Consider the following 55,603-nt stretch of genomic DNA (forward strand, 5'->3'; position numbering starts at 1 on the left):
ACCAAGCATTTGCACGATCGCTTGAGCATCGCCGATGGGCACTTGTTCGCCAAACTCTAAAACCATATGCAAGCGAATCTGGTCTAGATCTAGTGGTTGCCCCGCTAGTTCAATTCGATTTTTCATTTGATTGAGCCGCAGCCCTTCGCCCCAGCCATCGCGGATTATTTCAAATTGCCGCTTGAGCTTGCATTTTTCTTCTTCACCTTCTTCGAGTTGCTGTTTAATCCATAACTCTTCTAGGCTTTTGCGCCACTCTTCAACAGTTTTGGCACTGTGAAATAATTTGTCAAACTCATCTTTACCGTTCTGGTTAATAAAATCATCCATGCCTTTTAATTCACCTGGTGGTAACTCGATAACCATGACTTTAGAACCAGTAGCGCTTAAGTCTTTAGCTAGTCCCAACATGGCGTTCTGTACTGGTTTTTTGACAACGATATCATTGTCAAAACATAAGTAAAAGGTTCTGCCAAACCCTGTAAATAGCTTGAGTAATTCGTGCAATCTACCATTCTTTTTACACGTAGAAACACCTGGGATTGAAATTGTTGTGTAGTTAATTGACAGCCCTGCTGCTGCTTTCTTCGCACCCTCAGTAATAATAATTGGCTTGGATAAGTCAGTAATGACTTGTTGCCAGAATCCTTCTATATCAATATCTAAAAATAGAGGTGCAGCTTGATATGCAGATGCTCCAATATATTTTTGTAGCTTTCCTTGTTTGTTCAGTATTGATGTATCTGGTTTTACCTGGACGCCAAGCAATGTCGGTTCTCCAGTCTGCGGATCTACACCGCTAACTGCCCAGCAAGGTATCAGGCTGTTAGAGTGTTTCCATCTTGATTTATTGTTTCTGTTGAGGAGTTTGTCTACTTCTAAGGAGTCTTTAATTGAGCGAACATTTTTTGCTATTATCTTTTCACTAACACCACTAAGTAACCACTCTTCCCAGTGTTTTTTATCTATATGTTCTGGGGATTTTGTGTTATAATTGTTAGTGGTATTGTTGTTATTTAATGTTATTAATTCAGTATTTTGGGTGGTTGCAGCCGCCCTTTTTTGTTTTGTGGATGTCATGATTTTTACCTCAAGTGATAGTGTTGTGGATTAATGAAGGGACGATGATTTCGCTTTTGGTTAAACGTGATTTAAATTACCTTAAATATAAAGGCTGCATTTGAACATGAAAAAAAATCTGAATTTTTTTAGCTATCTGGATCAGGCTAGGATAAATGTGCAGCAGAAGGTGTAGCGCTGCTGATCCAGATGATCCACTTAATTTTCCAAACTTTTTATTTTTTTGCATGTCAGGATTATTCCTTAGCTATATTTTTAACATGTTGCATTAAATACATTTTTTTTTAGACTTAGTGTTAGGTGTTCACTGCTCGATGTCGGTGAGTTGTAAGTACAACAGAAAGTTATCCAGTTCATCTTCAGTCAGTTGCAAGCGCGATCGCTAAATTTTTTAATAGATAGGCTGCTACCGTTTAATCGTTTGACATTGTGTTTTGAGTTGGGCGAGCATTTGCGGGTTAGTTTGAAAAGCAGATGGTAATTGGTTGATAATTATTGCGGCTACCATAGTTCTTTGAGAAAAGTCGAGTCCTGGGTCAACGGTTCCTATGTACTCAACAAAGTTTGCTAACTCCTTGCCGCAAATATCACTAGCAGCCTGTACCCGCTCAATGAAGTTATTTGTATTTTCTATATTCATTGGTCATTAGTTATTGGTTGTTGGGTTTTGACTGTTGAGTGTTGACTCTGGGGTGTCGGTCAGTTGCAAGAAAAGCAGAAAGTTATCTAATTCCTCTTCGGTCAACTGCAAGCGCGATCGCTTCCCGTAAAATTTCTGCAAATGCTCTCGTCCGTCGGCTTCTGTCCAGCCCAAGCGCTGCATTTGGGCGTTTGTCTGGTTTATCAGGTTATGAAAGTTTGGGTAGGTTGGCTCTTTGGTCATTGATGAGTCTGGGTTGAGATTGTCCAGCTGCCGATAGGGCGTAGGGAAAAATCTCCGGTCTGATTGCAAATAAGTGAGGCAGTCCGGCGACTAACTGATTAGCCACGAGTTCGGCGTGCTGGTCGCAAATGCTGGGAATTTCGATTTTTATAAACTCCACCAAGGGGCGGATTGATTGGGCTGGGTCTGTATTAGTCATTGGGTATTGGATGTTGGGGAAAACTTAGGAAAGGCGGATCAAGTTGACGCTTGAGCCGCCATGTTGTCTACGAAAGAGAAAATCAAAATGAGTAATAAATATCAGCTTGGCTACCCTGAAGACAGGGGTGGCTTGAGTGATGAAGATGTTGTGTCAAATTCTGGTGGACTTTGTTTTGGAACCCCCGACATGGCTAAATTAAAAGGATTAATAGAACGTATTCGTTCTTGGGCATGTGGCACGGGTAGATATCCTAGCGCCGAATACAAATGGTTTACAGAAGAAGGGTTTAAATGCGAGGTTTTGCGAGTCAATGGCGGAGGCTGGATAAAAGGAAGATTCCGGTTTCGACTTGAGTTTGTTCCTGATGAACCAGAAGCGATACAACCAAAAGATCCAAGCTCACCGCTCGCTGATCTGCGATCGCAATTAGATACCCAATAGTCAATCATTCATAGGCTTTGACTCTTCGAGCGTTGGAAAAACTTAGGAAAAGCGGATCAAGTTGGCGCTTGAGCCGCCATGTTGTCTACAAAAGAGAAAAGTAAATGAGTGACGAGATTGTTTTAGACAATGATGATGTTGTCTGTTTTGGCGCGGAAGATTACAGCTTTTCAAAAGCTCCGACAGCAACAGTCAATGAAATAAAAAGTTCATTGCTGAAAACTTGGTTGGCAGGGCATCTGTCCGGCTGGATCGGTAATGGAATAGCCTGTAAAGTTTTGTTGGTGCGCGGTGGGGGATGGCAAGCCGGGAGAGTCCGATTTCGCCTAGAGTTTATGCCTAACGAACCAAAAGTCTCTCGAAAAGAACCTTCCAGTACCAGTGAGTCAAAATCACCGTTAGATGACCTGCGTTCTGACTTGAAAGTATAGTCACAGATGCGTCGCCTGCTGATGGTAGTAGGCGACATATCCATGAATAAAGCCGTCCTGCCAACAATGGTTAGGACGGCTTTATTCAGTCTTGTGTCCGTTTAAATCTGTAAGGCTGACAGGGATCTGTCTTAGCTCTTTGAGTCTGTTTCTTAATAAATCAGCCTGCTGTTCGTGGTAGGACAGTTGTTTCTCTGTCTCCTCAATTAGCTGGCCGACAACTTCCCCAGTGATTCCGCTACTTGAGCGTTGTCTTGAGATATCGATATCTGATTTGTCGCTATTTTCTCTAAAAGTTGCGATCTTGTAAGTCCCAGAGTCTGTGCTAGTTCCTGAAATAGCTCCCACGCTTCCGGATGCACTTTTAAGCTCACTCCTATAACTTCTCTGCCCGATTTTGGGCGACCGGTTCTTGCCATTTTTCCTTTCCATGCTCGACACCCCAATTATTGCATATCCAGAAATCCATTATTGCTTATAGGTATCCAGATATGCAATACTGCTAATATTGGATTTTTAGAAATCCATAAAATCTACTCATACAAACCAAGCAGAGATGGTAGCCTGCCAGCATTGAGCAAAAGAAAGACCTGCCAGCGTGAGTAGCCTTGTGTACCTGATGCCCAATACCTAACACCCAATCCCCAAACCAGGCAGAGATAGCAGCCTGCCAGCACTGAGCGAACGCCAAAGACCTGCTAGGGGAAACGCCAACCGACAACCAACCAAGATGAGTTACGTCTACCTACTACATTTTTCTAAACCAATAGGAACACAAGGGAGGGGACAAGCACAGCACTACCTGGGATACACCGGGTTAAGCCTAAAGAAAAGACTGTCCATGCACAAAGCTGGAACTGGAGCCAAAATATGCCGAGCCGCCATAGCTAGTGGCATCGAATTAAATCTCGTTCGTCACTGGAGCAACGGAACCCGAAGCCTAGAGCGACAACTCAAACGCCAGCACAACAGCCCAAGGCTGTGCCCAGTCTGCAACAACCGACAACCAACACAGAGTAAATGACAAACATAAAACCAAATGAGACAGACATCGAAGACTGGAACGAGTGGTGGGTAAACCCAGTAGCAAACGGCAGCACCGAACCTGACCCCGCCGACCTGGCAGGAACCAAAGCCTACATTGAGCAGAATTACTCCCCTGAAATTCAAGCCCAAATCCAAATCAAAGTTAGGAGCGAAATAGAGGAATAAATGGTTAACAAACCTTACTTAGTCCGCGTAGATGACGAGATAATCATCAACCTTGAAAACGTAACCACCATTGCACATAGTGAAGGGAGGCTGTTGATTTGTTTTGTTGGTGATTTAGATAACCCACTCATTTTGGTTGGAGATGACGCCCAAGCGATGTGGATTTACTTCTCCTCTCAGATGATGAGCTTCCAGCCTTTGAAAATTACAAATCCAGGGCGAGAAACCCTGGATATCCCAAACTCAACCGATGAACAACATTAAAAGTGAACAAACATGAATCTAACAGACGCTATTCGACGAGAAATGTCCATTTTCACCCTTTCGCAGACAACAGGGTTGGCTTCTTTAATCTTCCTCGCTTGGCGGGAAAAAACCTCTGTTTGGGATCAATGGAGCGAATGGGATTTTGCCGACATTCCCGAAAACACAGTTAGCTTGTGCGATTTGCTCGGCGACCAAGAGCAGCTAAAGCTAGCAGCCGATATCGCTCTTGGCTTATTAAAGGAAATTGTTGCGGCAGCCGTAGAGCAAGAAAACGCTGAACCAACTACTGTGCAAGCAATTGAGCCAAAACCTTATACCCCACTATTGAGCGACTATTCACGCACTATCGACTAACTCGTGAACCACTAGTGAACCACTAATGAACGACTATCGACTAACTCGTGAACCACTAATGAAGCGCTATGACTGACCAACAGATTACAGATCGAGCCACTACAAACGGCAAAACGACTACTAGTAGGGCTGAACGCAAGGGCAAACCGAGAGAGTGGAAGGAGATGGCTGACGATCCGCTCTCCGAGGGGTTCGATTCCCACCAAGCTGAGTACGTAGTAGGTAGAACTCAGGTAGGGTTTGGCACTTTAGAACCCGGTCAACTGTTTTCTCGGTCAAAAACGGGGAAAAGCCTTTATGTCAAACTCAACGACGGTCGGGCAATTTGTCTCGACACCCGTCAGCCGATTGAAGTTAGCCCAACAAGACGAAAGACTTGGCAGATATGGCTTGTAACTCTTTTCAACAGCACCACTGCCAGCAAAGCCGATTTTTAAAGGGCGATCCACCTCTGCCAAGAACGCGCGATCGCCCCCAGTAGGTTGGCTAACTTTCCGAGAAAAATTACCCACTTGAATTATGACCGATCGACAATACCCAAGCAATCAAATTCACCGTGTAGGCTTAACAGAGGGGCAATACAGCGATTGGAGACAAAGCGATGTTTAACGAAAACCTTTATCGAGCATCGCTTAGGGCCCTAGTCAACGAGGGAGTTCCAGTAAATGTAGCTGTAAAAGCCTCTGAAGTGGTAGCCAAAGACGAAGCTGGAAAACCTGAATTAGGGAGAACTTCTTCAGACCAACAAGCGGTACAAGAAGCGATGAAACACTACTGGGCAGGGCGAATAAATGCAGACTAGCAGTTTTCCCTCTGACTGGTATCAATCCCAAGCAGAGATTGCAGCCCATGAACTGGACTGTGACTTACATCTAGCCGCTTGCGAAGCTCAAATCAAGGAAGGTATCGCCGCCAGCCTAGAGCCGATGCCCGAACCGGACTCGAAGCCAGACAACTCCGTTTACAACTTCAACGCCATACTTGATGGCTTACTCGATTAACCAACAAGCCCCTTCGTGGGGCTTTCATCCATGAAAGAACCATCACGCATTACATCTGCCCTGGGGGAAGCAATGGGAGCGTTAATTATTTTGCTATTGCTCATGCCAATAGCGGCCTTGTGTTTGAGAGCCACTGTAGACATTGTTCGGGTCAACTGTGAGGTGAATCGTGCCAGATGAACAGCCAAAAATTGTAGTTGAAGTGCCGAGCAGCTCTGATTATTCTCCAGTCCCCAGTCCCCAAACCAGCAAACTAGAGAAATTTAAAAAGGGGTGGATTGAAGCGATAGCCTTCCCAGACACTCTGGCAGACATGGCCTATGCTGTCGCCGCATCCGTGGCAATTCCCGCACTTTTAACCAGCTGTTGGGTATCGCTTCCGTTACCCAGTTTTATACGCTTGGGGGTGTTAGGAGTTTTAGCAATAACTGGCGCCCTCATGTGTTATTTACGACAAGCAGTGCCAGACGTGGACGAAGAATTGACATTTCGCGCCTTTCTAGTGGCGTTGGGGGTAATTTTGGGGCTATGACCGCAATACACCCATCACAGCTACACCAGCAATTGCAGATGTACACTCGTGCGAACTGGTCGTCCTGGGGAGCTTTGATTGTCAGCTGCGGCTTACTGTCTCTGGGGGTATCGCTCCAGGGGAAAGAAAGACAATACAAACCCTGGATACTAGGTGCAGCAGTCATTTCACTAGAGACAGGACGACGGCAAAGACATACTGTTAAGCAACTGTCTCAAAGTTTGGGCGACATCGAGTCGGCATCGCGGGCGAACTTCCAGTTATGGGCCAAAGCCCAAACTCAACCCACAGCACAGTTAGCGCTCACTGTTGGCATTGATGCGAACTGGCAACCAGAGAATTTGATCGCTGACCCGATTGAATACATCCAGAAGAAGCAGAAGCACGTCGCTCTCGTTGGTGGCACGGGCGACGGGAAGTCAACTTTTACTCAGTTTCTCTCTTCTAAAATCGGTGGTCGAGTCATCGTCTACGACAGTGACGCTAAGCCAGATGACTGGTCATGGCTCGAACAGAGCGACGTGATTGGGCGAAAAGGCAACTTCAACGCCATCGATGCCGCAATGGGCAAAGATTTAGAAAGCCTGCAAGACCTAGTTCAGCTTAGGGGGGAAGGGGGAGATAACGCGATCGCCGGACGCGAACGTTTTTTAATTGCCGAAGAATTCCCCATTTTGGTGGAGGAATGTGATAATGCCGCCCCCTGGCTGAAAAAACACGCCAAGCGGGGACGGCGGTACAAACAGTTTATTTTGGCGATCGCCCAAAATGAYACTGCTGAGAACTTTGGGCTACAAGGYGATAAAGACACGCTCTACAGCTGYTTTGTGCTGGTGAGATTGGGTCAATTCGCCCGCGACCACGCCAGGACTAAGCTCAAAGATCCTCAACTAGAGCAGTGGTTAAAAGCTGGTGGCAAAAAGCGGTTCTTGGTCGATGATTGCCCGTGTGAGCTTGACTTGAGCAACTGGGGAACCGGAACGATCAAGGACAAAATCACCGACAGCCACCGAGATGATGAAGCGCGATCGCTCTCGAAAGACCTCAACGAATACGAGCAATTTATCCTTAACTGGGGACAACAGCACCCAGGTGAGGTTTTGAAAGCTCGAATACTTCTGCAATCCAGCCGACTGTTTGACGGGATGCAGCCAGATGAAGTACGGATCATCTTTGCAGCAATGGCTGACAGGGGCTTGGGAGAAGTGGAAGGCAGTGGCGATCGACTCGGCTGGAAGTGGTCGTAGTATTGTCTACAGGTTGTCTACAGTTCGCCTACACTTTGCCAACACTGCTTTCGGGGCGAATTCGTTGGCAAGTCTCCATTACTAGGAGTTTTGGTTGAGGCTATCGACACCCCATCACCATCCCATTAATAGACCGTCTACAGCGTCTACAATTTTTCGAGCCAAAATTTTGGGCTGTAGACGGCTGAAATCGTTATAACATAGGCATTCTGACAACTGTAGACAAAATTTTTAAAGCCCAAAAAATTGGATTTTTTAGAAGAATGAGCGATGAACTAGTCGAATTGGATTTTTGCTGCCCTGAGTGCAACTGTAGCCAGTGGCAGCATGTAGGAGACGGGGTTTATGCCTGTGGGCGTTGCGATTACCTTATAGGGTTCGGTGAAGATGACCCAGGTTATGACAAGGAATTGCTAGATCTGGGGACGTGCTGTGGCTGCGGCTGCACTGGGGAAACGGTAAGAAATCTTATCATGCTGCCAAAGAAAGCTCCTGTACTTGGTACGGGCTGGGGTTGCTTAGTCTGTGGCTTGCCGAGTGATGGGGCGGTTGCTGTCGCCTGCGATGATTGTTTGGCGCTGATGGACACCCAACCCGATGTCATCAAAGAAGTTATTTACGGCTATGCAAGCGATAAAAAGCGATACAGCATAGCCGGACTAGCCGAAGATTTTAACCATAAAAATATACCGCATGACTAATGGATGACGTACTTGCCAAGATTAACGAGCGGCTGAGGATTGCTCAAATTGGCGTCAGCGTCGAGCAAATTCATAATCGCCTTTATCTGCGGGCAACCTTGCCACCAAAGCCAAACTCCACCAAAAATAAACCGTACCAGCAACGAATCGCCCTGGGGATATATGCAAGTAAGGAAGGTTTCAAACGAGCCGAGGCTGAAGCAAGGCTTTTGGGCGGGTTAATCGCTTGTAAAAATTTTCAGTGGGAATCTTATTTAAAAATACCCGCCGGAGAATCGCTGGAGTCCCAAACCATCGAAGACCTGATTCAACGATTCGAGAAGTATTATTTTCAAACTCGCGAGCGGAATCACCAAAGCCAAACAACCTGGGTAGTAGACTACTGGCGAATATTTCAAAAACTGCCTCAAAAAGAAATTCTCAGTGCTGAGAATATTTTAAAAACGGTAGTGGCGACAGCACCGGATACCAAAACCCGTAAGCGCACTTGTATGGCACTTTCAGCCCTAGCGAGATTTGCCCAGGTAGAAATTAATCTCAAACCTTACAAAGGAAAATATAGCCCCAAACTGGTGACGCCGCGAGATTTACCAACGGATGCAACCATCGCCAAGCATTTCTATGAGATTGAATCAGATTCCTGGCGCTGGGTATATGGAATGCTCGCTACTTACGGCTTACGCAACCATGAAGTGTTTCGCCTCGATTTTCGAGCGATCGCCCAAGGGGATTACATCATTAATGTCAGCGAAAATTCTAAAACTGGATCGCGCTCTGTGTGGCCTTGCTTTCCAGAATGGTTTGAGGAATTCGAGTTGCAAAACGTGGTTTTACCAGAAGTTGACTTAAACCAGTCCAACGCCGCCATCGGTCACGTGGTTACAACTTGGTTTCATCGCCATGCCATTGGCTTTGCCCCCTACAACTTGCGCCACTGTTGGGCGATACGTACTTTAGAATTTGGCTTAGACATTTCCCTGGCAGCCCAGCAAATGGGGCATTCCGCCAAGGTGCATAGCGAACTTTATCATCACTGGATTAGCCACCAGCACCACCAAAGAGCTTTTGAATTGATGGTAAATAAAAGCAACCGCCCCCAGGTTCCGCGAATTTTGGGTCATCAAAAAATTGTAAAATCTTCTGACTAAAGTTTGACTACGAGGAAATTATGACTTTGGGACAAAAATCCTTAGTTTATTGCTGTAAAGTATGCCAGGAACCAGACTTGAACTGGTGACACGAGGATTTTCAGTCCTGCCTCAATAATGCTTGTAAAGCTTTTACTGTATAGATTTTAGTAATAGTGTGTAATTAATCTACTCTTTTTGTGTCAGTTGTGTGTCAGAATAGCTGAAAATTAGAGGAAAAGTGAGTGAGAGAAATTACACCACTAAATAGAGGCGGGTATATTATTTTACGGTTTACCTATAACGGTGAACGATACAGTTTTAATCCTGTGCCTGGTAGTCGCTATGAAGACAAAACAGCGCTTGCCACAGCAGAAAAAATAGCTTATCGAGTACGTCAAGATTGCATCAATGGCTATTTTGACCCAACCTTGACAAAGTACAAACCCAATGCATTACAAGGCAGATCCAAGGAAGATGCGTTACGTGATGCCAAGGAAGCAAAGGAGATTGACTCCGCAAGGTTGTCAGTAAATGCTGTCAACTTACTGCAACTGTTTGAGGATTACACGTTATTCAAGTCCAAGACACTTAAGTCCAATAGCATGATTGATTACGACCGCATCAAAAACAAGCTTAGGAAATGTCCTCACAAGCTGGTGAGAGACGCTGTTGATGTGATGCATTGGTTAGTTAACGATCACAAGGGTGAGTCTACTAGTAGTATTGAAAAACAGTGGAAACTGATTAATGCTTGCTGTAAATGGGGTGTAGCTAGTGGAAAGCTGCAATCGAACACTTTTGACGGACTTCGTAACTTGATACCATCAACAAAAAAATCAAGTACTCAGGATGACATCAACCCATTTAGTGATGATGAGCGTAGGCAGATTATTGAGGCTTTCTATTCAAGCGTAAATTATAGCTACTACGCTCCTTTGATAGAATTCCTATTTACTACTGGCTGTAGACCTGAGGAAGCGCTAGCACTGCAATGGAAACATGTCAAAGGAAACAAGATAACGTTTTGTCAGAAGCTTACAGCCAACGGTGAAATAGAGTTAGGTACTAAGACACAATCAAAGCGATCTATCACGGTAAATGAGCAGCTAAAGTCTGTCATTGTTGGCGTTAAGCCTGAAAAATGTTCTCTTGATAACTTTGTGTTTCCTGCTAAAAAAGGTGGTCTTATTGACTGGCATAATTTTGCTAATAGAGCATGGAAGTCAGTACTTCAAACCTTGCCAGATATTGAATACAGGAACCCTTACCAAATGAGGCATACCGCTATAACAATGATGGTTAGAAGTGGTATTGATAGCGTAATGGTAGCTAAGTGGGTAGGTAATTCACCAAACATGATCAGCAAAAGATATTTGGGTGATGTCAGCGATATTACAATGCCAAATATCTAAGGTAACCTACATCCCCTTGCAAAGTAGCATTAAAAGTAACACTTAAAGTAACACTCAAAGTAGCACTAAATATGTTACTACTCAAAATATGTTTACTAACATCAAAAGTGTTACTCAAACTAACACTAAACATGCTACTTTAGACTAACACTTTCCAGCAGGGTATATTTACCAAGATAAAAATAATAGTAATAAAGCAATACAAGAATACTTAATAAAATACCCCAAAGCAGTAGTAATACTATCTTGGGGTATTGTTGTAAAGTGACACCTTAAGTCACTGGTAACGCATTAGTAGGTGGTGAGAACGACGACGATATTCCCGTTAGTGAGGATCTAAATTCACTCATGTATCCTGTAGCATTACGACCCGGTACAACGGTTCCTATTAAAATATTTTCAGTAAAACTAGATACTGCAATAGCACTACTAGCGACTACCACGCCGTCAATAAACATGTAAACAGAACCGATTAGGCGCGAAAATTTCAAGTGATGCCAATTATTAATAACAAGTGTATTGCTATTGGGATAAAGATTTACTGAACCACACTTAAACCTTAGCTTGCTCTCGCTACCATCCCATTCCACAAGTAGACTAAAGTCATTAGTGCCGAATAAATCTTGATCGACGTTTCCTAAGGCTGTAAAAAAGTACCAAAATTCAACAGAAAAATCGCCGTTAAAACTTCCATGCGGCAATGTCATTACAAGTTGTGAATTATTACCACTAAACCTCAAGCTTGTATCATAGTATTTGCTTTGTTCGTTGCTTATTTGTGCATTTCCATTGATGACAATATTCCCGCCCTTGATATCAGCAATAGAATTGTTAAAAGGCAATAGTGCGGATACTCCAGCAATGTATCCACTACCGTTACCATTATCGATAGAACCATTAGACAAACCTGCTAATAAGTCAGCTTTAGATATCTTATAAAACTGTCCATTGTTGTCGATACCGATAAAATAATCGGTATTTGCTGCAATGTTTTTTGTTATTGTTGGCAAAGATATCTTATCTGCAATATTCGATTCAACGGCTATCAACCTTGTGTCTAAAGATTCTACCGTTGTCTCTATTTCTGTCAAATCTACACTCAATTCGATCGGTTGCTTCCAAAGTGGCATTGTTTTATTTCCTATTCGTCAATAAGTTGATCAGCGTGTATCCAAGAGACTTGAGAGATGATGTGTCCAGACACTACACAAAGCATATTTAAGTCAGTATCAACTTGCAATATTTCACCCTCAGACTGCATTCCGTAGTCATCAATATAGTTCACCACTTGACCTATAGAGACTGTCACATCTTCGTACTCGTTAGCTTCAACTTGGTTTATATACAACATCTTTTTTCTTTCCTGTTAGGTCTATAAGGTTTATTGGTGGAACATTGACGCCCACATTAAGATATGCATATTGAAATGTCACTATCCCTGATTTGCCTGATATTGGAATTTCTTCTATTTTTCCTCTGATAGTTACTTTGTCGGGTATGGTCTGAATTACTCCATTAGCTTTCTTACTTCCTACTCTGAATTTGTCATCATCAAACTTATGTTGTTGAATATCTAGCACTTTTTTGATAATGCGCTTAGCCTCGGTTTCATTCTTTACGTCAAGCTTAAATTGATACCCTTTTTCAAAGTCTGAATAAGTATAAGTTTGCCTTCCTTTTTCAATTTTGAGTGGTGGTGTAGCAAACTCTCTGTGAATAGCGTTAGCAAGCTTTTTAAGGTATTCATCAGTGGCGAAATCTTCCTTACCCTTATTCATTAATCTGAATGCAATTTGCATTGATAATGCATCTGTAATCGCGCCCTTGCTAGGGTTCTTATTTTGCTTGCAATAAAACTTCAGTACTACTTCGGGTCTATGCCTACGCTCTGGCATATCAGCAGGGATAGAGCCATAAATAATCCCCATGTCACGACCGTTAAACTGTTCGTGTGTTGCCAATGTTTGAATTATTACGGGCTTTAAAAGTTCTTCCCTTCCACCAAGCACAATACGCTCGTCAGGTACTTCTCTGTTTGGAACAATTTCTACATATTTGTTTTCACCCATTGGCGGCGTATGACGTTGCGTTAGCATGTCTTGGGATAACCAAGTATCAACAGAATTAGCTACTACATACCCGGCTTCTACACAAGCCTCGTCAGCCTCCTCCTGAAGTTCTTCAGCGAATTCTCTACCCGCGCCTTCCTCACCGAAAGTTTTATCGAGATACTCTTCATTGGCGTTAGCAAAACTCCAGGGTTTACTATTTTTTTCACCCCAAGCTTGTACAGCTTTTTCGGCTTTGCTGCCAAAGTATTTTTTAACAAGCTTGCTGTTACTTTTTATAAGCTTCCTAACACTCTTGAATGTTTCAGTAATAAAGATTTGAGTGCCAAGTAGTAGCGTACTTTTGAGCAATGCACCAAAATTTTCTAGAAATTCTTCTAACGCTTCCTCAGTTACCCTTGCAAGCGTGTAGGCTCCCAACGGTTCATTAAAAACCATTATTGCGGCGGCTGGAACAATGCCACATGCTATGTAACCCAATGCATTACCAATGGTTCCGCCCAATTGCCCTGCTAACGCCGTCCATCGACTTTTGATAGATGCATCAAGCTGTTCATCTGTGGCATTCCAGTTGAAATTCCAGAGGAATTGTTTTGTAGCTACAAACCATGACCAAAATGTAGTCCAACTAAACTTAAAATACCCTCCGATGTTTCCTAGTAAAAAACCAGTTAAAGACCATGATGCATTAAATACAAAACCTACAAAATCTAGTGCCCCATTGCCAGTTGAGCCATTACTCGTTTTATATTCCTCCATCCCTCTAATTATTCGCGTTCCAACCTTACTGCGTACTACTCTGCTGGTAAGTTTTTCAAGATTAAATGTTATAGCCATATACCCTCATCATTGAATGACATCTGGAGATGACATCTGTATATGTCATTCTTTCTTCTCACTACCATCACTCTTGTAACGCCCTTGATCTGTACCAATTTCGCGTATTTTAGGACGTTCTTTATAAGGTCTACTCCAGGGATGTTCTGTATCAGTTATCCCTGAAATATCGATGAAGCCGCGTTCACAGCGCTCTGTAAAATCATTAAAGTCATCTTGTTTACCACCTTTGGCGGCGTCCGTGATGTCTTTCACGTTATCAGCTAAAATTCCCTTCAAGCTTTTGACAGTGTTATTGGTATCTACCCGTCTCCAGTTTTGAGCGTTCCACCTAGCAGCCATTGTTAGTAACTTTTTCAAGTCATCCTGTAGATCGGTTTTATCCTTGTTTTCGTAAGATATTATCTCTACTTCTTTTTCTTTTAGGGTTTCCTCTAGGTTTTTACCGCCCGGTGTAAACAATGATGGTATCTTGCGCTTAACTTGGTCTAGTTTGTATCCAAGGTACTCTGCATTGGCGAGTGAAACATCGAGTGTTTTTATTCCCAATTGCTTAGACATTCCAGCCTCAGCCATTGCTTTTACGGCTGTAATTAGAATTGCGTGAGTATCGCGTTTTACTGTAATTAAAGTTCCCACAAGTTCTGCCAAGGTTTCTGCCATATTGGGCAATACTATCTCTTGCTCTTGATTGCCTTCCTTTGTTAAGTCAGTGTCCTCAACCTTTATCTTTATTGGATAAGCACCCATCAAGGCATCTAATTGTTGCATCTGCCACAGCATTAATTCTGCCAGTGACTCAACGTTTATCATTGTTGGCTCTTGCTTTGTGAAATTGTCGGGAACCGATGCGGGTAAATTGCCGATACGTTTTAGTACAAGTCTCAAAAGGCTATCGTCACAGCACATACATTTACATTCCTTTGGTTTGATTAGTGGTGGTTCAAATGGTGGTAGACATGGTGGTGCTTGAAATCTGGTATTGAGCCAGGTATACGAGCCACCTTTTACGTACTGCCAATTATCCGAGCCGACATACTTTGCTTCACCTTCTAGCGTGATAGTAGTCAGTCTTTGCAGTAACGTTATTCCTTGTCCATTGGTGATATAGCTGATAGTTCCTGATGGTGTTTTTGTTGCAATTGCTAATGATATAGACGTGACATTAGTAGTCTTCCAGTCGGTATAACTATAAGTAAATCTGGCTTTTCTATATCTATTGGCATTGGGGACGCCGTTACTTTCATCCCATCCACGACGAACAAGGTCTAGGATATTCATAGCGTTTTGTTTTTCGGCGATCGCCCAAACACTAACAGGTGTTCCCGACGGAAGTGAGAACGGTACTAGATTGCCATTCTTGTCTGGAACGACTTCGTTGATGCTGTCAGCGATCGCTGAGTACATTTGATTGCCATTAGCGCAATAAGATATAGCTTGCTCCTCATCTTCTAGGAATGAAATGTCTGGTACTACCCCCTTTTGCGCTTTGGGATTGCAATATTTATTGCGGTAAAAGTTAACCTCTCTACTGTCGCCTACTCTCACACCAGCGTTACATCCGTCATAGACAAGTTGAGTGTTTCTTAAGTTTTTTACAACATCAACTAAACCTGAACTGTAATCACCCAATTTTTTAGGGACTCTACCACCAAAATCTTTCAAATTTTCTACTAATTGGGATGCTGTTTTTTTAACAACACTAGGGGAATTAGCAAACATCAGACAAACTCCCTGAGGTCTATTGCGGTACTACCTGTTGCTACTACGGCGTAATAATTACCTGTGTAAATTGGTGATGGTGACTCATAATAATCACCGGGTTCAAGTTCCATCATATAACTGCTAGTGCTAACACTTTGATTGGTATCGATGTAGATATTTTGATTACTGCTATTAAAAAATGTCAGCCCTTTTCTATTGGTATTGGCGTTGACTATTGTTGCAGCGATTGTGGTGATATTATTGGCAATTTTGACGCTAGTATCAACAATTTTCTCAAGTGTTATAACTCGTTTCAAATCAGCAAAAGCTGTTACTCTATCGCTTCCTAAGTTGCCATTTTGCAATAGACCAAAGGTAACATTTTTTTGCTGCAATCCTATCATTGCGTTTTCGCCTAGATTGTGGTCACCGAGGCTATATTCACGGTAAGGGTAGGGTGAACTGTTGAGCAATGAATAAGCCGCTATTCGTTCCCAGGTATTATTGCCGTCAACGCTCATCATTAGATTTAGTTGAATACGCTCTGACTTCCATTCAAGATTGATAGCGGTCAACAATTGCTTGCTCTCGGTATCCTCTAACTCAAACACTGGAAACTCAACCTCAGGTAAAGAGTATATCCATGAGATTGCTTTGAGATTGGATATCTCGAAGTATTCATTGATGACTCGGTAGCCTGCTTTAGTGTATGGGGTATGGACGAATAAGGGCTTAACGGATGTGCCTGTATTGGCGTCCAACGTTATCATCACCTTGGTTTTTATCTCGAAAGTATCCAGTGACATACAAGCCTCCAGAAGAGAAAAATATTCCTATTGGTTAACCTATCAGAAAAATATTATTTAGTCATTACCTCAAAAACATCAAAAAATATCTTTCAGAGGCATTGACAGTCCTTATAGACAGCGCTAACGTGATTTTACACATAGCCTATAAAGGGAATGAAATATGGCTGCTACTGTTGATTTAACATTGGCTGAAATTGCTGCGAAAATTGTAGATTCTGATGTGGCTGATTACGTATCCGGTATGGATGCACTGCCTAATACCGCTACCATGAGCGAATTTTTGGCTAAGTTTTTGCAAGGTGCTGCACTTGCTCAGATTGCTAAAAACGCTGCAAATAACACCGCTGCTAATGGTGAACTATTGAATGCTTACCCATTGCCTACTACCGGAACTGTACAGACTAATACCACCTCTGGGTTACAAAGCTTTGCTAGTACTTACCAATTGAACGTTGTATCTGCCGCAGGATTGGGCACTTCTGTTGCAGCTTATGCATAATCGTTAGTTTTCAAAAACTTGGTAGGGTGAAATTCCCTACTATTGCACACTTTAAAATGGGGGACACATGGCAGATAAGCCATTGCAACACGTATTTTTTCCACTGTACATGGACAAACCCGGCACTGGAACGGGTGAAGTCAAGAATAAAGCGTATGGTGTGTTTGCTACTAGGCTGAGTACTGTACGCTTTTTAGATATTCCTGATAGTGCTATTTTCACTGGCAATATCGAGCGCACAGCCAAGGGTGGTACGAGAGTATTCACGCTTGCCGATGGCACAGTGTTGAGTCAAAGTAAGGCGAACAGTGACGGTAAAAATGCTGACTACACATTCACTATCAGAAAGAGTGTAGGACAAAAACGGGTAGTCATCAGGACTGGTAAGCGTATTTATCCAAGCGATCCTAAGAAGACTCAAACGCATACAATAAGCTTTGCGTTCCCCAAGTGGGCAACAATTCCAGTAATCTCCGATGCTTTGGGTGAATTAATTCCATCTGGTAAAATTTCTGCCGATGGTACGCCAAGCGCAAGCGAAATCTTTCCCTACTTCACTCTACCCGGCGGCGGCACATATGGAATTGTTAAGAAAGCAACAGCTGATGCCGATAATATCGCATCAGTGAGTCAGTCAGTGCTAGAGCAAAAAATTCAAGCCGATGGTGGGAAAGTTAAAAAGTAGGTGAGATATGTACGATATCGCTAGTGAGTGGAAGCAAATTATTAATGTTAGTCGCAAAGCAATACTGGACAATAATGGCAAAGCACTCCCAATGCAGCCTATTGAACCCGATGTAGTGCTAACACATAATACAATTGCTTTCATACTCACCAGCGAATCTGCTAATCCTAATTGGTATAAAGCAGGGTACTTATATCAAGCGTTTTTTGTTCCGTTTGGCACTGCGGGGGCGGCTCAAGGTGAACAGATAAAAGTAGTGTTGAATCGATACACGATTCATAGGTTTACCACTTTCCCATCTGTTAACGAAAACAAGTATTTACTCTCTTACTCACCAGAGCGTTACTACAAAGACGTAAGACTGCAAGTGTGGGAATATATTGGCACTAACCAAGGTGCAACACTCGATAGCCTTGAAACCCTTGTAAAGACGGATTTACAGCGTTCAGCAAGTATTCAAGCTTTACTTAATAAATTATCCAAAAAAAGGTAGGTGTATACCCTTCCTAGAAAGTAGCACTCAAAGTAGCACTTAAAATAGCACTCAAACTAACACTTAAAGTGTTACTCAATAAAATATATCTATTAACATTAAAAGTGTTACTCTAGGTAGCATTCAAGATGTTACTACAGAGTAACACTTTCCAACACCCCCTACAGATAACGTAAAAAGTTGTTTGTGGGGGGAACTTTTTCCAAGGGCTTAACCAAGCATAGGAACAACTTTTGTATGGATAAAATGACTGAAATGGCTTTATCACTAGGAATCCCAGCCTTTATATCGTTGCTCGTGCTTTACCTGCAAGAGCGATCGAGTATGGCAAGGTTGAGAGAAGAATCAAAATCTCAACGCAATCGTGCTTTTATCCTGATCGAAAAGGATATGGATACACTAAAAAGCACCACAGAAAAAATGTCTGTAGTGCTTGATAGAATTGACAATCGTATAGATGAGTTCGGGGAAAGAATATCAAGGCTAGAAGCAAAGTCTAGTTAGTCTTTTTTCGCCCTGACGTTCTTTCTGTTTTCGTTTCAGCTATTTCTGAGGATACATCACTTGGTTGTGGTGTGTCCTCTTCCTTTTTGGGGATTACTGCCTGTTGAATTAATATTGCTTTCCATTGCTCAGCCGTTTGACCTGGGAACTCGATTGCTAGCTGTTGCGCTCGTTGCTCAATTTTTATCAAATATTCGCGTTGACCGACATTTTGACAGTACTCAAAAAATGCCTTAAAAAACAACTGCAACACGTCCTCATCAAGTGTGCCACTGTCCATCCAGCCCATTGATACAACAAGTTTTTGATAGTAGTGTTCGTACACGTACTCTTGATCGTAAATAACGGTAATTACTGTTTGTTTGTCATGATCGTAAAAGTTCCGTTCCCATCCATTAGGTGACAGCATTTCAATGCGTGGCTTAAAGTTTGCTTTACCTGGATCGTACTTGCCAGTGCTACTTGTAAAAGCTTTCCAATGATGTTTGCCAAGGTTAGCGTAGTTAGAAGTGTGGATGATTTCAGGTTTTTTGGGTGACATAGTTGTTGTCATATATGTGCTAAAGAATTGATTCAAGAATACTTTTAAATAGTGGCATAGATAAAATAGGATGACAATAGAATCTCTTCCTATTTTTGTCATAACATCCAAATGCACTGTCATAATCACTTACCAGTATTATGCTTTTACTGAAATTTGGCGCTGAAATGACTACATTCGACATTTTTTTGACAAAATTTTTATCTTGAAATCCTTTGTACTCCACAAATATTTTGTTGATTGAATTGTGTGAAGTGCCATTAATACTATTCACTATTTCTGCAAGCAATACACACGCACTCGTGTTACCTTGACGCGCTGTGATCGAGAAGTCGATCTCCCACTCTGATTTACCAATAGCAAGCGTTGGATGAATCTCAATTTGAAAGTGACTAGCACTAAAATGCTCCTCCATGAGGATATAAGCTTTAAATTCTGACGTGCTATCAAAACATATTTGGTGTTTGTCGATGCGTTCATAAGTAGTAAGCCCTGTTTGTCTGTCATGATATACGCGCTTAATATTTGAGTATTTTTGTTGGTAGTTCATACCTTTACCGTTCTAATATCCTGAATGCGATTAAGTCGAGTAGCGCCACAATATATTTCTTTATTAAAAAGCGTATAAAGTTTTGATACCTTACTCAACCTAACTTTGTACCAATTGCCATAAACTTTTACTTCAACTCTGTACATACATCCCTACTAAAGTGTTACCTGTACATAGCATTTTTAGTGTTACTCTAGATAGCACTAAAAGTGTTACCTAGAGATAGCATTTTTTAAGCAGATAGGGTATTATCCCTAACAAAACCCATTCCTGTTCCTACGCGAGCATAGACATACCCCAAGTTATTCATCAGCATGATCACCTCATCAAATTGCTGTTTGGACACCTGAAAACCTGTTTTGTCAGTCACGTGATCTATCAAGTCTTTTTGGGCAATGACGTTACCAACAATGCCACCTTTTTTACTTGCAAAAGGATTGCTTATTTGCTCTTGTGCGAGCCGTGGCAAATCTTCCTTGACGTACTTGGATAAAACTATCGACAAGGCGCTACCGACAGCGCTACTACCACCTTTTTTGAGATACTCAAAGTGTCTTGCAAAGTGCGCTATACCCTCATTGATATTTGCAAATACGCCGCAATATACGCCTACTGCTATAGGTACTTGGCAAATTATCCAGACCTTACCATCAATGGGTACTTCGTTAGGCTTCAATCGCGCCAACTGTCCCAACAACTTACCATAGTCTTTTCTGTGGTGTGCAACAAACTCTTCACCCCATATACGCTGGAATATGCGTTGTTGTCCTTCCCAATCATATATAGTACGTGTGTCAAATGGTTTAGACTGCTGAAAGCGTAGCACTATGCAACGGCGTGCTATTTCACCAAACTCACCAGCGCTCTGATCCTCCAGTCCCCATACGCTAGTAAAAGCTTTGTAGCAATAAGTTTTAAACAAGCTTTTTGCGCTACCACTGTCATTCCCGTTGGTAGATATTCTGCTATAAGCGCTCTCTTCACAGTTAGCAAGAAAGCTATCGTAGTGGCTTCCCCATCTATCCAACGCAGTGCGAGGGTTAAGATTATCAAACAGAGCAAAACCCGGCTCGCCGTTGCCAAAATAGTTATCAAGCGTATCACGTATAGCAGCACCAGTATTGTTGGGACGAAATTCTATGTACAGTGTTTTTGGATAGTGTTGTCCGATCGCCTTGGCAAGTTCAGTTTTGCCGCTACCGTTCATACCCAAAAAATAGGGAATTGGTATGCATTGTTTTTGAGATAACACAGCCTTGCAGTTGAGTAGCATAAGACACACTGCAATAGGATGTTGATGCTCTTGATTGGGCATTGGATGAAAAGTAGGTAAGTACTTCTCTAACAGCCAAGTGCCATATTTCTTTGCTACATCGTTGCAATTTTCATCAAAACTATATTCTTTGAGTCCATCGGGGAATTCTAGCGCATCATCAAATTCATATCTAGGGAAAAGCTTCCGGCGTTCATCTGGTACATGCACTCCCTTATCGTGTGGCAGTTCTTTGCTTGCAGGAACTACGTTAATGCTACGTGCGTAAGTTTCAATCTCAAGCTTATCATCATCACTCAGCTTGGTATTAGTTTCCACTTGTGCCAATAATTCTGCTATTTTTTGTTGCTGTCCACTGCCAAGGAAAATGCTTTTATCCAGTTCGGATTTATACTGTTTGGTGTTCATGCAAGAAATATGTGTGAACGATTTTGGTTACGGAGGGATGCTATTCCCTCCTTTTCTACTGATTCAATTACTGATATCCGGTTGTGTAATTACTGAAATTCAGCAATGATATCTTTCGTAATTTCGGTAGCATCATCGATGTCATTATTCTCTATCCGAATAAAATAATTTTTGCACTCACACTCAGTGCTATCTTGGTGACAATTATTTGCATAAGAACACCACAAGCGATTCTCATTCACTAAATAATTAGTGAAGTGTACAAGTGCAAGAAAAGCAGTTTTGAAGCCGTCCTCACCATGCTCTACATACGAACTCTCAAGGTTATCCCACTGCCAGTGGTATTTTAAGGTTTGAGGACTTTGTAGTATCTCAAAACCCGGTATCATTTCTGCGGTAAGTTTGACAATTGGACGATTTAACATACTTATCTCCTTATTCGTACTCTCTGTTAATGTCGCCGGGTTTTGCGTCAATTGCTTTGCGTATGGATTGTCGGGCTTGCCAGACATGATGTAATGCCTGTTGTATTTCGACTGCCTTTACGCTTGGTATATCGTCACGTAACGCAAGCAACAAGCTGTTATAGGTAGAAAGATTAAGGTCTGATGCTTGGGATAGTCTTTCTGACGGCGAATGTTGCATATGCTTCCTAGATTTTGACGTAACCTAGTTGACTGAATACACGCTTGAAACCAGATGTGTTGTCGATTATGCCAGGTACATACACAATGACATTGCCATGTGTTGGCGATCGCTGTGGATTACCATCCATATTGATGAACGCTATACGCTTATGTGGTATGCATAGCGGGAATTGTGCCATTGGCGGGTATCCTGCTTTCTGTGCTTGTTGCAATTGCTCTAATGAGTATGCGAGATATAGCGCGTGCGTTACATTGCCCTCATCAATTTCCTTTGTAAGGCGTTCCCAAAATTGCATGGGTAATGATGGTTTAATGTGACGACTACCGGGCGGATTACACCATACACTTATTGGAGTACCCCAAAAGTCAGTCCACTCTCTCACCAGTCCAGACGTATGTACTGTTAAATATCGTTTTGCTTTGATCGTTTCATTCGCTAGATCACTACTGCAAGGGTCAAGGTCTATTTCATGCAATACCTCGCGTACCATTTCTATGATGTGCAATGGTGTGTAGTGTTCTTGTGAGTTCATTGAATGTTGTACATTGTTCATTAATGTAAAGCCTCGTGATCATAATGGTATTCAACGCGACAATCAATAGATTTTGCGTACTCAAGTGTTACCAATTTTCTACAAACACATTTTCAATGTCTTCAATGTTCACTTGATAAGTCGTGGGATATAAACCACCTAATATCGTTACTTTGCCGAATTCTGAAATATCGCAAAGTCTAAATCTTGACTTGTTAATTACTACAATTGTTTTGTATTTTTTATTGCTCATGCATCCCTTTTGTGAAAGTGTTACTCTGAACTAACATAAAAAGTGTTACTTTGAGTGCTATCTAGAGTGTTAGTCTGAGATAGCACTTTGGCAACAGGGGTACTATTGACCCATCACTTTGAGCAATAACTCAGCTTTTGCAGCAAGTGGAGACTTGGGAGTTGTCACAACATTGATTGCATCAGCAAGGGTTTTGACCTCTGGATCGTGCAATGCAAGCTGAGTAATAAAATACTTCTCACGCGCCTCTAGCACAGCCTTGGGGTCAACAGTAACCGCCCCGTACCCGCCGCCGGATCGAGATTTCTTTTCTTCCTTTTTAGGCAGTGTCACTGTCACGGCATCGTAAGAAGGTAATTCGCCGGAAAACGGGAAACACTCTACTTTGACACCGTTCTTTTTGCCAAATAAGTCGTACAAAGGCACAGACGGTAAGTCTTCACTAGACAAACAGGGCATACTCATCAAGCCCGCCGCCGCGATAACTCCCGCCGCCGCGTAAGCAGGATCGTCAGTATCGGGTGTATTGCCCTCGTGAGCAAGTAAATAAAACCAGAATTCACTCAAGGCAGTTTCTAGCTGAGGACACATGTCGGTAGCCTCAGAATTAAGCCTTACTGTTATTTCACCACTGCCAGGTTTTGCGATAATTTTCGCCTCGTGCAAAACTTTGACCATTGTCTTAAGCACTGGTATATCGTTGCAGTGGATAGCTGCAAAACATCCGTCTTTCTGCCATTGAATAGCGATCGCTTCAGCCGCAGTTTTATCAAAACTACCTTTTGCCCCGTCTGTACCAGCTTTCCAAGCCTTAAACTCAAATGTTCCACCTTTGGGATTGCAACTACCAGCGCCAAGTACTGCCATTAACCAATAGTCATCACCATCAATTAATCCAGTAAATACGCTTGTCTGTAGGACAAAACTATCTCCGGTAAAATCATACTTACCATCACTGCCACCGCCCTTATTGAGTTTTAAACCCGCCCACACTTTCTCGTCAGATACAAATGAGTGTTGAGCGAAACCCGCATATGCTTCTAGTGCTACGTTAGCCATACTATTGATGTCCTTTTATGAGTAGTTGTTTCATTTGACAAGATGTCATACCATCACGGTTGTCATCAATTTGTTGTTTACCAAAGCCTAATGTGAATAGGTAAACAAGGAATTATGCATATCCAAACATGCATTATGTATGTCGTTCGAGTGTGATATACACCTATCCACATATCAGCAAGTTTGAATTCCAGTGATATAGAAAAGCCATTAAAATCAAAAGAAAAAAGAGTGTGCGTCATACTCATTGTTGTTTGTAGATTTAATACAGTTATCTATCCGTCCACTGCCACGATGACAGCACTTTTCACCCGTTGATACCATTGCAGTGAGTAGCATTAAGATTGCAATACCAACTCTCATTTATGCACTTTCCTTGTGTCTACAAGTTGCACATATGGCACTACAGTAGTGGTTTCTCTATGCCATTGAGGACTAGGCACAATACACTTCACTGATGCCATGAGGCAAAGATGCGAGTAATGTAAGTCAACAATTTGAAACGCTGCTACTTTTGCACTACCATACTCGCCTTGCAAGTAGACCATATCCCCTATTTTCATCTTGGGATAAATTGATTCTTGTGCTATCGAGATCCACGTAATTTCTGCTGATGCATTACCATTAAGCACCCATTTATTGGCAAGTTTTGTAAATGACGCGGCAATAGGATATCGCTTAGTGATGCCAAGGCTATTATCATCTACTTCTCTACATGCAGTAATACTTGCTGAAACAAGAATATCAGTTTGTTGATTGTTTGGGCGCACTTCTACCCACTTCCAGGTATCATTTATCCAAGCTTGAATACGAGTTACCTTGGTTTTTGCGTCAGGATACAGCCACTCTGTGCTACCTGACATTTTTGTTAGTGGATAGCACTCATCAGCCCCATTATTGTCAAAAATCTCTAGCTTGCATGTTTCCACTTTACGAGTAGCACCATCAACACTGACAACTGCTACTTCCTGATTTAAGCTAGTGGCAGTGTTTGTGTCGTTATCCCAGTACACTTTAATTGCTCGACATTCATCACCTATTTGAATTTCTATTTCGTCATCAGTTAATCTTTCAAGTACTTTTATTTCAGTAAATAACGCTACTTCACCTGTGACCTCGATCTCTAGCTCTTCACTTTCCTCAATTGAAATAGCACTCGTCAAGCGCTCGTATTCTGCTTTGATCTGATCGTATGTACCAGAAAGTTTACAGTTCAACTGTACACCTGCTAAGCGTTGACCTTTTAGGAAACCTACCATTTCAGCGTATTGTAGTACTGCCATATGTGTGAACGATTTTGGTATGGATGCAATGTAACCACTTACCCATCAGAATGCATCGTCATCTCTACACGTTGGTAGCAGTTGCGTGTATCTGGTTGGTTGGGTATTGTGTTCCAAAACTATCCCACTACTATCCCATTCGTCAAGATCTCTATAAAAGATTTTTTTTGCAAAATAGGGAAAACTAATCTAGTCAAAGAATTAAGCTATTTTACAGACAAGCATGACTATTACTCCTGATCTGACATTTCAACAAATTCACGCTAAGTGTTCAAATGCTGAAATTGCTGAATATATTGCCTGTATGAAAGTATTGCCAATTAACGTTAGTATGTGCCAATTTTTAGCCACTTTCTTGCAAGCTTGTGCCATTGCACAAATAGCTGCTAACGCCGAGAGCAATGCTGCAAATGGGGAAAGACTGAATACTTATCCACTACCTACAATGGATACCGTGAAAATTAACACAGAAGCTAATTTTCAATTTTTTGCATCTACCTACAAGTTAAATGTCATCACGGAAGTAGGAAAAGGCTACATAGTGCCAGTTTATGTTTGATATGTAAAAAACCCACCATTCTATTGGCGGGTTTCATTTGAGCATATTTTTGGTGTTTTCGATTACCTGCCTGAGAGACTGATTTTCTGTTCTCAGGCTAGCAATTCCCCCATCAGGCTTCTCTCTACAGCTTCAAGCCGTTGTTTTATATCTGCTAACTCATTGGTTTGTGCATCTCTACCTAAGTATTGATTTACAAGCTCTAAGATGACGTTTGTTACAGTTTTGCCCTCAGATTCCGCTTTTCGCAAGAAAGCTTCTTTTATCTCGGCATCGACTCTTACATTAATACGATGTTCTATCGTTTCTTTTTTCATGTGTCCCTCATTAAGGTGTCCCACAATTATATTCTATTATCCCAAACAGTTGTCAACTGGGATATTTATGTGTTAGCAATGGGATAATAAAAGAAATTTGGGATAACCCAAAGTAAAAAGCATGACAAATCTATCCGTTTTCAACTTTGAGTCACACGACATCCGCTTTGTAGGCACTGCTGATAATCCTTGGTGGGTAGCATCTGATATCTGCAAAGTATTAGCGATCGCTAACGTGAGTGACGCAGTAGCCAAGTTAGACAACGATGAAAAGCTGGTATCGTTAATACCGACATCAGGTCAAAACAGAGAAGTACTTTGTATTAATGAGTCTGGCTTGTATTCACTCGTTCTCACCAGTCGCAAACCGCAAGCTAAGCGCTTTAAGAAATGGCTTACATCCGAGGTCATTCCAGCTATCCGCAAAACTGGTAGTTATTCGTCGATCGCCGAGTCACAACAATCCCAACTTCCAGCCGTCACACAATCTCGACTTAATGAACTGTTCGCTACAGAAGCCTCCATCAGGCAACAAATAAAGGACATAGAAAACACCCTGAGAGCCAAGCAATCAGAGTTGCAGGAAGTCTCCACAGCACTAGTGAACGAGGCTAAGGCTTTTTATAGCGCTAACCCTGAAGTATTCAAGCAAGCTATCCTTGCCAAGGAAATATTAGAGAAGGCAAAACAGGATAACCCCTTTCTCTCTGTAAGTGCTATTCGTAAGTAGCACTTTTAGTAACACTCAAAGTAGCACTCAGAGTGTTAGTTTGAAGTAGCATTTTCCAGCAGGGTATACCTTTCCCCGCAAAAACAGCAAGATTTTTTACCACAGCAAATATACTCACAAACTCTGAAACCCTTGCTCAGAGCGTATTTTACTGTAAGTAAATATTGACATATAGCACTAGGATATTTTTTTTGTGCTACCAGATGACAAAGTAGATAGCATAAGCTAGTGTTAGTACATCAAATAAAAAATAGCACTGTAAAAGCAGAAAGGATACAAAACTATGACATACAACAAGGGAAGACTGATGTTTGTTTTAGATAGATGCAAGTATGGTAATGACATGTCATCGTACAAGGAATGGGCAACAGAATTTGATATCAAGCCTAAGATTATTCGCCAATATGGCAAATTAACACAAAAAGAAACATATCGATTAGCACTAAAAGAACAGTTACAGCTATTACTTGAACAGATAGATGATAGCAGTGTTAACAATGAGCATCCAATCAATCAGCATAAAACAGAATTTCAACCTACGACAATACAGTGTGTATCCATATATGGTGGTGACTTTTATCGTATTGATGGGAATGATGCCTTGCTAGTAAGTAAAGTGTTACAGCAAGATTTAAGAGATGGATACGCCCTTGTAGCACCACATTCATCCATCCAGATGAATTCTCTTGCTAACGCTGGAATAAAACTAGTGGTAGTACATGAGTTCGAGCGTGATGGACATATAGGAAACATACCAGCAGTCGATATTTCCAATGGTCAATTTGAAAACGATTGTTTCCCTAATGAAGACATACCCGCTTATGGGTGGTCTACAGTTGAGCCAACACCAAAGCTTAAGTTAGTGCAATGCGATAGCAGTCTTATGGATGCCTGGGAAGCTGAACAATACGAAGTAAGCGAACAGCCTTGCATTCAGAATAAACATCAACTGACAACGGATACCAATGCAATGGATTGGTACATGCCAGAGTGTGAATTTAGTCAATCTTCATTGGTAGACACTAGCGCTCAAGACGCTATCGATTATCACCGTGATAGGAAGCAATTCTCATCTGATGAAGAATTCTGGACTTGGTTTAAAAATTCGCTAGCAAACAAAATAAAACCTAATTACATCATTAGTAACTTTTGTCTTGCGCTACAACTGCGAGTAGTGTTTGAAGTGGTCAAATCTGCAAGCCTGAAGATAGCCATATTCAGAACTGAAGATTTAAGCCAGAAACGGATATTCGACTTGCATCAACAATATAGACTTGCTCAGGACTGCGTTTGTGACAACATCCTATTGATTCCTGATATATGGCTTGACTACACAATCAGTGAATACGATAGCGATGTTGATGAGTTTATGGACTTTTATCTTTGCTTGACTAGCTCTATTTTGCAGCTTATTCAGTTTGACCCTATCTATATATTGTGTGACGAGCAAGTGGAATATTCTCGAATGATGGATGGTCTGTATGCTGAACAGTTTGTATCGATAGCACTCAGCAAGCTTGAGCCGCAAGAGTTTTACTGGGATAGCGACAAATGCACTCTGGTGTCGGATGAAGTCTTTGAAGACTACTCAGATATCACTTTTCCAGATGACGACGAAATTGAAAGACATGAGTTATTGGCAGATTTTCTAAGGGGATGACCATCTTTGCAGAGTGTTACCTATAGATAGCACTTTTAATGCTACTTCAGGTAACACTAAAAATGTTACTAAAATATAGCACTTTGACAGAGGGTATACATCTACTATGAAAAACGAAATAATTAACTTACTTGTCAGTTCTCTTAAGAAACGAAAAACATTATTCTTAGAGGCTGAGATACTCCAACATACGGAACACTACGAACTACCTAATTATATAGTCAAATTCTGGGATGACGTAGATCCTCAAACAGCGTCAAACGAACAGCTTTTGAGGCTTGAAGTTTATTTGCGTCAAGTACATCAGATGGATATTCAAGGTGCTTATAAACTCATTCACACCACACGAAGGATTGCTAATGAATACAACTTACGCATAGATGAGGTTTACCGTAATGGCAAATGATAAACAGTGTCCCAAGTGTAATCAGTTCAACGCTTATCGCAATGGATACAACACACTGAAGTCAGGGAAGAAAGTTGATAAATGGTATTGCAAGGACTGTTAAAAAAGTTTTCAAGCCATTAGTAGAACAAACTTGTACACGTTGAAACTTAGTAGCATGACTTTCAAAGAAATAAAATGAGTAAAACAAGAGTTAACAACGATGGTAGTTTTACGACCGATGACGGTGGACGCGATCGCCAAGCTACACCTGAAGAAATAGATAAAATGTTACAACAATGGGAAGAACAGCAAGGTGGCAAGAAAAGCAAGAAAAGATGATTTACAACCTGGTAAATTTGTTCATTATTGGGGAAGAAATTGGCAAGTACACAGCATTGACGATCACGAAGTTACTTTAGTTACTTACGGACATTTGCCAAATACTTTGTATCAACCTTTTCACACTGGAATGCTACAAAGCACTTCAACAAAAGTAAATATTGATAGTCCTTTTTTACTGATATTTGGTGAAGATGATAAAAAACATCCTTGGGAAAAATGACAATATCATTACGTTGTTATAATTAATACAAGTCTCATCACCTTATACGTACCTACTACTATTTATGTGGTAGGTATTTTCATGTGTGAAGTATATAAGTTTTACAAATGTATTCTATATGTAATTCTTATATCCTTTTTCACATGAATATATATATCTATATAAATATAGTAAGTAAGTATTATTGCTCATAATAAATGAAGCTTGTGATGTTACCTGCGATCGCTAAAACTTTGCTCATTACTATTTCAATTGACACACTGACACAAAAATCTCATCACCATTATCAGAATTTAAGGATAAAACTCTACAAGTATACTTATACCGTTGACTGAATACTTTGTGTGTCAGTTTTTGTGTCAATTGAGTCACTGTGTCAGTTGTGTTTATTGCTGTAAAGTATGCCAGGAACCAGACTTGAACTGGTGACACGAGGATTTTCAGTCCTCTGCTCTACCGACTGAGCTATCCCGGCGCAGGCTTTTTGAGCCACGATTACTTAAGATAGCAAAGGTAAAAGGATTTTGCAAGAGCCTACACAAATATTGTTTATGCAACTTTCAAGGCAAACTTTAACCAGATGAAAACAGCTAGAAAGAGTAGAAACTGGACAAGCACAATACTCGGGCCAGAAGCAAGGTTGAAAAGACCTGACACAACGATACCAATAATGCTGCTAATGGAACCGACTATTACTGAAATAATTAGAAAGCGGCTAAAGTGGTGACTCATTAGTTTGGCGGTAGAGGCGGGAATGACCAAAAAAGCATTTACCAGTAAAACGCCAACCGCTTTAATTGCTACAGCAACGGCGAGTGAAAGCAAGACTACAAAACAGTAGCGGTATAATTGGACGGGAACACCTTGAACCTGCGCTACATCTGGGTTAAGTGTCAATAAAATTTGCTGTTGCAGAGTTGATAGCAAAAATATGCAGGCTGCTAAAAGTACCAGTAGCGTCAAAATCAAATCTGTGGCATCAATAGCCAGAATATCCCCGAATAGCACTGCCATTAAGTTGCCACGATATCCTTTAATTAAGCTAGTGAGAATTACCCCGATCGCTAATGCCCCAGATAGCACTATGCTAAGTACGCTATCGCTAGCTAAGTCGGTTTTGTCGATGAAGTAAAGGACTATAACACCAAAAACTAAGGTAAAAGGTAGCAGCATCCAAGTAGGATTTATCTGTAACAGCACACCCAACGCCACACCTACCAATGCTGCATGACCAACCGCGTGGCTGAAAAAAGACAACTGGCGCAAAGTGACAAAACTACCCAGCATCCCACCAAGTATTCCCATCAACAAAGCACCTGCGATCGCCCGCTGCATAAACGGGTATTGTAATAAGCTTACTAAGTTATTACTATTGGCGATCGCTAGCCAATCTATGTGGCAATCATTGAACAAATCCATACTTATGGGCAATGTCTTTAATAAGTTCTTACAAGCAAGGTCGTAATGTATTTTATATTATKTTTGAAATTTTAAACTCCTAACTTTTGGGACTGATAAATAAAAAATACTCCACTGTTCAAAGWCAAGGGTCATTACTCAACAGTCAGCAACTTTCAACTGAATAATTTATTTTTTCAACTTCCCTTTAACTTGTAACTCCAAAATTAATTATGATCGTGCTGGTAACGACTGAACCCCGGGCCATAGGTTGCTAACAAGTTTTGCGGAGAAAGGGCAATTTCCGGCTTTCCAGTACAAACAATGGTTTGATTTAAGCAAAGCACGCGATCGCAATGACGACTCACCATATCAATATCATGGGAAACTTGCAATACTGTCCAACCCTCTTCCCGCTTTAATTCATTTAGCAAAGCATAAAAATCTGCGGCACCTTGTACATCAACCCCAGCAAAAGCTTCATCTAGTACTAACAGTTTGCGTTGCCTCACCAAACAATAAGCCAACAACACACGTTTAAGCTGACCACCGCTAAGAGTACCAATAGCTTGATGCTGTAAATGATAAGCATCGGTTCGCCGTAAAGCTTCTGTTATTGCTGTCGATTTTTCTTGTTCTTGTGTTCGCAATCTCAAAAAAAATGAATCTCCCCTTTTGCCTTTTGCCTTTTGCCTTTTGCCTTCACTTGTCCATCCTAGTCCCACTAATTCTCTAACAGAAATTGGAAAGCTGCGGTCAAAGAAGAAGTTTTGTGGCATATAGCCCAACAACTGACGTAGATGCCCTAGCTTTGCAATTGGACGATCCAATATTTCAATCGTACCAGCACTTCGAGGTATCAAATCTAAGACTGCTTTGATCAGAGTACTTTTACCCGCGCCATTGGGGCCAACTATAGCTGTATCTGTTCCTGGCGACAATTCAAAGGAAACATTTTTTACAGCTAGATAACCGCCTTGATGAACAGTTAATCCTTCTACTTTCAAAATAGGAATATTATTAGTCATTGGTCATTGGTCATTGGTTATTTGACATTGGTCATTAGTCATTCATAAAGGACAAATGACAACTGACAACAGACAAACTTATTTACATGCCGTTTCTAGAGTTTGTAAGTTAGTTTTCATTGCTTGAAAATAATGCTGTGGATCTGTTTGACCTGTTTCTAGAGAATCTAAAGTACGCAAACTTAACTTCAAGTCTTTTGAAAGACTTGTGAGTAATTTATTATCTACTCCTGGTTCACTAAATAAGGCTTTAACTTTATACTTTTTCACAGCGTTGACGGCATTTTGTACGTCAGTTGGTGAAAGTTGGTCTTCGGGAATTTCTACTACAGCAACTTGTTTGAGGTTATAGCGTTTGGCTAAGTATGGAAATGCATCATGAAAGGTCACAAAGGTACAACTCGGAGTTTTTTGTAATGTTTGCTGAAATTCACTGTTTAAATTTTCTAATTCTTTTATATAAGCCGCAGCATTAGTCTGATAAGTAGCTTTATTTGCAGGGTCAGCAGCAATTAATCCATCCCGAATATTAGTTACTTGCTGTTTTGCCAAAACTGGATCTAACCAAACGTGAGGATTACCTTGGGCGTGTTCGTGGTCGTTATCTTCCTCGTTTTTCCCAGTTTTCTCAACAGGTGAAATTTGATTTAAGGGTTTAATACCTTTACTGGCGTCAATTTCTACTAATTTAGAATTTTGGGCATTCTTGACAGTATCTTCTAAAAATTCCTCCAACCCTAAACCATTTTTTACTAATACATTGGCAGTGGCGATCGCTTTGACATTTTCTGGTGTCGCTTGATATTCATGTACCTCCGTACCAGGTGGCACTAAAATTTCTACGTCTGCAACGTTTCCAGCTACTGCCTTAGTAAACAAATATATCGGCAAAAATGTCGTCACTACTTTAGTTTTTCCTTGCTGCACTGTTGGTGTAGATGCAGCCTCCTGTGCTTGGGGCGACTGTTGAGCAGCTGTTCCTTGATTTTGATTTGATTGGCTACAACCGCCAGCCATTGACAACATTAACACAGCAACTAATGACACAATGCCGCTTTGCTGTCTGCGGATTCTAGATATTCTGCGATTCCCCATCACGGTGTTTTCTCCTCAAAATCTATACATACTGTGCCTTCGCACAATTTTTGTTGACAATGATACTTATTCTACTATAATAATTCTCATTCTCAATCAAACTACACATATTATTTAAGTATTTACTGTGTAAATAATCACGATATAAGTTATTCAGTAGGACTGCCTCTAGGAATGAGGTTTTGCCAAAATAATTAAAATTTATTGACATAATTTGTTAACAAGAGATTTCCAAAAAATAAAATGCCCAATCTTGCGTACTTCTGATAAGATTACTGACGAGTTTTTAATAATAATGTGCTTGAAAAAATGCGGTGTGAGTGCGAACTATAAAAAAGTGTGAGGAGAAAAATGCAAAAATTTTGTCAATATCTGCTAACTAGTCCAGTATTATGCAGTGTAATGTTATTTATGAATACTGCTGCATTTGCAGGTGAAACATCGAACACTTCCCAAATCAATCAACCGCAAATTATAACTAGTCCAAACACAAAAGTTCAGAATATAGCTGAAGATAAGACAACCGCGCAAGTTACCTCAGTGTCTCAGTTGTCAGATGTACAAACTACAGACTGGGCATTCCAAGCGTTGCAATCATTAGTAGAACGCTATGGCTGTATTGCAGGATACCCAAATAGCACTTATCGTGGTAATCGGGCACTGACGCGGTATGAGTTTGCTGCTGGTTTGAATGCTTGTCTTGATCGCGTTAACGAATTAATTGCGACAGCCACGGGCGATTTAGTTAACAAACAAGATTTAGCTACATTACAAAAGCTACAACAAGATTTTTCAGCCGAACTGGCGACACTACGGGGTCGTGTCGATGCAGTAGAAGCACGCACTGCTGAGGTGGAAGCAAATCGGTTTTCCACCACAACCAAACTGCAAGGGGAAGTTGTTACAGTCGTCAGCGATGTTTTGTCAGGAAATACAGTTAACGGTGCAGAAATTACAGAAAAGAATACAACTTTGGGGCTAAGGGCGCGGATAGAATTAGTTACCAGCTTTACAGGGCAAGATACGCTGTTCACTAGAATTCAGGCTGATAATATTTTCAGCCCTAATATTGGTACACCAGAGGGCAATTTATTTTTTGCTGGCGAGGATGGTACTACTAATACCAGCATCGATGCACTGTATTACAAATTTCCCTTGGGCAAAAACACAGAGGTAATTGCTCTTGCTAATGCAGGTGCAGCAGATGACCTGACCAATACGATTAATCTGTTTGATGGTGATGGTTCTTTAGGGGCTTTATCCACCTTTGGTACACGCAACCCAATTTATAATCAGATAAATGGTGCAGGGTTGGGAATAACATATAACTTCAGCCAACAATTAGGGCTAAGTCTAGGGTATTTGAGTGGTACAGCCAATAACCCTACATTTAATAATGGTTTGTTCAATGGTTCTTACGGTGCGTTGGCACAGTTGACGGTTCAACCAAGCGATCGCATTTCTATTGGTTTAACTTACATCAATTCTTATAACCAACCACTACTCACAGGTAGCAATGCAGCTACCTTCCAAGATATAGCAGCTATCCAGGGTTTACCGGAAGAAGAAGTCGGATTTTCTAGTAATTCTTACGGTGTCCAAGCATCCATTGGCATTACTAACAAGATAGTTTTAGGTGGTTGGGCTGGATACACAAATAGCCGAAGCTTGAGAGGAAACCGCGGAGATGTAGACATTTGGAACTATGCTGTTACCCTTGGCTTTCCTGACCTGGGTACAAAAGGCAGCTTAGCAGGTATTATTGCAGGTATGGAGCCTAAAGTAACAAATTCTACCCTGGCAGGACTAGCTGAAGATGCCGATACATCTTATCATCTGGAAGCATTCTACCAATATAAGCTCAGTGACAATATCACCATTACTCCAGGAGTCATTTGGCTAACAGCCCCAGATCACAACAATGACAATGATGATGTTGTTATTGGTGCCCTGAGAACTACGTTCAGTTTCTAATTTTCAAAATCCCAAAACCAAGACGCAAAATATTCTTTTGCGTCTTTTGTTTTATATTATGATATTAAAATAAGCACAGAACATTCAGGTTAATCTGTTTAAGATTACTGAGTAAACTGTGCCCAACAGGCGAGTAATTAAAAAATACTGCACAAACTTTGAATAATCACCTTCCTGCAAGAAAGGGGAGAGTCAAAGCCCTAATTGTAAATGTTCTTCAGGACTGATAAACAAAAAATATCCCACTGTTCACAGTCATCAGTCAACAACTTAAAATTGGACAATTTATATCATGTTCGGGTGAATACTTATCATTGCTAATTAAGTCAAGGGGTCGCACAGACCAAGTGATTGCTTAGTTCCACTTCGTTACACTCACTTCAAAGATATCACAAGTGATTAGCCGAACATGATATTATTTTTTGGAGTTCCCTTACACGCTTGATATTATCGCTGTATCACCATCTACCAAATATCAGCTGTACCTTTCTTATAAGGCTCACCAGTAAAAGGTTGTACGCCAATAATAGGATAGGCATCATCAGTAGGGCCAAAAATCCGCATTGCCGCTTCTGAAATATACTGGGTCACATTAGCAAGCATTTGGGAAATATTGAAAATAGTCATATTATTTGACTCCTAATTTTCGAGCCGCTTTAATCGTGATACCTCTACTCTAATTCTGATTTTCTTAGCTAGCTGCAACTCTCAATATATTGAAAATATATGCAATATTTATTCAGATAAGTTTGCAATACTTTAGTTTTTCAAAAAGTCAAAAATTTTTCTTAATTCTAATTGTAACACAACTATTTCCTAAAAACTTAGCACTCAGGAGGAGGCAGTGCGCTGGAGGGGTTTGCTGACTTGTTCGCTCTTGGCTTCCTGCTATCAAAGCAACTACCATTCAGAAGCCAGAATTTATCAAAACGTAATATTGGCATCAAGCCAGAGATGCTGCACTTTTACTATTAAAAAATATTAAATAATTAATGAAGTTAATATAAATCTGCCTGTAGATTCATACTTGTACACTAATCTCAGAAATACATTCACTGGGAGTTGACATTATTTATGGTGAATATTACCATAAATAAAAGAAGCGTTCTTATAAGGAAGCTCTAGTATGACAACTTTCTCAGATTTAGATTATGTAAATAAGCAGCAAACCCAGCAGAATCAAGAACTAAACCTATGTGCAGATGACTACAGTTTGCTAACTGACCTTTACCAATTGACGATGGCGGCTTGTTACATAGGTGAAGGTATAGAACAACGACAGGCAAGCTTTGAGTTGTCTGTTAGACGCTTGCCTCCTAATTTTGGTTATTTAATTGCAATGGGTTTGGCGCAGGCGTTAGCATATTTAGAAAAATTTCGCTTTAATTCATCGCAAATTGCGGCGTTACAAGCGACAGGAATTTTTGCTGGGGCAAGCGATCGCTTTTGGTCGTTGTTAGCCGAAGGCAAGTTTACAGGGGATGTTTGGGCAGTCCCAGAAGGAACGGCTGTGTTTGCCAATCAACCACTGTTACGCGTTGAAGCACCGCTTTGGCAAGCACAACTAGTGGAAACTTATCTTTTAAATACTATTAATTACCAAACCTTGATTGCTACAAAAGCAGCACGCTTGCGGGATGTAGCTGGAGAGTCAGCAACACTTTTAGAATTTGGTACAAGACGGGCATTTAGTCCTCAAGCATCTTTATGGGCGGCGCGGGCGGCGTTGGCTGGGGGATTGGATTCCACTTCCAATGTGTTAGCAGCGCTACAACTGGGACAAAAGCCAAGTGGTACGATGGCACACGCCTTAGTGATGGCGCTGTCAGCAGTAGAAGGTACTGAAGAACAAGCCTTTAGTGCATTTCATCGATATTTTCCGGGTGCGCCATTGTTGATTGATACCTACGATACCATTGCTGCTGCTCAACGCTTAGCTGCAAAAGTAAATTCCGGGGAAATGCAATTAACAGGAGTGAGATTGGACTCAGGAGACTTAATTACCTTATCAAAACAGGTGCGATCGCTACTTCCTGGTGTGCCAATTTTTGCTAGTGGCGACTTGGATGAGTGGGAAATTGCCAAACTCAAAGCTGCTGGGGCTGAAATTGATGGTTACGGACTGGGGACGCGATTAGTTACAGGTTCTCCCGTAAATGGAGTTTACAAACTTGTAGACATTGACGGCATCCCAGTAATGAAGCAGTCAAGTGGCAAGATAACTTATCCAGGACGCAAGCAGATTTTTCGCTCGTTGACAGGAGGTAAGGTAAAAGCAGACAAATTGGGACTTTTAGAAGAAAGTTCCTTGGAAGAACAAGCATTGTTACAGTTAGTAGTCCAGCAGGGTAAACGGTTGCAACCGCCGGAGACTGTAGAAACAATTCGTCAGCGTACTGCTGCCTCAATTGCCAGTTTGCCACAACAGACACGGCGCTTAGATCGTCCTATAGCTGTAGAAGTGCAAATTTCGTCAGCGCTACAACAGTTAATTGACAAAACAAGAAAACGAACCGCACAGGCGCACCAAACACATACATAAAAGTCTTAATTACGAATTACGTTAGCGCAGCGATAGCGAAGCGTTAGCGAGGAACGAGCGTCATTACGAATTACGAATTACTATGAGAATTGCTTTATTTGGAACTAGTGCCGATCCGCCAACTACTGGACATCAGGAAATTCTGGGTTGGTTGTCTGAACGTTACGACCGAGTAGCTGTTTGGGCAGCTGATAATCCATTTAAGTCCCATCAAACACTTTTAGAGCATCGGGCGGCAATGCTGCAATTATTGATTGCGGATATAGACACACCACGGCACAATATTGCTTTGGAGCAAGAATTGAGTAGCTTGAGAACGCTGGAAACAGTGGAGAAAGCCAAATTACATTGGGGTGAGAACGTTGAATTAACTTTAGTAATTGGTTCAGATTTAGTTACTCAGCTACCAAATTGGTATCGCATTGAAGATTTGTTACAGGAAGTGCAACTATTGATTGTACCGCGACCCGGATATGCAATAGATGAGTCTAGTTTAGAGGTAGTGCAAAAGTTAGGAGGCAAGATGGCGATCGCTAGTCTAACTGGTCTAGATATTTCCTCAACAGCCTACCGCGAACATGGAGATTCCCAAGCCCTGACTCCCCCTGTAGTTGCTTATATTAATCGAGAGCATTTATACAAATGCCAGGACGCCAGCAAAAAAAGATTTCAACTCCGCTAAACCAACAACCTTTGGCCGATTTCAAGGTTGGTGTTGATAATGTAATTTTTTCTGTAGATACTGCACAAAATCGGCTGTTAGTTCTGTTAGTAATGCGACAGCAAGAACCATTTTTAAATCATTGGAGTCTTCCCGGTACTTTGGTGCGTCGAGGAGAGTCTTTGGAAGATGCCGCATATCGCATTATGGCAGAGAAAATTAAGGTCAACAACCTCTATTTGGAACAACTTTATACCTTTGGAGGGCCGAATCGCGACCCCCGGGAAGCAACCGATAGCTATGGTGTACGTTATCTATCAGTTAGTTATTTTGCCCTTGTGCGATTTGAAGAAGCCGAATTGATTGCCGATCGCGTTACAGGTATAGCCTGGTATCCAGTTAAACAAGTTCCACAATTAGCTTTCGATCATAATGAAATTTTGACCTATGGACATAGGCGTTTGCGAAATAAATTGGAGTATAGTCCGGTGGCTTTTGAAGTGTTGCCAGAAATGTTCACTTTAAATGATTTATATCAGTTATATGCCACAGTTTTAGGTGACAATTTTTCTGACTATTCTAATTTTCGGGCGCGTTTACTCAAGTTAGGTTTTTTATCTGATACCGGAATTAAAGTCTCGCGGGGTGCTGGTCGTCCGGCTAGTTTATATAAGTTTGATGCCGAAGCTTTTGCCCCCTTAAAAGATAAACCTTTGGTGTTTATTTAATCAGGGAGATGAGGGGGATGGGGAGACAATGACCAATGACCAATGACTAATGACTAATAACTAATATGAAAATTGCGATCGCTCAAATTAATCCGACAATTGGTGATTTAGTAGGAAATGCCCAAAAAATCCTAGAAGCGGCACAACGCGCTGCATCTGGCGGTGCGCGTTTGTTGCTCACACCAGAACTTTCTTTGTGTGGTTATCCACCACGAGATTTATTACTAAATCCTAGTTTTGTGGAAGCTATGAATATAACTTTACAAAACTTAGCTCAGGATTTACCAGCAAATTTAGCGGTGTTGGTAGGAACTGTTGAACAAAATATTAATGCACATACTAATGGTGGTAAAAGTTTATTTAACAGCATTGCTTTGCTAGAAAATAGCGAAGTCAAACAAGTTTTTCACAAGCGACTTTTACCTACTTACGATGTATTTGATGAACGTCGTTATTTCGATCCAGGCTTGCAAGCGAATTATTTTACCTTAGATAATATCAATATTGGCGTCACTATTTGTGAAGATTTATGGAATGATGAGGAATTTTGGGGCAAACGTACTTATGCAGTAAATCCCATTGCTGATTTAGCAATTCTGGGTGTAGATTTAATTGTGAATTTGTCTGCTTCTCCTTATACTGCGGGCAAGCAACAGTTTCGTGAAACAATGCTCAAGTATAGCGCAGTGCGTTTCCAACAACCGATTATTTATGCTAACCAGGTTGGGGGAAATGATGATTTAATTTTTGATGGTCGTAGTTTTGCCTTAAATCGTCAAGGTGAAATTATCTGTCGCGCCCGTGGTTTTGAAGCTGATTTGTTAGCAATTGAATTTGACGAAGCGGTGCGAGATTTGCAACTGAGTTCTCTAGCACCTGTATATGAGTCAGAAGATGAAGAAATCTGGCAAGCTTTGGTTTTGGGAGTACGAGATTATGCCCGCAAGTGTCGCTTTTCTAAAGTAGTTTTGGGTCTGAGTGGCGGGATTGATTCGGCGCTAGTAGCAGCGATCGCCACTGCTGCACTCGGTCAAGAAAATGTGCTAGGTGTTCTCATGCCTTCGCCTTATAGTTCCGAACATTCTATTAGCGATGCTTTAGCATTAGCCGAAAATTTGGGAATCAAAACTGATACTTTACCAATTGGCGAATTAATGCAAGGCTTTGATCGCACTTTAGCCAATTTATTTGCAGATACAGAATTTGGATTGGCAGAAGAGAATATTCAATCCCGGATTCGGGGTAATTTATTAATGGCGATCGCTAATAAATTTGGCTATCTTCTCTTATCTACTGGTAACAAGTCAGAAATGGCGGTCGGTTACTGTACCCTCTACGGCGATATGAATGGCGGCTTAGCAGTAATTGCAGATGTTCCTAAAACCCGCGTTTATTCACTTTGCCACTGGTTAAATCAAAATAAGGAAATCATCCCCAACAACGTCTTGACTAAAGCACCCAGCGCCGAACTCAAACCAGGTCAACTAGATCAAGACTCTCTACCGCCCTACGAAATTTTAGACGATATCTTACAACGCCTGATTCATAATTACCAATCAGCAGCCCAAATTGTTGCAGCCGGTCACGACTCCGTAATTGTCAATCGAGTAATTCAAATGGTAGCGCGTGCTGAATTTAAACGCCGACAAGCACCCCCCGGCTTAAAAATTACCGACCGCGCCTTTGGAACTGGTTGGCGAATGCCAATTGCCAGTAATTGGGTTGGTATCAAAAACGCTTACCAAACTCAAACCACGCCTACGCCTACCTTAGTGTGTTGGGATGGACAAAATGCTCATCCGCAAATTAAGTAAATGAGGACACAAGGACACGGGGATACTTCCCTTTTCACGTCCCCGCGTCTTTTCTCCCTCACGCAGTCACCACGTCTTGTTGAATGTTAAGATTTGCTTCTTTTATCAAAACTTTTAGTAAAGCTGCTATGCCTATTTGGTCAGAAATTGCATTAGCATCCCATTTGGCATCAGCTACATACTTGCCTTTGTTGTAGTGGTTAGTCCCTGACCACAAGTAAGGTGTAAGAACTTCTGGATGATATTTTCTATAACCAACACCGTTGTATCTCTCTAACTGCCAAAGCTGTGCTGGCAAACTCCAATCTTTGACTTGATTAAATTCTTTGATTGTCAAAGCATCAATCGCGCTTTCTTCCCAGGTATATCCCACCTGCCAGCCGTTGCTCGGGGCGGCTAGTGGTCTGCCAGTTGGTTCATGGACAGTACGTTTTTTTAACGAGTCGCCGTTGTGCAGATGTGTGCCAAAGTTCAGGGAAGATTCCATATTATGGATGACTGCAACAAAGTACCAAGGCACATTAATTTTTTGCTCTAATACTTCGTAACGAGGGCGATTTGCACTGATTTTCGCAACTATGTTCTGAGCATTTTTAAGTTTATCTGGCTTAATTTCGCAGCTATCCCAAAGCCTCTGATATTCTGGTTTTAAATCTTGCAGGCTAAGTAGTATTTTATTTGCCATTTTTGTTAAAGACCCAAGAATAACTTTGATTTTCTAGTTATGACAAAACTACTTTAGTTTTACAAGATTTTAAACTTTTTATACAAAAAAATTATTTATTCATACAAAACTTTTTAATATTTTATGCATTACAGACTACTTGGAAGCTGATTTCTGCGTTTTTGTAAACCTAAAATTAGTTACGTATAAATACTGGCTTGATAAATAATATAGACCACAGTATAGGGGCACAGCATTAGCGTGCCCATACAAGATATGTGGTTCAAATAAATGAACAATGTTTTGCCCGGACTTTATCTGAAATATCCTAGGCAATGTTATCTAACTTTGCTCTTGGGGAATTTGCCCTATCTGCGCCATCAACTTCTCTTTATCTTGCCTACGTTTTTTGGCGTAAAGTTGAATAGTAACTGCCATTAAAATAATCATTCCAAAAATGCCCCAAGCAGTGATATCTGTTGGCAGATTATTTTTAAATACAGCCAGTAAGACAATCGCTACCAACATCACTGTCGGTGCTTCATTTAAAGCACGTAATTGCTGACTATTCCAGGAACATTCATCTACTGCTAACTTCTTCATCAAACGAGCGCAGTAATGATGATAGCCAATTAAAATGGCCACAAACAGCAGTTTGATATGCAACCAACCCTCTTTTAACACTTCTGGTTCAGTGCTGACTAAGCCGATGGCCATAGCGATGGTCACAAACATTCCTGGGTTAGTGATGATATGATAGAGGCGCTTTTCCATAATTTGATACTGATTTTTTAGTATCGTTCGCGCTGGTTCAGGTTCTTCGTTAGCTTCAACATGATAAATAAAAAGACGTACCAGGTAGAACAGACCGGCAAACCAAACTACAAATCCGACAATATGAAATACTTTAAACCATGAATAAGCCATGAATTCTAATCTCCATCAGTGTGGTTTTGATGCATTTTTAATGGCAATAAAAATGAGTCAGAATTCTAACTTATGACTTCTAAATTCTGACATTCATTTTTATAATATCGATTTTTGCCAGAGGTATATTATCAATGAGTATCTTTGCGACGTACAAAGGGTAAAAGGTCTTCTAAAATAGTCTCATGGTAGTGTTCTTGAGGATAATGTCCGACGTTATTAAGTTTTATTAATTCAGCATTGGATACCGAATTTGTAAATTTTTCTGCAACATCTACGGGTAACCAAGGGTCAATCATACCCCATTGAATCAGAATTGGCTGTTGCCATTGTTGAAAGCCAGATTCAATTTCTGTCATTGCTGAATCAAGTTGCAAATTGCGAATACTTGCTAACAGACTTCGACCAGATGCAGAAGCGGTCAAAAACGGTTTTCGATAAATATCTAAATCCTTATCTTCTATGCGATAACGGCTACCACCTTCTAGTGTTCGGTCAACTAAGAGCGGGTCTTGGGTCATGACTTCACCAGCCAAAGGTAAACCCATTTGTTTAATTTTCCAAGGTAATTTAGCAGTAGTTGAAATAGGTGTATTTAAGATAGCTATATTGGCAATTTGTTCTGGATGGCGCAAAGCATATTGTAGTCCGACAGAACCTAAAAAGCCTTCTACAACTAAGGAAAAATATTCGAGTTCTAACGCTTTGATAAATCCTGATAAAGCTGTGACAAAAGCATCAGGAGTGTAAGCAAAATCTCGTTTTTCTGGTTTTGCAGAAAAGCCGTGACCAATCCAATCTGGGGCGATCGCTCTTGTACCTTGATTCGCTAAAGCAGGTATAATATTACGCCAGCTATAACTTTGTGAAACTAAGCCGTGTAGCAATAATACTGGCGTTAAGTCAGTTCTGCCAATTGGTGAAGATTCCCGATAAAACCATTCTAGTGAATCTACGTTTATTTTATGTTCTGTTATTGACACGCTATTTTCCTATAGATTTGGAATTTAAAAGCCTCACGCATAGACACGAAGTGGCTTCGCAAAGGGTAGGCGCAGAGGCGCAAAGATGAAAAGGTTTTTTATAAAAGGGATTGGGATTGGGAATTAGGGATTGGGATAGAAAAACTTTTTTCTAGTCCCCAGTCCCCACTCCCTGAGGAATAATCATCTCACGAATTGCATATGCTGTGGCGGGTGCTAGTAAAACGCCGTTGCGATAGTGTCCGGTAGCCAAAAGAACGTTACTAAATCCTGGCAACTTATCAATGATTGGGGCTGGGCGTCCTTCAGGACGAGGGCGTAACCCCGACCAAGTGCGGAGAATAGTTGCTGTGGCTAATTCTGGACAAAATGCGATCGCTTGTTCTCTAACAGATTCCAACAGTTGTTGATTTGGCGGTATTTCATCGCCGTTGGTGGGAAATTCCACTGTTGCACCTAACCAATAATCTCCACTACCTACAGGAACAATATGGACATCATTACCAGTGATTATCGGTTGGAAGTCCCGATTGCCTAATGGACGCCCTACACGTACTTGTAAAGCTTGCCCTAACACAGGGCGGATATCAATCGCCTGATTTAATTTTGCCGTCAGTGGCGTTGAACCTAACCCGGCGGCGACTACAAACCAATCAGCAGCTATTTTTCCTTCTGTAGTCTCAAGACGATGGCAAAATTTAGGCGAAGATTCAGGCGTTGAAGTTTGGCTATCTAAAGCAGCTACACCAAATTTGAAAGTTACACCATTCTGCTGGGCAGCTTTAACTAAAGCTAATGTCAGGGCAGTTGGATCGAGTTGACGGTCTTGAGGAGAATAAACAGCGCCAATAACTTTTTGGTAATCGACCTGAGGACAGATATTCTGAAGTTGAGCAGTATTCCAAATTTCTAACTGCCATCCTTGAGACTGGCGAGTTTCTACTAACCTTTCCCATGCTGAGATTTCCTTGGCGGCATCACAGAGCAGCATCAGAATTCCTTGGCGGTTAAAAGGAATTTTGCTACCTGTTATAGCTTCTAATTCTGGAATCAAGGTTTCATAGCGTTGGATGCTAGTTTGCCGCATTAGCCAAGCCTTGCCCTTGATTTTTTGGCTGATTACGCCCATCAAAACACCAAGTGCAGCACCCGTGGAAGCTTGTGCTGGTGGTTGCCGATCAAAAACTGTGATTTTCAGCCCTTTTACTTGACTGAGTTCATAAGCGATCGCAGCTCCAACCACACCACAACCGATAATAACTACATGACTCATTGCTTGTTTGAGATGGAATCGGGGAGTGGGAAGTGGAGTGATGGGGTGGTGAGCGTAGTTTCGCCCATCTCCTCATCTCCCTCATCCCTCTGTGCCCCTTTGCTCATCTTAACTTGCTTCTATTGAGTGGTTGTCTCAGGAAGCAACTCGAGGAATTTGTCAATGTCTTTGAAAGCAGCCTGTGAGTTACTCGAAGCAAGTTCACCGTTGCCAGAGGAAGCGCCTTGATTAACTTTAACCAGGTGGTTAAATAAATCTCGCGTTATTTGACGTGCTGCGGTTTGGTCTTTGGGTAGAAGGTGGGGAGTGACATAAGTCAGGTTTAACCTTGCTTCTGTTATCGGACCATGTATAAAGTTACTCACGTTAATCCAATCTTTTCTTTGGATAAAGGTCTGCAACTCTTGTGAGCGCTCGCGCACAGCTTGAATTTCCGGAACGTATTCCTGAATTTTCGCAATTTGCGTTTCTGTGTACGTTGGAGGTGCCACTGCGACACCAGGCCTGCCACAACTAATGAGAAATGTGGCCAATAATACCAAAACAAATGAGAAAATTGAGCGTTGACGCACCATACGCTGAACTTATTGACTTTTTATTTACCGATTAACAGTGTCATTTTAGATCGCTGGTGGACATTATCATTTGACTCTCAGATTTTTTTTTGAGGATGGGGAATGGAGAATGGTCAACAACAAGGGTGTAGGTCAGCAACTTCAAACAGGATAATTTATTTATTGGAGTTCCTTTAAATATTATCAAACATCTCAACAATAATACTTAACTTGAGTAGTAGTTTAGTAGCAGTATGAGTACACAAGCTGGAAAATACCAGATAAATTAACCGCTCCTACCTCAAATTTATTGTTATATTAAATACACGCAGTTGTCGGAATGCAGTTAACAGTGTCATAAAGAAAAGGTGAAGAGTTAACCTTTAAGGTATAACTTACCCAAGAGTTGCTCGCACCCGTAGCTTCAATGGATCTATCACACTCATGACTGAACTCACCCTACGCCTACAAGAGGGAGATACCGAGACAGCGATCGCAGTTGACCAAGATGTATTTACGATTGGTCGTTTGCCGGAATGTAATTTGTACTTACCTTTTGCTGGAGTATCCCGCAACCATGCCCGGATTTTAAAAACGACTGAGGGGATGTGGACTATTGAAGATTTGGGCAGCAAAAACGGCACGCAAGTCAATAAATATCTGGTAAACTCTCCCCAAGAGTTACATCACGGCGATGTCGTTTGGTTGGGTAATGTTAACCTAGTAGTGCTGCTGACAAATCCTGCTTCACAATCAACATCGACACCAGAGTATGCATCAACTTCGGATACTAATGAGCAAAGAACAATCCTTCACAATGTTGAACAATTACAACAGCAATGGATTGCAGCTGATAGTAAAGATGGCAACATCACCAATAAAGATAAAACTATTGCCCGTCTCAAAGACTTAGTTGATATAGCGAAAAATCTCTGTGCGGCAGCGTCTATAGAAGAGATTTTTTCCCAGGTGCAACAAGTTGTATTTCGTTATCTTGATAGTATTGATCGCTTGGCATTATTAATTGATGTCAATGGTCGTGGGCACTTAGAGTTAGTGAATGCTGCTACTAGAAATGTTACCCAACAGCAACATCTTTCTGCTGATGGTAGTTGGATTAGTCGTAGTATCTGTCAAAAAGTATTTGCAGAAAAAGTCGTTATTCAAACTGGTGATACTCATCAGGATGAACGGTTTGCTAGCGAACAGAGTATTTTAGTCAAAGGCATTCGCAGTGCAATGGCAGTGCCTTTATGGGATGAAAATAAAGTTGTTGGCGTTCTTTATGCCGATGCCAATCTTTCTTCTTACCATTGGGCAAATGAAGGCGAGGAAGAACTGAGCTTTTTTTCAGCTTTAGCAAACCTTGTGGCTTCTAGCGTCCAGCGTTGGCTACTAGCAGAGAAACTTAAAACTGAAGAAATGATTCGTCACCGACTAGAACGCTATCATTCCCCAGCAGTTGTACAGCAGTTGATATCTGTAGGCGCATTACCAGATGGTCGTTTAGCACCAGCAGAAAGTGAAATCAGTATTTTGTTTGCGGATTTAGTCGGGTTTACAGCAATTTCTGAACGATTAACACCAACTGCGATCGCTCAACTATTAAATAATTTATTTGAAGAAATGCTCAAAGAAGTGTTTACTTGCGGCGGCACTTTAGATAAATATATTGGCGATTGTATCATGACATTTTTTGGCGCTCCAGAACCGCAAATAGATCACGCCGATCGCGCTGTAACTGCTGCTAAGGGAATGCTCGCTCGTCTGAAACATCTCAATGCCAATAATTTTTGGCAAGAACCGCTGCAATTACGCATTGCAATTAATAGTGGTAAAGCGGTTGTTGGAGATGTTGGTAGTTCGCAAAGGGTAGATTATACAGCATTAGGCGCAACAATTAATCTGGCAGCTCGCATGGAAGGAGTTTGTCCTCCGAGTGAATGCGTGATTAGTGAAGCCACTTATAGAATGCTTTCACAACCATCGGACTTCCAAGAAATGGGAGATTATCGGTTTAAAGGTATTGATAGATTAGTCAAAGTTTATCAAACAAAATTGCAACCAGTATCAACAATTATTAGTCATTAAGCATTAAGTATAGTTCAAAACTCTTCGTGTCCCCAAACATCATTGAGTATTATTCGCTTATACATTAACTATATTTGCAAAAATCTGGAAGAGCGTTCATATGGGTTCCTATCAATGATAATTTTAAGCATTGGGAACCCCTAAAAATCAAAGTTTATGAACGCAGCCGACGATAAAACGATTGTTCGCGAGTATTTCAATTCCACAGGGTTTGACCGTTGGAGGCGGATTTACGGCGATGGTGAAGTCAACAAAGTTCAGCTGGACATCCGCAATGGACACCAGCAAACGGTGGATACAGTTCTCGACTGGCTAAAAGCTGATAACAATTTATCAGAACTATCAATCTGCGATGCTGGCTGCGGTGTGGGTAGTCTCAGCATCCCGCTAGCAGTCGATGGTGCCAAAGTCTATGCAAGCGATATTTCTGAAAAAATGGTGGAAGAAGGCAAAGATAGAGCCAAGCAAACCTTGGGAAATGCCGGAAATCCTACCTTTGCTGTCCAGGATTTGGAATCATTGAGTGGTAGTTACCATACTGTTATTTGCTTGGATGTTCTCATCCACTACCCCCAAGAAAAAGCCGATGAAATGATTTCTCACCTCTGTTCTCTAGCACAGTCACGGATAATTCTTAGTTTTGCGCCAAAGACCTGCGCTTTGACTATACTCAAGAAAATTGGCAGTTTCTTTCCCGGCCCGAGTAAAGCTACTCGTGCATATCTGCATCGTGAGGCTGATGTAGTGAGAATCTTGGAGAATAACGGCTTTTGTGTGCAACGTCAAGCGATGACTAAAACTCGCTTTTATTTTTCCCGCTTACTGGAAGCTACGCGTAAGTGATACCGAGTTGCATTCAGTAAGTAGGGTGCGTTACGGCTTGTGTCTAACGCACCGCTAATACTAACTATTGGCTGGGAGATGTCGCATTTGGTGCTGAGTTTTGTTTTTGATTATTGCTGTGATTGGGAGTATAAATAAATATGATGAAGGAAGCGATCGCAGCTGCTCCTAAAAGAAGAATTCCGGAAACTAACCAGATTTCCTCTCTATTCAGATTAATTTTAGTTTTAGAAGGTTTAACGGAAGATACATCTTTTTCAGACTTCTGGAAATCTTCACTCAAAACACTGCTTTGAATAATAGTATTTTGCTTTTGATTCTGGCTGATTAAAGGTATTTGATTAAAGGTTTCGGGAGTAGAACTAACTTCTTGTTTATCTAATTTTTCTAATTCTCTAATTTCCTGCCATAAGGGGTGACGTTGTATTAACCAACGCTGGATTAATTCTATTTTTACTTTATTGCCTTGCTCATTTAAGAAACCCTTTAATGCTAATTCTTTGGTTAATTTTTCTAGCAAATCTCTTGACAATACATCATGATGACTTTTAAGTAGCATCAATGGGTCTTTTTCTAGCACTTGGTCATTTTTTTCACTAGCTACTTTTTGCGCCTCAGCCACCGCAGAAAAAACTACCTTCTCAGGTATAGATAAAGCCTCCCAGTACCATGCAAAACCCGCTTCTGCCAACTCAACTGCCTTATCAATAATATTTTTTACATCTTCTTCGACAACTTCCCATTTTTGCAGTTCCCTAGCTCTACTGAAAACCGCAAAACACAAGATTTGAATGAAGTAAGGATGTCCTGCTGATAAATCTGCAATTGCTTGTATCGCATTTGGTTCGTAACTCAAAGAACCCCCAACCGGTTCGATAATCAGCTGCTTAATACTTTCATCATTTAGTAATCCAACTTCGGCGATCGGTACTTTGGGAAATATTTCGAGCAAATTTGGGATATCTGCTGGTTTCCTCCCAGCAAATATTATCACAAATAATCTCGGATTTTTATAGACAATGCTTTTTAATTGCTTAAATAATGATTCAAGTTCTACACCGATATGTTTATTATCTATAGCGTCAAATTCGTCTAAAAGTAATACTAAATTATTCTGGTGAAGATGTTCGTGAATTTGAGGTAGAAAAGTATTACAAAAAATTTCTTTTTCTTCCTGTATTTGTTGAGCTTTTGGTATTGCTATTTTCTCAGGAGGTATTTCTAATTGTTCGACAATAGTTTCTGCTAAATTTTCTAAGAGGTTTTCTAATTTCTCTTGGCTATGATATTCTAAATCAAAGCTGACAAAAGCAGAGTTATCTACTTTAACAAGTTTAGGGACATTTTGAAGTAGAGATGACTTGCCTATTCGTCGTTGACCATGCAGTAATATAACTTTCTCACCTTGTCTCAGATTTTCTTCAATAAATGCTAGTTGCTTCTGTCGTCCAAAAAATATTTCTGGTTCGCTAATCGGACGACCGATAACATAAGGGTTTCTCTGAGATTTTAGTTGTATCATAATAATATCTGCGATTGGTCAACTAAGCAGTCTGTGATTTGTTAGCCATATTCCTATAAGTTATTGCAGCACAAAGCATAATTAGAAATCAGGAAAACTTTTACTTATTGTTCTTTGTAGTTGTTAGGCATAATTTCTATTATACTCATATTGATTGACTAGTTCACATTGCTATTGTTAAGTTTTTCAAAACTCTATTTTGGTATGAGAACAAATTTACCGTTTTGAACTGTAATTAGTATTTCTTTTCTGCTCATTTCTTTAGTGTCTTTATCAAATACAAGTTCGTCTCCAGAGGTATCCTTTGATGAAAGATGGACTTGGGGTAAATTTTTCAAAACTGTTTCTTGAGATGGATTTTGGGATAGCCTGAAAGACTTAATAAAAGCCTGAGTAGCATCAAAGCTAGTGGCTGTAGCCCAACTAACACCACCACCCCATTGAAGTTTAGCTTTTTTTGCAAATTCTTTTGAGTTTGGTGCGTCACGAAACCAAGGTGGAGATAAAACTAAACCTTCTAAAGCATCACTATAATTATCCAAAAAGTTGTTGTCATAAAGAACATCACCTCCTAATAAATTAAGTTTTTGAATATTTTTATTTTTTGTTTGTTGCAACTTGTCTATCAACTCTTTATGAGCTTTAGTAATTTTACCAGCAATTTCAAGATGCTCTGTATCTGGAAATAATACAATTGCCTGAGCCGGATTTTTAGCTAGAATAATGTCTCGCACCTCTGTATCTGCATTGAAGTTTGGAGCGGCTAAATTATGATTGCATTTTTCGCCGCCATCCATTATTTCTCCCTTAAAATTATGCCTAAACTCTTCTCTCATAGTATTACTATATGTCTCATCAGGATTACAAAAAATTACTACTTTTTTGTAATTTTGTTTCCAGGCATATTCCGCTAAATTTTTACCAGTCACTGCGTTTGAATTTACAGTTCTAAAGAAGACTGGGCTTTGAAATTTTGTACTGCTGCTAGTAGGTGAGATGACTGCTAAATTTACTGATGTATATGTTGATAAGGCTGCATCAGTAGCGTGGCTAGAATTATGCCCTATAACTCCTAATATTGATTTATCTTTTACTAGTTGTTCAGCTACTTGTTTAGCTTTATCTTCTTTGTCATCATCGTCAGCAATCACAATCTCTAGTAATCGAGCGTTTAATCCGCCCTTTTGGTTAAATTGATTTTGCGCCTGCGCTATCCCACGTAACATTTCTTTAGCAGGGTCGGTTCTATTCTTGGCTGGTACTACAGCTGCCAAAGTTAAAGGATTACGTTTTTGAAGGGCAACAGCATTATTGTAGTAAATTAGTACTTCAGGATCATTATGATTATTTTTAACAGCTTTTTCAAAGTACTGTGCTGCTTGTGTGTAATTACCTTTATTAAAGCTATCAATACCTTGGTCACGATCGCTATTTTGTATGTCTGGAAATAAAGTGCGATCACCTCGGCTTATACTTACATTGCTAATTGGAGTATTTATTGGGTTAGGAGTAGGATTAGTCGAAGGTATACAGTGTCTATCTGAAGATTTTTCTTGCCCTACTGGGCAATTACTAAATAACTGACTAAAAAAAAGTATACATCCAATACTACCTCCAATTAATACTAGCAAGATTACTATAATTAATTTATAGTTTTGCTTTATTGAATTATTAATATAATTAATAGTGATTATATTAGTTTTAGCTTGATAAGCTTTTATTTCTGCTAATCTCTGTTGAGCTAAAGTATTTCCCAATTGAATCTGTAAAATCTTTTCATACTGTTGCTTTGCTGACAGATATTGTTTTTCAGTTATCAACCAATGTCCATATTGATTTAATGCTTCTATAAATTCTTCTTGATAGCCTATTGGATTTAATTTGTAAATTCGCTGGTAAAGTTCTAAAGCTCTGTCAAAACTTTGCACTTCCAAGTATTTTTTTGCTAGCTCTAATATAGTGCTGAAGTGATTAGGATTTAGCTGCAAGACCTGTTCGTACAAATTTAATGCATTTGATTGTCTTCCTTCTTGCCAGCAAGTACGAGCTATAGACAATAGTTGGCTGATTTTTTCTTCTTCCAGTGCTTCTAAACTTTTGATTTCATTCTTTAATAAATGACGTTTCAGTAACCAGAGGCGGACTAATTCTACTTTTATTTTCACTGGATTGATATGCAACAAACCTTTATTAATTAATGATTTAATAGCTTTTTGTAAAGGATTGGTTAGCACTATCCCATAGATTTCAAGTAACTTGAAAGGATTTTCTGTAGTATTTTTTTGAGCTTCGGCAACTGCTGAAATTACTATTTTTTCAGAGATACTTAGTCCGTCCCAAATAGTAGCTAATCCGCCTTCAGCACGTTCAATTGCTAAGGATACAGCATCATTTACACAGTCTGGTATAATCCTTGAATAACTTTCATCCCTTGCTTGATTAAAAATTGCATGGCATAAAACTTGCGTATAATAAGGATGTCCTGCTGAAAATTTTATAATTTGTTCTATAGTTGGTTGTTGATATAGCAAAATATTTTCAGCAGGTTGAGTAATCTGTTGTTTAGTACTTTCGTCATCAATTAAACCTATTTCTTGATATATTCCACCTCTAAATGATTGCACTAAATTAGGCATATAATCTAAGTATCGGCCAATTACTGCAATCACAAATAATTCTTCGTCTTGTGTAACTAAGTTTTCTAAAAAACGTAAGAATGCAAAAGCGGTTTCTGTATTATTTTGAGTAACAACATCAAATTCATCTAACAATAACACTAGTTTTTTATTGCCCAGTATATCATAAACCGTAGATAGAAATCTCCGGGTAAAAAGTTTGGGATTATTATCTAAATCTCTCGATTTTAGAGTATCGAGTACAGTATTGTCTATGTTAAGGCGTTCAACAATAGCATTAGCGATCGCATACAGGATTTCACCCAAAGTTGAATAACTATGATGTTGCAAATCACAAGGTACAAAAACAAATTCGTCTTGAGATATAAAAAGAGGAATGTTTTTGAGTACAGAAGATTTACCTATACGTCTTTGACCGTGTAATAGAATAAATTTTGCATTCTGTTGCAAACTATCTTCTATAGTCCTCAAAAGAGTTTCTCGACCGAAAAGCTGATGTTTGTTTACAATAGGAGGACCAATAATATAAGGGTTTGCCCCGTAAGGATTTTGTGAGTTTGGAGACATTAGGGTTTTGCTAATTCTAGAGTAATTAATGTTTAATTTTTAGTTTTATATATTTACGAGATAGTATTTATAATTTTGTAGTATGGATATCTCAGCTATGATAAAATCGTTGAACCAGGCAAAATGCCCGTCCCACAATCATCTTGAAACTAGTAACGCCGAATTTTTACAGGGAATTAAGTATATTAAAATATTACATGATTACTGTGCTATCTTGTACGCGCTTAGTAACCTTGCTTTTTTAAGCAAAGCACACCAAAAAGTTCGGTGCGTTCACTAAAAAACTCTCTTTGGGAGTAGATTGATATACTGGAACCTCTGGGAAAGTCAAGTTAGAATTTTTAGCAAAGTTCAAATCTGAAGTGGAACTATGAAAACTGCTGAAAAATTGGCTGCGGGTTGGCTACTGACACTCGGATTCATGTTTTTAACGCTATCAGCATCAGCAGCAATTGATAAATTTGCTACGCGTAAGTATACACAAGTAAAAGATGCGTATGATTTTTCTGCGCCAAATGCTACTTATCAAGATAATAATACTGTTGTTGGTGGCTTAATTTTTGGTGTACCTAGTCTGACACTGGGTGTATGGTTAGCATTGGGATTGTATCGTCAAAGTCGGCAAGAGAAAAAGGCACTTCATCAACAACGTAGCGATCGCTTGCAATCTCTTTTTTATGAGATCCTACAACAAAATCATGGACGCGTGACTGTTTTAGGCTTTGCCATGCAATCACAACTCCCCCCAACCGACGCTAGGCAATATTTAGATGAAAAAGCTAAAGAATTCAATGCAAACTTCAAAGTGAATGAAGAAGGGGCTGTATCATATCATTTTGATGTCTAATTGTCATTTGTCATTTGTCCTGTGTCAGTTGTCATTTGTCTTTTGTTATTTGCTATTTACTAATGATTAATGACCAATGACCAATGACTATCTTACTAACTTACGGCTAAGTCTAATGACGCAAATTTTCTTGAGCGTAGCTGCTGTTTTAGGTGGTTTGTCAGTTGCTACTGGTGCTTTTGCTTCCCATGCTTTGCGGGAAAAAATTAGTGAGCGATCGCTAGAAATTTTTGAAACTGGTACTCGTTATCAAATGTATCATGCTCTGGCACTTTTTTTAGTAGCATTACTAATTAGTCGCAGTGAATTTCCTCAACCCACTCTTGTAGCCAGTGGATGGTTATTCATCATTGGTATTGCTATTTTCTCAGGAAGTTTATATGCGCTGAGCTTAACTGGTATAAAATCCTTAGGAGCAATTACACCACTAGGTGGCGTCGCCTTTCTTGCCGGTTGGGGTGCTTTAGCTTTTGCGGCTTGGAATTTAAAGTTGTAAAAAAAGAAAGTCAAGAGTTAGGAGTTACAAGTGTTATGAATTAACAACTCCTAACTAATAACTTTTAACTCTCAACCTTAGGAGCAAATTATGTAAAGCTACCTTCGCCGCAGGTGCTTCGGGTAGCGTACTTGTTTCATACGCCTCTTGCAGGCGATCGCGTAATCGTTCATACTCTTGTTGATGAAAAGCTACATCAACATTTGATAAAATAGACTTTTCTGCCTCTGCCAACTTTTGGGCAATTAAATCAGGAATGTATGGTAAATTAAAAACTTCATTGAGCTTAACTAAATTGGCTTCAATCACTCCTGTTTGCATCAGGTAAATACCAGTCAAGATTACTCGATAAATATAAAGTAGTGGCTTGACTCGATATGGTTGTTCTTTGGCAAAAAGTTTCCATTGAGTTGCAGCAAATCCAAAGTAATGATGGCTGTGGTGACGAGTAATACACTCTTTGGCAATAATTTTTAATTCTTCATGTTCTGGTGTAGTTTTTAATATTAAAGGTGAATACAGTTGCTCTAACACATAACCATTCTTTTTCAGGAGCAGCAAAAAGAATTTTTTGATATCGTGAGTTACTAAATCAATTTCTAAAGATTCACGAATCTCTGATATTTCAATAGTTTCAGCCCCAGTATTTAATCCCACCACTTCTCGTATTGGTAAAATATGTACACCACGCAAGTCATAATCAGAATCGGGTGACGGAAAACCATATAAGTGAGAACCGCTAATCGTCGCAAATAAAAGCGGGTAAGGCTGTTGTTCAATTATTGTCCTGATAGGTGGTAAAATATCCATATAAAATCTTAGGCAAACATTCACAGAGTTCTTGTAAGACTAACGTAATAAAATTAGTTAAGACTTTTCAAACATTCTCTACGAATAAAGACTTTCAGCTTTGCAATATATTTTTTTAGGCGGTTCGCTGAAGTATTTTAACAATGCTGGACATAGCCAACCTTCCAAGTTGTTTTTACTCCAGTAATACCAATGACCGTTATACTCTGCTCTCAACCAAATTAGTTCAGCTTGATAACCAGGAAACAGATTTGCAGAAAATAAAAGTTTAAAGCCTTCATCAACATTAGCAATATCCTCAACCAAAATATCGATCATTTCGGGTATACCACTGACAAATGGTTCTTGGATTAGTTCCATCCGTTCATCATCAAATACCCATGTTTGATTATGTTTATATGGGAAAATTACCATCATTGAATTAGTCATCAGTCATTGTTTATAAATCCCTGTCATATAAGTTTACGTAAAACATTGTTAAACTAAATGTTTTGCATAACAAAGAAGTTAATAAGGTAACATGAGGCAGCACTTGCTAACGAGAATAGCGCAAATTTATGAAAAATATAGCTAATTCTCAGTAAAAAAACTTATTCTATAAAGCTATTGGGAGCAAATACTTGAATCATGTCTCGTTTACTTGCCTACCTCGGTTCGCCTATTTCTCTGGAATATCTTCTGTATAAACCAGAACATTCATTGATAGTCCAGGGTTATCAACCCTGCGAAATGACTTCTGGGATAGTAAATGCAGATGGTTTTGGTGTAGGTTGGTATCATAGTCAAAAAGATATCGAACCTTTTACCTACAAAAATACTCTACCTATTTGGAATGACATCAACCTACACAGTCTCAGCCGTTACATTGAATCAAAGTGTATACTTGCTTACATC

Annotated in this window: 66 protein-coding genes, 1 tRNA gene and 1 pseudogene (2 of these 68 cut by a window edge); 35 read left to right on the top strand and 33 right to left on the bottom strand. The window is 40.4% G+C overall.

The features are described 5' to 3' along the window. The 4 genes from FCR06_RS14830 to FCR06_RS14845 form a co-directional block, all read right to left on the bottom strand. Window positions 1-1,080, bottom strand: partial view of a VapE domain-containing protein gene (locus tag FCR06_RS14830; RefSeq protein WP_138500916.1) — the start only. It extends 1,485 nt beyond the left edge of the window; the window shows 1,080 of its 2,565 coding nt (coding positions 1-1,080); it begins with the start codon at window positions 1,078-1,080; its stop codon lies off the left edge, out of view. A 406-nt stretch (window positions 1,081-1,486) separates the two neighbouring features. Beyond that, on the bottom strand, window positions 1,487-1,720 hold the full coding sequence (locus tag FCR06_RS14835) for a hypothetical protein (protein WP_138500918.1): 234 nt from the start codon (window positions 1,718-1,720) through the stop codon (window positions 1,487-1,489). Between the two features lie 6 nt (window positions 1,721-1,726). Continuing rightward, on the bottom strand, window positions 1,727-1,963 hold the full coding sequence (locus FCR06_RS14840) for a hypothetical protein (RefSeq protein ID WP_138500920.1): 237 nt from the start codon (window positions 1,961-1,963) through the stop codon (window positions 1,727-1,729). Then, on the bottom strand, window positions 1,929-2,162 hold the full coding sequence (locus FCR06_RS14845; protein WP_138500922.1) for a hypothetical protein: 234 nt from the start codon (window positions 2,160-2,162) through the stop codon (window positions 1,929-1,931). The genes FCR06_RS14840 and FCR06_RS14845 overlap by 35 nt, the downstream gene beginning before the upstream one ends. Before the next feature lie 87 nt (window positions 2,163-2,249). Between FCR06_RS14845 and FCR06_RS14850 the strand changes: the two genes are divergently transcribed. Next, complete coding sequence (locus FCR06_RS14850; RefSeq protein ID WP_223280148.1) at window positions 2,250-2,606, top strand: KGK domain-containing protein; 357 nt, start codon at window positions 2,250-2,252, stop codon at window positions 2,604-2,606. Window positions 2,607-2,710: 104 nt separating this feature from the next. Then, window positions 2,711-3,037 (top strand): KGK domain-containing protein, encoded by a 327-nt coding sequence (locus FCR06_RS14855; RefSeq protein ID WP_138500924.1) that lies wholly within the window; start codon window positions 2,711-2,713, stop codon window positions 3,035-3,037. A gap of 81 nt (window positions 3,038-3,118) precedes the next feature. On the opposite strand, the gene FCR06_RS14860 is transcribed toward FCR06_RS14855, so the two are convergent. Further along, entirely contained in the window at window positions 3,119-3,469 is a 351-nt protein-coding gene (locus FCR06_RS14860; protein WP_138500926.1) for a hypothetical protein, read from the bottom strand. Window positions 3,470-3,767: 298 nt separating this feature from the next. Here FCR06_RS14860 and FCR06_RS14865 point away from each other — a divergent pair, with 298 nt between their 5' ends. From FCR06_RS14865 to xerC, 13 genes are all read left to right on the top strand, one after another. Continuing rightward, window positions 3,768-4,061, top strand: coding sequence for a GIY-YIG nuclease family protein (locus tag FCR06_RS14865; RefSeq protein WP_138500928.1), 294 nt, complete (start codon window positions 3,768-3,770; stop codon window positions 4,059-4,061). Beyond that, on the top strand, window positions 4,058-4,249 hold the full coding sequence (locus FCR06_RS14870; protein ID WP_138500930.1) for a hypothetical protein: 192 nt from the start codon (window positions 4,058-4,060) through the stop codon (window positions 4,247-4,249). Before FCR06_RS14865 ends, FCR06_RS14870 begins: the two co-directional genes overlap by 4 nt. Continuing rightward, on the top strand, window positions 4,250-4,513 hold the full coding sequence (locus FCR06_RS14875; protein ID WP_138500932.1) for a hypothetical protein: 264 nt from the start codon (window positions 4,250-4,252) through the stop codon (window positions 4,511-4,513). A gap of 12 nt (window positions 4,514-4,525) precedes the next feature. Further along, a complete protein-coding gene (locus FCR06_RS14880; RefSeq protein WP_138500933.1) occupies window positions 4,526-4,870 on the top strand; it encodes a hypothetical protein in 345 nt (114 codons plus the stop codon). A gap of 68 nt (window positions 4,871-4,938) precedes the next feature. Then, entirely contained in the window at window positions 4,939-5,307 is a 369-nt protein-coding gene (locus FCR06_RS14885; protein WP_138500935.1) for a hypothetical protein, read from the top strand. Window positions 5,308-5,471: 164 nt separating this feature from the next. Further along, window positions 5,472-5,672, top strand: coding sequence for a hypothetical protein (locus tag FCR06_RS14890; RefSeq protein ID WP_138500937.1), 201 nt, complete (start codon window positions 5,472-5,474; stop codon window positions 5,670-5,672). Beyond that, complete coding sequence (locus FCR06_RS14895; RefSeq protein ID WP_138500939.1) at window positions 5,662-5,871, top strand: hypothetical protein; 210 nt, start codon at window positions 5,662-5,664, stop codon at window positions 5,869-5,871. The genes FCR06_RS14890 and FCR06_RS14895 overlap by 11 nt, the downstream gene beginning before the upstream one ends. Before the next feature lie 30 nt (window positions 5,872-5,901). Next, the gene (locus tag FCR06_RS32645; protein ID WP_189523431.1) at window positions 5,902-6,051 is read left to right on the top strand and encodes a hypothetical protein; all 150 of its coding nucleotides are present in this window, start codon (window positions 5,902-5,904) and stop codon (window positions 6,049-6,051) included. After that, window positions 6,041-6,403 (top strand): hypothetical protein, encoded by a 363-nt coding sequence (locus tag FCR06_RS14900; RefSeq protein WP_138500941.1) that lies wholly within the window; start codon window positions 6,041-6,043, stop codon window positions 6,401-6,403. The genes FCR06_RS32645 and FCR06_RS14900 overlap by 11 nt, the downstream gene beginning before the upstream one ends. Further along, window positions 6,400-7,650, top strand: a complete 1,251-nt coding sequence (locus FCR06_RS14905; RefSeq protein ID WP_138500943.1) for a hypothetical protein — start codon at window positions 6,400-6,402, stop codon at window positions 7,648-7,650. The genes FCR06_RS14900 and FCR06_RS14905 overlap by 4 nt, the downstream gene beginning before the upstream one ends. Before the next feature lie 473 nt (window positions 7,651-8,123). Beyond that, window positions 8,124-8,351 (top strand): hypothetical protein, encoded by a 228-nt coding sequence (locus FCR06_RS14910; protein ID WP_138500945.1) that lies wholly within the window; start codon window positions 8,124-8,126, stop codon window positions 8,349-8,351. Next, a complete protein-coding gene (locus FCR06_RS14915) occupies window positions 8,351-9,499 on the top strand; it encodes a site-specific integrase (RefSeq protein ID WP_138500947.1) in 1,149 nt (382 codons plus the stop codon). The genes FCR06_RS14910 and FCR06_RS14915 overlap by 1 nt, the downstream gene beginning before the upstream one ends. Before the next feature lie 224 nt (window positions 9,500-9,723). Further along, the gene (xerC, locus tag FCR06_RS14920; protein ID WP_138500949.1) at window positions 9,724-10,893 is read left to right on the top strand and encodes a tyrosine recombinase XerC; all 1,170 of its coding nucleotides are present in this window, start codon (window positions 9,724-9,726) and stop codon (window positions 10,891-10,893) included. Window positions 10,894-11,165: 272 nt separating this feature from the next. Here xerC and FCR06_RS14925 read toward each other — a convergent pair whose 3' ends face one another. From FCR06_RS14925 to FCR06_RS14945, 5 genes are read right to left on the bottom strand one after another with little or no spacing between them, the layout of a single operon-like run. Beyond that, window positions 11,166-12,023, bottom strand: coding sequence for a LamG domain-containing protein (locus tag FCR06_RS14925; RefSeq protein ID WP_138500951.1), 858 nt, complete (start codon window positions 12,021-12,023; stop codon window positions 11,166-11,168). A gap of 11 nt (window positions 12,024-12,034) precedes the next feature. Next, window positions 12,035-12,244 (bottom strand): hypothetical protein, encoded by a 210-nt coding sequence (locus FCR06_RS14930; RefSeq protein WP_138500953.1) that lies wholly within the window; start codon window positions 12,242-12,244, stop codon window positions 12,035-12,037. Next, entirely contained in the window at window positions 12,222-13,799 is a 1,578-nt protein-coding gene (locus tag FCR06_RS14935; RefSeq protein ID WP_138500955.1) for a hypothetical protein, read from the bottom strand. Before FCR06_RS14935 ends, FCR06_RS14930 begins: the two co-directional genes overlap by 23 nt. Before the next feature lie 45 nt (window positions 13,800-13,844). Continuing rightward, window positions 13,845-15,521 (bottom strand): hypothetical protein, encoded by a 1,677-nt coding sequence (locus FCR06_RS14940; protein ID WP_138500957.1) that lies wholly within the window; start codon window positions 15,519-15,521, stop codon window positions 13,845-13,847. Continuing rightward, entirely contained in the window at window positions 15,521-16,309 is a 789-nt protein-coding gene (locus FCR06_RS14945) for a hypothetical protein (protein WP_138500959.1), read from the bottom strand. The genes FCR06_RS14940 and FCR06_RS14945 overlap by 1 nt, the downstream gene beginning before the upstream one ends. A gap of 163 nt (window positions 16,310-16,472) precedes the next feature. Here FCR06_RS14945 and FCR06_RS14950 point away from each other — a divergent pair, with 163 nt between their 5' ends. The 4 genes from FCR06_RS14950 to FCR06_RS14965 all read left to right on the top strand — a co-directional run bounded on the left by FCR06_RS14950 (window position 16,473) and on the right by FCR06_RS14965 (window position 18,493). Beyond that, window positions 16,473-16,811 (top strand): hypothetical protein, encoded by a 339-nt coding sequence (locus tag FCR06_RS14950; RefSeq protein ID WP_138500961.1) that lies wholly within the window; start codon window positions 16,473-16,475, stop codon window positions 16,809-16,811. A 67-nt stretch (window positions 16,812-16,878) separates the two neighbouring features. Beyond that, window positions 16,879-17,496 carry a hypothetical protein gene (locus FCR06_RS14955; RefSeq protein WP_138500963.1) on the top strand — a complete coding sequence of 206 codons (618 nt, stop codon included), beginning with the start codon at window positions 16,879-16,881 and terminating at the stop codon, window positions 17,494-17,496. A gap of 7 nt (window positions 17,497-17,503) precedes the next feature. Beyond that, window positions 17,504-17,989 carry a hypothetical protein gene (locus tag FCR06_RS14960; RefSeq protein WP_138500965.1) on the top strand — a complete coding sequence of 162 codons (486 nt, stop codon included), beginning with the start codon at window positions 17,504-17,506 and terminating at the stop codon, window positions 17,987-17,989. 237 nt (window positions 17,990-18,226) lie between these two features. Then, window positions 18,227-18,493, top strand: coding sequence for a hypothetical protein (locus FCR06_RS14965; protein ID WP_138500967.1), 267 nt, complete (start codon window positions 18,227-18,229; stop codon window positions 18,491-18,493). On the opposite strand, the gene FCR06_RS14970 is transcribed toward FCR06_RS14965, so the two are convergent. The 8 genes from FCR06_RS14970 to FCR06_RS15005 form a co-directional block, all read right to left on the bottom strand. Beyond that, window positions 18,486-19,046, bottom strand: coding sequence for a hypothetical protein (locus FCR06_RS14970; protein ID WP_223280149.1), 561 nt, complete (start codon window positions 19,044-19,046; stop codon window positions 18,486-18,488). The two genes, FCR06_RS14965 and FCR06_RS14970, sit on opposite strands and share 8 nt — an antisense overlap. A 7-nt stretch (window positions 19,047-19,053) precedes the next feature. Continuing rightward, window positions 19,054-19,584 (bottom strand): hypothetical protein, encoded by a 531-nt coding sequence (locus FCR06_RS14975; RefSeq protein WP_138500971.1) that lies wholly within the window; start codon window positions 19,582-19,584, stop codon window positions 19,054-19,056. Window positions 19,585-19,816: 232 nt separating this feature from the next. Continuing rightward, the gene (locus FCR06_RS14980) at window positions 19,817-21,265 is read right to left on the bottom strand and encodes a hypothetical protein (RefSeq protein ID WP_138500973.1); all 1,449 of its coding nucleotides are present in this window, start codon (window positions 21,263-21,265) and stop codon (window positions 19,817-19,819) included. 89 nt (window positions 21,266-21,354) lie between these two features. Then, a complete protein-coding gene (locus FCR06_RS14985; RefSeq protein ID WP_138500975.1) occupies window positions 21,355-21,690 on the bottom strand; it encodes a hypothetical protein in 336 nt (111 codons plus the stop codon). Between the two features lie 10 nt (window positions 21,691-21,700). Beyond that, window positions 21,701-21,910, bottom strand: coding sequence for a hypothetical protein (locus tag FCR06_RS14990; RefSeq protein WP_138500977.1), 210 nt, complete (start codon window positions 21,908-21,910; stop codon window positions 21,701-21,703). Between the two features lie 7 nt (window positions 21,911-21,917). Beyond that, window positions 21,918-22,445, bottom strand: coding sequence for a DNA N-6-adenine-methyltransferase (locus FCR06_RS14995; RefSeq protein ID WP_189523432.1), 528 nt, complete (start codon window positions 22,443-22,445; stop codon window positions 21,918-21,920). A gap of 355 nt (window positions 22,446-22,800) precedes the next feature. Next, entirely contained in the window at window positions 22,801-23,757 is a 957-nt protein-coding gene (locus FCR06_RS15000; RefSeq protein WP_138500981.1) for a hypothetical protein, read from the bottom strand. Window positions 23,758-24,116: 359 nt separating this feature from the next. Then, entirely contained in the window at window positions 24,117-25,040 is a 924-nt protein-coding gene (locus tag FCR06_RS15005) for a hypothetical protein (RefSeq protein WP_138500983.1), read from the bottom strand. A 223-nt stretch (window positions 25,041-25,263) separates the two neighbouring features. Between FCR06_RS15005 and FCR06_RS15010 the strand changes: the two genes are divergently transcribed. Beyond that, entirely contained in the window at window positions 25,264-25,599 is a 336-nt protein-coding gene (locus tag FCR06_RS15010; RefSeq protein WP_138500985.1) for a hypothetical protein, read from the top strand. A gap of 92 nt (window positions 25,600-25,691) precedes the next feature. Here FCR06_RS15010 and FCR06_RS15015 read toward each other — a convergent pair whose 3' ends face one another. Further along, window positions 25,692-25,916 (bottom strand): ribbon-helix-helix protein, CopG family, encoded by a 225-nt coding sequence (locus FCR06_RS15015; protein WP_138500987.1) that lies wholly within the window; start codon window positions 25,914-25,916, stop codon window positions 25,692-25,694. Between the two features lie 121 nt (window positions 25,917-26,037). Between FCR06_RS15015 and FCR06_RS34790 the strand changes: the two are divergent. The 5 genes and pseudogenes from FCR06_RS34790 to FCR06_RS15035 all read left to right on the top strand — a co-directional run. After that, window positions 26,038-26,355 (top strand): annotated as a pseudogene (locus FCR06_RS34790) (Bro-N domain-containing protein); the annotation flags it as partial. Window positions 26,356-26,989: 634 nt separating this feature from the next. Then, window positions 26,990-28,306: a hypothetical protein gene (locus tag FCR06_RS15025; RefSeq protein ID WP_138500991.1), complete on the top strand. Its 1,317-nt coding sequence runs from the start codon at window positions 26,990-26,992 to the stop codon at window positions 28,304-28,306. 106 nt (window positions 28,307-28,412) lie between these two features. After that, complete coding sequence (locus tag FCR06_RS15030) at window positions 28,413-28,712, top strand: hypothetical protein (protein ID WP_138500992.1); 300 nt, start codon at window positions 28,413-28,415, stop codon at window positions 28,710-28,712. Between the two features lie 177 nt (window positions 28,713-28,889). Next, a complete protein-coding gene (locus FCR06_RS32650) occupies window positions 28,890-29,033 on the top strand; it encodes a hypothetical protein (RefSeq protein WP_189523433.1) in 144 nt (47 codons plus the stop codon). Then, window positions 29,008-29,256: a hypothetical protein gene (locus FCR06_RS15035; RefSeq protein ID WP_138500994.1), complete on the top strand. Its 249-nt coding sequence runs from the start codon at window positions 29,008-29,010 to the stop codon at window positions 29,254-29,256. Before FCR06_RS32650 ends, FCR06_RS15035 begins: the two co-directional genes overlap by 26 nt. Before the next feature lie 402 nt (window positions 29,257-29,658). Here the strand turns inward: FCR06_RS15035 and FCR06_RS15040 are convergent. The 4 genes from FCR06_RS15040 to FCR06_RS15055 all read right to left on the bottom strand — a co-directional run bounded on the left by FCR06_RS15040 (window position 29,659) and on the right by FCR06_RS15055 (window position 32,777). Continuing rightward, window positions 29,659-29,731: transfer RNA gene (locus FCR06_RS15040), tRNA-Phe, on the bottom strand. Window positions 29,732-29,805: 74 nt separating this feature from the next. Next, a complete protein-coding gene (locus tag FCR06_RS15045; RefSeq protein ID WP_189523434.1) occupies window positions 29,806-30,675 on the bottom strand; it encodes a metal ABC transporter permease in 870 nt (289 codons plus the stop codon). 206 nt (window positions 30,676-30,881) lie between these two features. Beyond that, on the bottom strand, window positions 30,882-31,682 hold the full coding sequence (locus FCR06_RS15050) for a metal ABC transporter ATP-binding protein (RefSeq protein WP_138500996.1): 801 nt from the start codon (window positions 31,680-31,682) through the stop codon (window positions 30,882-30,884). A 78-nt stretch (window positions 31,683-31,760) separates the two neighbouring features. Beyond that, window positions 31,761-32,777, bottom strand: coding sequence for a metal ABC transporter substrate-binding protein (locus tag FCR06_RS15055; protein WP_138501061.1), 1,017 nt, complete (start codon window positions 32,775-32,777; stop codon window positions 31,761-31,763). A gap of 351 nt (window positions 32,778-33,128) precedes the next feature. Here FCR06_RS15055 and FCR06_RS15060 point away from each other — a divergent pair, with 351 nt between their 5' ends. Next, entirely contained in the window at window positions 33,129-34,751 is a 1,623-nt protein-coding gene (locus FCR06_RS15060; RefSeq protein WP_138500998.1) for an iron uptake porin, read from the top strand. A gap of 465 nt (window positions 34,752-35,216) precedes the next feature. On the opposite strand, the gene FCR06_RS15065 is transcribed toward FCR06_RS15060, so the two are convergent. Then, window positions 35,217-35,378, bottom strand: coding sequence for a nicotinate phosphoribosyltransferase (locus tag FCR06_RS15065; RefSeq protein ID WP_138501000.1), 162 nt, complete (start codon window positions 35,376-35,378; stop codon window positions 35,217-35,219). Window positions 35,379-35,877: 499 nt separating this feature from the next. Between FCR06_RS15065 and FCR06_RS15070 the strand changes: the two genes are divergently transcribed. The 4 genes from FCR06_RS15070 (at window position 35,878) to FCR06_RS15085 (ending at window position 40,496) form a co-directional block, all read left to right on the top strand. After that, the gene (locus FCR06_RS15070) at window positions 35,878-37,293 is read left to right on the top strand and encodes a nicotinate phosphoribosyltransferase (protein ID WP_138501002.1); all 1,416 of its coding nucleotides are present in this window, start codon (window positions 35,878-35,880) and stop codon (window positions 37,291-37,293) included. An 82-nt stretch (window positions 37,294-37,375) separates the two neighbouring features. Beyond that, window positions 37,376-37,975: a nicotinate-nucleotide adenylyltransferase gene (locus FCR06_RS15075; RefSeq protein WP_138501004.1), complete on the top strand. Its 600-nt coding sequence runs from the start codon at window positions 37,376-37,378 to the stop codon at window positions 37,973-37,975. After that, window positions 37,936-38,682: an NUDIX hydrolase gene (locus FCR06_RS15080; protein ID WP_138501006.1), complete on the top strand. Its 747-nt coding sequence runs from the start codon at window positions 37,936-37,938 to the stop codon at window positions 38,680-38,682. Before FCR06_RS15075 ends, FCR06_RS15080 begins: the two co-directional genes overlap by 40 nt. 65 nt (window positions 38,683-38,747) lie before the next feature. Continuing rightward, window positions 38,748-40,496 carry an NAD+ synthase gene (locus tag FCR06_RS15085; protein ID WP_138501008.1) on the top strand — a complete coding sequence of 583 codons (1,749 nt, stop codon included), beginning with the start codon at window positions 38,748-38,750 and terminating at the stop codon, window positions 40,494-40,496. Between the two features lie 58 nt (window positions 40,497-40,554). Here FCR06_RS15085 and FCR06_RS15090 read toward each other — a convergent pair whose 3' ends face one another. The 5 genes from FCR06_RS15090 to psbQ all read right to left on the bottom strand — a co-directional run bounded on the left by FCR06_RS15090 (window position 40,555) and on the right by psbQ (window position 44,918). Continuing rightward, window positions 40,555-41,181: a hypothetical protein gene (locus FCR06_RS15090; protein WP_138501010.1), complete on the bottom strand. Its 627-nt coding sequence runs from the start codon at window positions 41,179-41,181 to the stop codon at window positions 40,555-40,557. 321 nt (window positions 41,182-41,502) lie between these two features. After that, complete coding sequence (hemJ, locus tag FCR06_RS15095) at window positions 41,503-42,087, bottom strand: protoporphyrinogen oxidase HemJ (RefSeq protein WP_138501012.1); 585 nt, start codon at window positions 42,085-42,087, stop codon at window positions 41,503-41,505. Window positions 42,088-42,218: 131 nt separating this feature from the next. Continuing rightward, window positions 42,219-43,070: an alpha/beta fold hydrolase gene (locus tag FCR06_RS15100; protein ID WP_138501014.1), complete on the bottom strand. Its 852-nt coding sequence runs from the start codon at window positions 43,068-43,070 to the stop codon at window positions 42,219-42,221. Between the two features lie 151 nt (window positions 43,071-43,221). Next, on the bottom strand, window positions 43,222-44,343 hold the full coding sequence (locus FCR06_RS15105) for an NAD(P)/FAD-dependent oxidoreductase (protein WP_138501016.1): 1,122 nt from the start codon (window positions 44,341-44,343) through the stop codon (window positions 43,222-43,224). A gap of 119 nt (window positions 44,344-44,462) precedes the next feature. Continuing rightward, window positions 44,463-44,918: a photosystem II protein PsbQ gene (gene psbQ, locus FCR06_RS15110; RefSeq protein WP_138501018.1), complete on the bottom strand. Its 456-nt coding sequence runs from the start codon at window positions 44,916-44,918 to the stop codon at window positions 44,463-44,465. 423 nt (window positions 44,919-45,341) lie between these two features. Between psbQ and FCR06_RS15115 the strand changes: the two genes are divergently transcribed. Together FCR06_RS15115 and bchM are read left to right on the top strand one after the other, a co-directional pair. Further along, window positions 45,342-46,988 (top strand): adenylate/guanylate cyclase domain-containing protein, encoded by a 1,647-nt coding sequence (locus FCR06_RS15115; protein WP_138501020.1) that lies wholly within the window; start codon window positions 45,342-45,344, stop codon window positions 46,986-46,988. Between the two features lie 156 nt (window positions 46,989-47,144). Further along, window positions 47,145-47,831, top strand: coding sequence for a magnesium protoporphyrin IX methyltransferase (gene bchM / locus FCR06_RS15120; protein ID WP_138501022.1), 687 nt, complete (start codon window positions 47,145-47,147; stop codon window positions 47,829-47,831). Between the two features lie 64 nt (window positions 47,832-47,895). On the opposite strand, the gene FCR06_RS15125 is transcribed toward bchM, so the two are convergent. Next, a complete protein-coding gene (locus tag FCR06_RS15125) occupies window positions 47,896-49,353 on the bottom strand; it encodes an AAA family ATPase (protein WP_138501024.1) in 1,458 nt (485 codons plus the stop codon). A 194-nt stretch (window positions 49,354-49,547) separates the two neighbouring features. After that, complete coding sequence (locus tag FCR06_RS15130) at window positions 49,548-52,556, bottom strand: ABC transporter substrate-binding protein (RefSeq protein ID WP_138501026.1); 3,009 nt, start codon at window positions 52,554-52,556, stop codon at window positions 49,548-49,550. 370 nt (window positions 52,557-52,926) lie between these two features. On the opposite strand from FCR06_RS15130, the gene FCR06_RS15135 reads away from it, so the two are divergent. Both FCR06_RS15135 and FCR06_RS15140 read left to right on the top strand, forming a co-directional pair. Beyond that, a complete protein-coding gene (locus tag FCR06_RS15135; protein WP_138501028.1) occupies window positions 52,927-53,403 on the top strand; it encodes a hypothetical protein in 477 nt (158 codons plus the stop codon). A gap of 115 nt (window positions 53,404-53,518) precedes the next feature. Next, the gene (locus FCR06_RS15140) at window positions 53,519-53,899 is read left to right on the top strand and encodes a DUF423 domain-containing protein (protein ID WP_138501063.1); all 381 of its coding nucleotides are present in this window, start codon (window positions 53,519-53,521) and stop codon (window positions 53,897-53,899) included. Window positions 53,900-53,953: 54 nt separating this feature from the next. On the opposite strand, the gene FCR06_RS15145 is transcribed toward FCR06_RS15140, so the two are convergent. Together FCR06_RS15145 and FCR06_RS15150 are read right to left on the bottom strand one after the other, a co-directional pair. After that, a complete protein-coding gene (locus FCR06_RS15145) occupies window positions 53,954-54,709 on the bottom strand; it encodes a DNA polymerase beta superfamily protein (RefSeq protein WP_138501030.1) in 756 nt (251 codons plus the stop codon). 78 nt (window positions 54,710-54,787) lie between these two features. Further along, window positions 54,788-55,138, bottom strand: coding sequence for a DUF6717 family protein (locus FCR06_RS15150; protein WP_138501032.1), 351 nt, complete (start codon window positions 55,136-55,138; stop codon window positions 54,788-54,790). Between the two features lie 198 nt (window positions 55,139-55,336). Here FCR06_RS15150 and egtC point away from each other — a divergent pair, with 198 nt between their 5' ends. Beyond that, window positions 55,337-55,603, top strand: partial view of an ergothioneine biosynthesis protein EgtC gene (gene egtC, locus FCR06_RS15155; RefSeq protein ID WP_138501034.1) — the beginning only. It continues 522 nt past the right edge of the window; 267 of the gene's 789 nt are visible here — the first part of the coding sequence; the start codon lies at window positions 55,337-55,339; its stop codon lies off the right edge, out of view.

Origin of the sequence: Nostoc sp. PA-18-2419 (genome assembly GCF_005869855.1) — a bacterium.
Classification (GTDB): domain Bacteria; phylum Cyanobacteriota; class Cyanobacteriia; order Cyanobacteriales; family Nostocaceae; genus Nostoc.

Bases quoted from the DNA above. Each gene is read 5' to 3' on its own strand.
- FCR06_RS14870 (WP_138500930.1), top strand. From the start codon at position 4,058: ATGACAAACATAAAACCAAATGAGACAGACATCGAAGACTGGAACGAG.
- FCR06_RS14975 (WP_138500971.1), bottom strand. From the start codon at position 19,584: ATGAACTACCAACAAAAATACTCAAATATTAAGCGCGTATATCATGAC.
- FCR06_RS15060 (WP_138500998.1), top strand. From the start codon at position 33,129: ATGCAAAAATTTTGTCAATATCTGCTAACTAGTCCAGTATTATGCAGT.
- FCR06_RS14885 (WP_138500935.1), top strand. From the start codon at position 4,939: ATGACTGACCAACAGATTACAGATCGAGCCACTACAAACGGCAAAACG.
- FCR06_RS14960 (WP_138500965.1), top strand. From the start codon at position 17,504: ATGTACGATATCGCTAGTGAGTGGAAGCAAATTATTAATGTTAGTCGC.
- FCR06_RS14855 (WP_138500924.1), top strand. From the start codon at position 2,711: ATGAGTGACGAGATTGTTTTAGACAATGATGATGTTGTCTGTTTTGGC.
- FCR06_RS14950 (WP_138500961.1), top strand. From the start codon at position 16,473: ATGGCTGCTACTGTTGATTTAACATTGGCTGAAATTGCTGCGAAAATT.
- FCR06_RS14860 (WP_138500926.1), bottom strand. From the start codon at position 3,469: ATGGAAAGGAAAAATGGCAAGAACCGGTCGCCCAAAATCGGGCAGAGA.
- FCR06_RS14925 (WP_138500951.1), bottom strand. From the start codon at position 12,023: ATGCCACTTTGGAAGCAACCGATCGAATTGAGTGTAGATTTGACAGAA.
- FCR06_RS15090 (WP_138501010.1), bottom strand. From the start codon at position 41,181: ATGGCAAATAAAATACTACTTAGCCTGCAAGATTTAAAACCAGAATAT.
- FCR06_RS14915 (WP_138500947.1), top strand. From the start codon at position 8,351: ATGGATGACGTACTTGCCAAGATTAACGAGCGGCTGAGGATTGCTCAA.
- FCR06_RS15015 (WP_138500987.1), bottom strand. From the start codon at position 25,916: ATGAAAAAAGAAACGATAGAACATCGTATTAATGTAAGAGTCGATGCC.
- FCR06_RS14955 (WP_138500963.1), top strand. From the start codon at position 16,879: ATGGCAGATAAGCCATTGCAACACGTATTTTTTCCACTGTACATGGAC.
- psbQ (WP_138501018.1), bottom strand. From the start codon at position 44,918: ATGGTGCGTCAACGCTCAATTTTCTCATTTGTTTTGGTATTATTGGCC.
- FCR06_RS14930 (WP_138500953.1), bottom strand. From the start codon at position 12,244: ATGTTGTATATAAACCAAGTTGAAGCTAACGAGTACGAAGATGTGACA.
- FCR06_RS15145 (WP_138501030.1), bottom strand. From the start codon at position 54,709: ATGGATATTTTACCACCTATCAGGACAATAATTGAACAACAGCCTTAC.
- FCR06_RS15080 (WP_138501006.1), top strand. From the start codon at position 37,936: ATGCCAGGACGCCAGCAAAAAAAGATTTCAACTCCGCTAAACCAACAA.
- FCR06_RS14875 (WP_138500932.1), top strand. From the start codon at position 4,250: ATGGTTAACAAACCTTACTTAGTCCGCGTAGATGACGAGATAATCATC.
- FCR06_RS14910 (WP_138500945.1), top strand. From the start codon at position 8,124: ATGCTGCCAAAGAAAGCTCCTGTACTTGGTACGGGCTGGGGTTGCTTA.
- FCR06_RS15000 (WP_138500981.1), bottom strand. From the start codon at position 23,757: ATGGCTAACGTAGCACTAGAAGCATATGCGGGTTTCGCTCAACACTCA.
- FCR06_RS15070 (WP_138501002.1), top strand. From the start codon at position 35,878: ATGACAACTTTCTCAGATTTAGATTATGTAAATAAGCAGCAAACCCAG.
- FCR06_RS14940 (WP_138500957.1), bottom strand. From the start codon at position 15,521: ATGTTTGCTAATTCCCCTAGTGTTGTTAAAAAAACAGCATCCCAATTA.
- FCR06_RS14865 (WP_138500928.1), top strand. From the start codon at position 3,768: ATGAGTTACGTCTACCTACTACATTTTTCTAAACCAATAGGAACACAA.
- bchM (WP_138501022.1), top strand. From the start codon at position 47,145: ATGAACGCAGCCGACGATAAAACGATTGTTCGCGAGTATTTCAATTCC.
- FCR06_RS14890 (WP_138500937.1), top strand. From the start codon at position 5,472: ATGTTTAACGAAAACCTTTATCGAGCATCGCTTAGGGCCCTAGTCAAC.
- FCR06_RS15055 (WP_138501061.1), bottom strand. From the start codon at position 32,777: ATGGGGAATCGCAGAATATCTAGAATCCGCAGACAGCAAAGCGGCATT.
- FCR06_RS14985 (WP_138500975.1), bottom strand. From the start codon at position 21,690: ATGTTAAATCGTCCAATTGTCAAACTTACCGCAGAAATGATACCGGGT.
- FCR06_RS14980 (WP_138500973.1), bottom strand. From the start codon at position 21,265: ATGAACACCAAACAGTATAAATCCGAACTGGATAAAAGCATTTTCCTT.
- FCR06_RS15005 (WP_138500983.1), bottom strand. From the start codon at position 25,040: ATGGCAGTACTACAATACGCTGAAATGGTAGGTTTCCTAAAAGGTCAA.
- FCR06_RS15065 (WP_138501000.1), bottom strand. From the start codon at position 35,378: ATGACTATTTTCAATATTTCCCAAATGCTTGCTAATGTGACCCAGTAT.
- FCR06_RS32645 (WP_189523431.1), top strand. From the start codon at position 5,902: ATGAAAGAACCATCACGCATTACATCTGCCCTGGGGGAAGCAATGGGA.
- FCR06_RS14945 (WP_138500959.1), bottom strand. From the start codon at position 16,309: ATGTCACTGGATACTTTCGAGATAAAAACCAAGGTGATGATAACGTTG.
- FCR06_RS14990 (WP_138500977.1), bottom strand. From the start codon at position 21,910: ATGCAACATTCGCCGTCAGAAAGACTATCCCAAGCATCAGACCTTAAT.
- FCR06_RS15130 (WP_138501026.1), bottom strand. From the start codon at position 52,556: ATGTCTCCAAACTCACAAAATCCTTACGGGGCAAACCCTTATATTATT.
- FCR06_RS14835 (WP_138500918.1), bottom strand. From the start codon at position 1,720: ATGAATATAGAAAATACAAATAACTTCATTGAGCGGGTACAGGCTGCT.
- FCR06_RS15075 (WP_138501004.1), top strand. From the start codon at position 37,376: ATGAGAATTGCTTTATTTGGAACTAGTGCCGATCCGCCAACTACTGGA.
- FCR06_RS15025 (WP_138500991.1), top strand. From the start codon at position 26,990: ATGTCATCGTACAAGGAATGGGCAACAGAATTTGATATCAAGCCTAAG.
- FCR06_RS14895 (WP_138500939.1), top strand. From the start codon at position 5,662: ATGCAGACTAGCAGTTTTCCCTCTGACTGGTATCAATCCCAAGCAGAG.
- FCR06_RS14845 (WP_138500922.1), bottom strand. From the start codon at position 2,162: ATGACTAATACAGACCCAGCCCAATCAATCCGCCCCTTGGTGGAGTTT.
- FCR06_RS32650 (WP_189523433.1), top strand. From the start codon at position 28,890: ATGAGTAAAACAAGAGTTAACAACGATGGTAGTTTTACGACCGATGAC.
- FCR06_RS15105 (WP_138501016.1), bottom strand. From the start codon at position 44,343: ATGAGTCATGTAGTTATTATCGGTTGTGGTGTGGTTGGAGCTGCGATC.
- FCR06_RS14965 (WP_138500967.1), top strand. From the start codon at position 18,227: ATGGATAAAATGACTGAAATGGCTTTATCACTAGGAATCCCAGCCTTT.
- FCR06_RS15030 (WP_138500992.1), top strand. From the start codon at position 28,413: ATGAAAAACGAAATAATTAACTTACTTGTCAGTTCTCTTAAGAAACGA.
- hemJ (WP_138501012.1), bottom strand. From the start codon at position 42,087: ATGGCTTATTCATGGTTTAAAGTATTTCATATTGTCGGATTTGTAGTT.
- FCR06_RS14935 (WP_138500955.1), bottom strand. From the start codon at position 13,799: ATGGCTATAACATTTAATCTTGAAAAACTTACCAGCAGAGTAGTACGC.
- FCR06_RS14880 (WP_138500933.1), top strand. From the start codon at position 4,526: ATGAATCTAACAGACGCTATTCGACGAGAAATGTCCATTTTCACCCTT.
- FCR06_RS14850 (WP_223280148.1), top strand. From the start codon at position 2,250: ATGAGTAATAAATATCAGCTTGGCTACCCTGAAGACAGGGGTGGCTTG.
- FCR06_RS15050 (WP_138500996.1), bottom strand. From the start codon at position 31,682: ATGACTAATAATATTCCTATTTTGAAAGTAGAAGGATTAACTGTTCAT.
- FCR06_RS15140 (WP_138501063.1), top strand. From the start codon at position 53,519: ATGACGCAAATTTTCTTGAGCGTAGCTGCTGTTTTAGGTGGTTTGTCA.
- FCR06_RS15045 (WP_189523434.1), bottom strand. From the start codon at position 30,675: ATGGATTTGTTCAATGATTGCCACATAGATTGGCTAGCGATCGCCAAT.
- FCR06_RS15115 (WP_138501020.1), top strand. From the start codon at position 45,342: ATGACTGAACTCACCCTACGCCTACAAGAGGGAGATACCGAGACAGCG.
- FCR06_RS15010 (WP_138500985.1), top strand. From the start codon at position 25,264: ATGACTATTACTCCTGATCTGACATTTCAACAAATTCACGCTAAGTGT.
- FCR06_RS14970 (WP_223280149.1), bottom strand. From the start codon at position 19,046: ATGACAACAACTATGTCACCCAAAAAACCTGAAATCATCCACACTTCT.
- FCR06_RS15085 (WP_138501008.1), top strand. From the start codon at position 38,748: ATGAAAATTGCGATCGCTCAAATTAATCCGACAATTGGTGATTTAGTA.
- FCR06_RS15135 (WP_138501028.1), top strand. From the start codon at position 52,927: ATGAAAACTGCTGAAAAATTGGCTGCGGGTTGGCTACTGACACTCGGA.
- FCR06_RS15150 (WP_138501032.1), bottom strand. From the start codon at position 55,138: ATGACTAATTCAATGATGGTAATTTTCCCATATAAACATAATCAAACA.
- FCR06_RS15125 (WP_138501024.1), bottom strand. From the start codon at position 49,353: ATGATACAACTAAAATCTCAGAGAAACCCTTATGTTATCGGTCGTCCG.
- FCR06_RS14840 (WP_138500920.1), bottom strand. From the start codon at position 1,963: ATGACCAAAGAGCCAACCTACCCAAACTTTCATAACCTGATAAACCAG.
- FCR06_RS14995 (WP_189523432.1), bottom strand. From the start codon at position 22,445: ATGAACTCACAAGAACACTACACACCATTGCACATCATAGAAATGGTA.